This window comes from Polymorphobacter sp. PAMC 29334 (assembly GCF_019431245.1).
GTDB classification, from domain to species: domain Bacteria; phylum Pseudomonadota; class Alphaproteobacteria; order Sphingomonadales; family Sphingomonadaceae; genus Polymorphobacter_B; species Polymorphobacter_B megasporae.
This window is the reverse complement of the sequence record NZ_CP080243.1, coordinates 281,328-337,981: the sequence shown is the minus strand read 5'-3', so window position 1 is coordinate 337,981 and position 56,654 is coordinate 281,328. Positions and strand designations below refer to the sequence as shown.

The 56,654-nt window shown below is 66.8% G+C and carries 55 protein-coding genes and 1 tRNA gene (2 of these 56 cut by a window edge); 29 read left to right on the top strand and 27 right to left on the bottom strand.

Going from position 1 to position 56,654, the window contains the following annotated elements; translation table 11 throughout:
• The 5 genes from KZX46_RS05430 to cyoD all read left to right on the top strand — a co-directional run.
• Positions 1-373: the final stretch of a DUF3237 domain-containing protein gene (locus KZX46_RS05430; RefSeq protein WP_226896114.1), read on the top strand. Its footprint begins 404 nt before the window's first position; 373 of the gene's 777 nt are visible here — the last part of the coding sequence; its start codon lies off the left edge, out of view; it ends in the stop codon at positions 371-373.
• Positions 374-505: 132 nt separating this feature from the next.
• Positions 506-1,432 (top strand): ubiquinol oxidase subunit II, encoded by a 927-nt coding sequence (gene cyoA / locus KZX46_RS05425; RefSeq protein ID WP_219775788.1) that lies wholly within the window; start codon positions 506-508, stop codon positions 1,430-1,432.
• Entirely contained in the window at positions 1,422-3,407 is a 1,986-nt protein-coding gene (gene cyoB, locus KZX46_RS05420) for a cytochrome o ubiquinol oxidase subunit I (protein ID WP_219775787.1), read from the top strand. The genes cyoA and cyoB overlap by 11 nt, the downstream gene beginning before the upstream one ends.
• Positions 3,404-4,018, top strand: a complete 615-nt coding sequence (locus tag KZX46_RS05415; protein WP_226896113.1) for a cytochrome (ubi)quinol oxidase subunit III — start codon at positions 3,404-3,406, stop codon at positions 4,016-4,018. The genes cyoB and KZX46_RS05415 overlap by 4 nt, the downstream gene beginning before the upstream one ends.
• Positions 4,015-4,404, top strand: coding sequence for a cytochrome o ubiquinol oxidase subunit IV (cyoD, locus tag KZX46_RS05410; RefSeq protein ID WP_216709461.1), 390 nt, complete (start codon positions 4,015-4,017; stop codon positions 4,402-4,404). Before KZX46_RS05415 ends, cyoD begins: the two co-directional genes overlap by 4 nt.
• A 31-nt stretch (positions 4,405-4,435) precedes the next feature.
• Here cyoD and KZX46_RS05405 read toward each other — a convergent pair whose 3' ends face one another.
• On the bottom strand, positions 4,436-6,121 hold the full coding sequence (locus KZX46_RS05405) for a thiamine pyrophosphate-binding protein (protein WP_226896112.1): 1,686 nt from the start codon (positions 6,119-6,121) through the stop codon (positions 4,436-4,438).
• Between the two features lie 278 nt (positions 6,122-6,399).
• Between KZX46_RS05405 and KZX46_RS05400 the strand changes: the two genes are divergently transcribed.
• Positions 6,400-7,134: a hypothetical protein gene (locus KZX46_RS05400; protein ID WP_219775786.1), complete on the top strand. Its 735-nt coding sequence runs from the start codon at positions 6,400-6,402 to the stop codon at positions 7,132-7,134.
• A gap of 108 nt (positions 7,135-7,242) precedes the next feature.
• Here KZX46_RS05400 and KZX46_RS05395 read toward each other — a convergent pair.
• The 6 genes from KZX46_RS05395 to KZX46_RS05370 form a co-directional block, all read right to left on the bottom strand.
• Positions 7,243-7,319, bottom strand: a tRNA-Arg gene (locus KZX46_RS05395).
• A 57-nt stretch (positions 7,320-7,376) separates the two neighbouring features.
• Positions 7,377-7,781: a hypothetical protein gene (locus KZX46_RS05390; RefSeq protein ID WP_219775785.1), complete on the bottom strand. Its 405-nt coding sequence runs from the start codon at positions 7,779-7,781 to the stop codon at positions 7,377-7,379.
• Between the two features lie 105 nt (positions 7,782-7,886).
• Positions 7,887-8,528 (bottom strand): endonuclease III, encoded by a 642-nt coding sequence (gene nth, locus KZX46_RS05385; RefSeq protein ID WP_219776863.1) that lies wholly within the window; start codon positions 8,526-8,528, stop codon positions 7,887-7,889.
• Positions 8,529-8,604: 76 nt separating this feature from the next.
• Positions 8,605-10,485: a CocE/NonD family hydrolase gene (locus KZX46_RS05380; RefSeq protein ID WP_219775784.1), complete on the bottom strand. Its 1,881-nt coding sequence runs from the start codon at positions 10,483-10,485 to the stop codon at positions 8,605-8,607.
• Positions 10,486-10,568: 83 nt separating this feature from the next.
• Positions 10,569-10,901, bottom strand: a complete 333-nt coding sequence (locus tag KZX46_RS05375) for a hypothetical protein (RefSeq protein ID WP_219775783.1) — start codon at positions 10,899-10,901, stop codon at positions 10,569-10,571.
• Between the two features lie 15 nt (positions 10,902-10,916).
• Positions 10,917-11,426 carry a hypothetical protein gene (locus tag KZX46_RS05370; protein ID WP_216709455.1) on the bottom strand — a complete coding sequence of 170 codons (510 nt, stop codon included), beginning with the start codon at positions 11,424-11,426 and terminating at the stop codon, positions 10,917-10,919.
• 162 nt (positions 11,427-11,588) lie between these two features.
• Between KZX46_RS05370 and KZX46_RS05365 the strand changes: the two genes are divergently transcribed.
• A complete protein-coding gene (locus KZX46_RS05365) occupies positions 11,589-13,004 on the top strand; it encodes a M20/M25/M40 family metallo-hydrolase (protein WP_219775782.1) in 1,416 nt (471 codons plus the stop codon).
• Here the strand turns inward: KZX46_RS05365 and KZX46_RS05360 are convergent, their stop codons facing one another.
• Positions 13,005-14,603: an OFA family MFS transporter gene (locus KZX46_RS05360; RefSeq protein WP_219775781.1), complete on the bottom strand. Its 1,599-nt coding sequence runs from the start codon at positions 14,601-14,603 to the stop codon at positions 13,005-13,007.
• Between the two features lie 167 nt (positions 14,604-14,770).
• Here KZX46_RS05360 and KZX46_RS05355 point away from each other — a divergent pair, with 167 nt between their 5' ends.
• A complete protein-coding gene (locus tag KZX46_RS05355) occupies positions 14,771-16,075 on the top strand; it encodes an NRAMP family divalent metal transporter (protein ID WP_219775780.1) in 1,305 nt (434 codons plus the stop codon).
• 3 nt (positions 16,076-16,078) lie between these two features.
• Here KZX46_RS05355 and KZX46_RS05350 read toward each other — a convergent pair whose 3' ends face one another.
• From KZX46_RS05350 to glmM, 5 genes are all read right to left on the bottom strand, one after another.
• Complete coding sequence (locus KZX46_RS05350) at positions 16,079-17,092, bottom strand: DNA methyltransferase (protein ID WP_219776862.1); 1,014 nt, start codon at positions 17,090-17,092, stop codon at positions 16,079-16,081.
• A 211-nt stretch (positions 17,093-17,303) separates the two neighbouring features.
• Positions 17,304-17,921 (bottom strand): ribonuclease HII, encoded by a 618-nt coding sequence (locus tag KZX46_RS05345; RefSeq protein WP_219775779.1) that lies wholly within the window; start codon positions 17,919-17,921, stop codon positions 17,304-17,306.
• A 21-nt stretch (positions 17,922-17,942) separates the two neighbouring features.
• A complete protein-coding gene (thiD, locus tag KZX46_RS05340; protein ID WP_226896111.1) occupies positions 17,943-18,800 on the bottom strand; it encodes a bifunctional hydroxymethylpyrimidine kinase/phosphomethylpyrimidine kinase in 858 nt (285 codons plus the stop codon).
• Positions 18,797-19,021 carry a DUF1272 domain-containing protein gene (locus tag KZX46_RS22770; protein ID WP_226896110.1) on the bottom strand — a complete coding sequence of 75 codons (225 nt, stop codon included), beginning with the start codon at positions 19,019-19,021 and terminating at the stop codon, positions 18,797-18,799. Before KZX46_RS22770 ends, thiD begins: the two co-directional genes overlap by 4 nt.
• Complete coding sequence (gene glmM / locus KZX46_RS05335) at positions 19,021-20,358, bottom strand: phosphoglucosamine mutase (RefSeq protein ID WP_219775777.1); 1,338 nt, start codon at positions 20,356-20,358, stop codon at positions 19,021-19,023. The genes KZX46_RS22770 and glmM overlap by 1 nt, the downstream gene beginning before the upstream one ends.
• A 69-nt stretch (positions 20,359-20,427) precedes the next feature.
• Between glmM and KZX46_RS05330 the strand changes: the two genes are divergently transcribed.
• Entirely contained in the window at positions 20,428-21,426 is a 999-nt protein-coding gene (locus KZX46_RS05330) for an aldo/keto reductase (RefSeq protein WP_219775776.1), read from the top strand.
• 150 nt (positions 21,427-21,576) lie between these two features.
• Here KZX46_RS05330 and KZX46_RS05325 read toward each other — a convergent pair whose 3' ends face one another.
• The 5 genes from KZX46_RS05325 to KZX46_RS05305 form a co-directional block, all read right to left on the bottom strand.
• Positions 21,577-22,359, bottom strand: coding sequence for an SDR family NAD(P)-dependent oxidoreductase (locus KZX46_RS05325; protein WP_219775775.1), 783 nt, complete (start codon positions 22,357-22,359; stop codon positions 21,577-21,579).
• On the bottom strand, positions 22,356-23,012 hold the full coding sequence (locus KZX46_RS05320) for an NnrU family protein (protein WP_219775774.1): 657 nt from the start codon (positions 23,010-23,012) through the stop codon (positions 22,356-22,358). The genes KZX46_RS05325 and KZX46_RS05320 overlap by 4 nt, the downstream gene beginning before the upstream one ends.
• Before the next feature lie 39 nt (positions 23,013-23,051).
• A complete protein-coding gene (locus KZX46_RS05315) occupies positions 23,052-24,326 on the bottom strand; it encodes an amidohydrolase family protein (RefSeq protein WP_226896109.1) in 1,275 nt (424 codons plus the stop codon).
• A 104-nt stretch (positions 24,327-24,430) separates the two neighbouring features.
• Positions 24,431-25,852, bottom strand: coding sequence for an amidohydrolase (locus tag KZX46_RS05310; RefSeq protein WP_219775772.1), 1,422 nt, complete (start codon positions 25,850-25,852; stop codon positions 24,431-24,433).
• Positions 25,852-27,633, bottom strand: coding sequence for a peptide MFS transporter (locus KZX46_RS05305; protein ID WP_219775771.1), 1,782 nt, complete (start codon positions 27,631-27,633; stop codon positions 25,852-25,854). Before KZX46_RS05305 ends, KZX46_RS05310 begins: the two co-directional genes overlap by 1 nt.
• A gap of 229 nt (positions 27,634-27,862) precedes the next feature.
• Between KZX46_RS05305 and KZX46_RS05300 the strand changes: the two genes are divergently transcribed.
• The 4 genes from KZX46_RS05300 to cysQ all read left to right on the top strand — a co-directional run bounded on the left by KZX46_RS05300 (position 27,863) and on the right by cysQ (position 30,186).
• A complete protein-coding gene (locus KZX46_RS05300; protein WP_219775770.1) occupies positions 27,863-28,273 on the top strand; it encodes a hypothetical protein in 411 nt (136 codons plus the stop codon).
• A gap of 122 nt (positions 28,274-28,395) precedes the next feature.
• Complete coding sequence (locus tag KZX46_RS05295) at positions 28,396-28,968, top strand: nitroreductase (RefSeq protein ID WP_219775769.1); 573 nt, start codon at positions 28,396-28,398, stop codon at positions 28,966-28,968.
• 62 nt (positions 28,969-29,030) lie between these two features.
• Positions 29,031-29,378, top strand: coding sequence for a GntR family transcriptional regulator (locus KZX46_RS05290; RefSeq protein ID WP_216709439.1), 348 nt, complete (start codon positions 29,031-29,033; stop codon positions 29,376-29,378).
• Positions 29,371-30,186, top strand: a complete 816-nt coding sequence (gene cysQ / locus KZX46_RS05285; protein WP_219775768.1) for a 3'(2'),5'-bisphosphate nucleotidase CysQ — start codon at positions 29,371-29,373, stop codon at positions 30,184-30,186. The genes KZX46_RS05290 and cysQ overlap by 8 nt, the downstream gene beginning before the upstream one ends.
• Before the next feature lie 15 nt (positions 30,187-30,201).
• On the opposite strand, the gene pdeM is transcribed toward cysQ, so the two are convergent.
• The 8 genes from pdeM to KZX46_RS05245 form a co-directional block, all read right to left on the bottom strand.
• Positions 30,202-30,867 carry a ligase-associated DNA damage response endonuclease PdeM gene (gene pdeM / locus KZX46_RS05280; protein WP_219775767.1) on the bottom strand — a complete coding sequence of 222 codons (666 nt, stop codon included), beginning with the start codon at positions 30,865-30,867 and terminating at the stop codon, positions 30,202-30,204.
• 85 nt (positions 30,868-30,952) lie between these two features.
• Positions 30,953-32,098, bottom strand: a complete 1,146-nt coding sequence (locus tag KZX46_RS05275; RefSeq protein WP_219775766.1) for a DUF1501 domain-containing protein — start codon at positions 32,096-32,098, stop codon at positions 30,953-30,955.
• 4 nt (positions 32,099-32,102) lie between these two features.
• Positions 32,103-33,521, bottom strand: coding sequence for a DUF1800 family protein (locus KZX46_RS05270; protein ID WP_226896108.1), 1,419 nt, complete (start codon positions 33,519-33,521; stop codon positions 32,103-32,105).
• Positions 33,522-33,587: 66 nt separating this feature from the next.
• A complete protein-coding gene (locus tag KZX46_RS05265; RefSeq protein ID WP_219775765.1) occupies positions 33,588-34,034 on the bottom strand; it encodes a periplasmic heavy metal sensor in 447 nt (148 codons plus the stop codon).
• 2 nt (positions 34,035-34,036) lie between these two features.
• Positions 34,037-34,435 (bottom strand): hypothetical protein, encoded by a 399-nt coding sequence (locus tag KZX46_RS05260; protein ID WP_219775764.1) that lies wholly within the window; start codon positions 34,433-34,435, stop codon positions 34,037-34,039.
• Positions 34,432-34,986 (bottom strand): RNA polymerase sigma factor, encoded by a 555-nt coding sequence (locus KZX46_RS05255; RefSeq protein ID WP_219775763.1) that lies wholly within the window; start codon positions 34,984-34,986, stop codon positions 34,432-34,434. The genes KZX46_RS05260 and KZX46_RS05255 overlap by 4 nt, the downstream gene beginning before the upstream one ends.
• A gap of 35 nt (positions 34,987-35,021) precedes the next feature.
• A complete protein-coding gene (locus tag KZX46_RS05250; protein WP_226896107.1) occupies positions 35,022-35,459 on the bottom strand; it encodes an EF-hand domain-containing protein in 438 nt (145 codons plus the stop codon).
• A 65-nt stretch (positions 35,460-35,524) separates the two neighbouring features.
• Positions 35,525-35,776, bottom strand: coding sequence for a GCG_CRPN prefix-to-repeats domain-containing protein (locus KZX46_RS05245; protein ID WP_216709432.1), 252 nt, complete (start codon positions 35,774-35,776; stop codon positions 35,525-35,527).
• 18 nt (positions 35,777-35,794) lie between these two features.
• Here KZX46_RS05245 and KZX46_RS05240 point away from each other — a divergent pair, with 18 nt between their 5' ends.
• Both KZX46_RS05240 and KZX46_RS05235 read left to right on the top strand, forming a co-directional pair.
• Entirely contained in the window at positions 35,795-36,463 is a 669-nt protein-coding gene (locus KZX46_RS05240) for an AAA family ATPase (RefSeq protein ID WP_226896106.1), read from the top strand.
• 123 nt (positions 36,464-36,586) lie between these two features.
• Positions 36,587-37,357 (top strand): LysM domain-containing protein, encoded by a 771-nt coding sequence (locus KZX46_RS05235; RefSeq protein ID WP_219775762.1) that lies wholly within the window; start codon positions 36,587-36,589, stop codon positions 37,355-37,357.
• Positions 37,358-37,367: 10 nt separating this feature from the next.
• On the opposite strand, the gene KZX46_RS05230 is transcribed toward KZX46_RS05235, so the two are convergent.
• On the bottom strand, positions 37,368-39,467 hold the full coding sequence (locus KZX46_RS05230) for a protein kinase (protein WP_219775761.1): 2,100 nt from the start codon (positions 39,465-39,467) through the stop codon (positions 37,368-37,370).
• A gap of 93 nt (positions 39,468-39,560) precedes the next feature.
• On the opposite strand from KZX46_RS05230, the gene KZX46_RS05225 reads away from it, so the two are divergent.
• The 14 genes from KZX46_RS05225 to icmH form a co-directional block, all read left to right on the top strand.
• Entirely contained in the window at positions 39,561-40,688 is a 1,128-nt protein-coding gene (locus tag KZX46_RS05225; RefSeq protein WP_219775760.1) for an ImpA family type VI secretion system protein, read from the top strand.
• Between the two features lie 15 nt (positions 40,689-40,703).
• A complete protein-coding gene (gene tssB, locus KZX46_RS05220; RefSeq protein ID WP_216709427.1) occupies positions 40,704-41,231 on the top strand; it encodes a type VI secretion system contractile sheath small subunit in 528 nt (175 codons plus the stop codon).
• A gap of 3 nt (positions 41,232-41,234) precedes the next feature.
• Complete coding sequence (gene tssC, locus KZX46_RS05215; protein ID WP_219775759.1) at positions 41,235-42,722, top strand: type VI secretion system contractile sheath large subunit; 1,488 nt, start codon at positions 41,235-41,237, stop codon at positions 42,720-42,722.
• Positions 42,723-42,747: 25 nt separating this feature from the next.
• On the top strand, positions 42,748-44,235 hold the full coding sequence (gene tssC, locus KZX46_RS05210) for a type VI secretion system contractile sheath large subunit (RefSeq protein ID WP_219775758.1): 1,488 nt from the start codon (positions 42,748-42,750) through the stop codon (positions 44,233-44,235).
• Between the two features lie 12 nt (positions 44,236-44,247).
• Positions 44,248-45,009 carry a type VI secretion system accessory protein TagJ gene (locus tag KZX46_RS05205; protein WP_219775757.1) on the top strand — a complete coding sequence of 254 codons (762 nt, stop codon included), beginning with the start codon at positions 44,248-44,250 and terminating at the stop codon, positions 45,007-45,009.
• Positions 45,006-45,437: a type VI secretion system baseplate subunit TssE gene (tssE, locus tag KZX46_RS05200; protein WP_219775756.1), complete on the top strand. Its 432-nt coding sequence runs from the start codon at positions 45,006-45,008 to the stop codon at positions 45,435-45,437. Before KZX46_RS05205 ends, tssE begins: the two co-directional genes overlap by 4 nt.
• Positions 45,438-45,449: 12 nt before the next feature.
• Positions 45,450-47,267, top strand: coding sequence for a type VI secretion system baseplate subunit TssF (tssF, locus tag KZX46_RS05195; protein ID WP_219775755.1), 1,818 nt, complete (start codon positions 45,450-45,452; stop codon positions 47,265-47,267).
• Entirely contained in the window at positions 47,264-48,256 is a 993-nt protein-coding gene (gene tssG, locus KZX46_RS05190; protein ID WP_219775754.1) for a type VI secretion system baseplate subunit TssG, read from the top strand. Before tssF ends, tssG begins: the two co-directional genes overlap by 4 nt.
• Before the next feature lie 82 nt (positions 48,257-48,338).
• On the top strand, positions 48,339-51,017 hold the full coding sequence (tssH, locus tag KZX46_RS05185; protein ID WP_219775753.1) for a type VI secretion system ATPase TssH: 2,679 nt from the start codon (positions 48,339-48,341) through the stop codon (positions 51,015-51,017).
• 40 nt (positions 51,018-51,057) lie between these two features.
• Positions 51,058-51,546: a type VI secretion system tube protein Hcp gene (locus KZX46_RS05180; RefSeq protein ID WP_216709419.1), complete on the top strand. Its 489-nt coding sequence runs from the start codon at positions 51,058-51,060 to the stop codon at positions 51,544-51,546.
• A 78-nt stretch (positions 51,547-51,624) separates the two neighbouring features.
• Positions 51,625-53,268: a type VI secretion system Vgr family protein gene (locus KZX46_RS05175; RefSeq protein ID WP_216709418.1), complete on the top strand. Its 1,644-nt coding sequence runs from the start codon at positions 51,625-51,627 to the stop codon at positions 53,266-53,268.
• 60 nt (positions 53,269-53,328) lie between these two features.
• Entirely contained in the window at positions 53,329-54,978 is a 1,650-nt protein-coding gene (tagH, locus tag KZX46_RS05170; protein ID WP_219775752.1) for a type VI secretion system-associated FHA domain protein TagH, read from the top strand.
• A 35-nt stretch (positions 54,979-55,013) separates the two neighbouring features.
• A complete protein-coding gene (gene tssK, locus KZX46_RS05165; protein WP_216709416.1) occupies positions 55,014-56,330 on the top strand; it encodes a type VI secretion system baseplate subunit TssK in 1,317 nt (438 codons plus the stop codon).
• Positions 56,327-56,654, top strand: partial view of a type IVB secretion system protein IcmH/DotU gene (gene icmH / locus KZX46_RS05160; protein WP_219775751.1) — the 5' portion only. It continues 1,076 nt past the right edge of the window; 328 of the gene's 1,404 nt are visible here — the first part of the coding sequence; its start codon is at positions 56,327-56,329; the stop codon falls past the right edge of the window. The genes tssK and icmH overlap by 4 nt, the downstream gene beginning before the upstream one ends.

Below are 56,654 nucleotides of genomic sequence, written 5' to 3'. Positions count from 1 at the left end.
AGTCGGCGAGACGCCGCTGGGTGGACGGAACATCGTGCCGATCACGGGCGGGACCTTCGAGGGCCCCCGGCTTCGCGGGACGATTATGCCCGGAGGCTGGGACTGGCAGCTTGCGACGACTGGCGGCTGCTTCAAGCTCGAAGCCAATTACATGCTCCGCACCGATGACGGCGCGGTCATCAACATCGCCAATAAAGGTACCTCATGCCGCGATCTCGCCGAACCGGGCGCGCGGCTGATCACCGTACCGACCTTCGAAGCACCTCTCGGACGCTATGCGTGGCTGAACGACGGCGCTTATTGGGGGACGCTCGAGGGCGCGAAGATTGAAGGAAAGCCTGCGGTGCGCATAAGGATATACAAAGCGCGGTAGCACGCTGCTGGATAGTCGTCCGGGCTGCGAAGCTGCAGCCTGAGTGACGCACCCGCGCCTTTGACTTGCTGCATGGGACAGGGCGGCGCATGTGGCGGCGCGCGCTTGCCGCTGGCAAACTGGAGAGCGGACATGGATCGACCGCAAACCGGCAGCCCTGCAGCTGAGCGCGCCATCGCCGTGTTGCGCGTGCTGGCAGTTCTTGCCTCATTCGGCGTGACCGGGTGCAGCTCGGTCGTGCTCGATCCGAAAGGGCCGGTCGGGTCGGCCGAGACTATCATCCTGTACAACGCGCTCGCGATCATGCTCGCCATCGTCGTGCCGACGATCCTCGCGACGCTGGTCGTGGCATGGTGGTTCAGGGCGTCGAACACCCGCGCGACCTACCGCCCCCAATGGGTGTTCTCCGGGCGGATCGAGCTTGTCGTCTGGTCGATCCCGCTTATGACGATCCTGCTGCTCAGCGGCGTGATCTGGAGCGGCTCGCATGCGCTCGATCCCACGCAGCCGCTCCGCTCGACGGTCAAGCCGCTCGAGGTCGAGGTCGTCTCGCTCGACTGGAAATGGCTGTTCATCTATCCCGCGCAGGGCGTCGCCGCGGTCAACGACCTCGTCGTACCCGCCGGCACCCCGGTCCATTTTCGCCTGACCTCGGCGAGCGTGATGAGCGCGTTCTTCGTGCCGCAGCTCGGCAGCATGATCTACACGATGAACGGCATGGCGACCCAGCTCAACCTGATGGCCGATCGCCCGGGCGACTTCGACGGACGATCGTCGCACTATAATGGCGACGGTTTCCCGGGGATGCATTTCAAGCTGCACGCGGTCACGCCCGAGCAGTTTGCCCAATGGGCCGCGACGGCAGGGCGCGGGACGACCGTGCTCGACGCGACGGCGTATCAGCAATTGGCGCGGCAGAGCATCGACAACAAGCCGTTCGTCTACGCCCGGGCGTCACCGGGCCTGTTCGACGACATCGTGCGGCAAAAGCTGCCGCCGGGTCCGGGGCCAAAAGCCGATACCGCGTCCCCGCGCGAGGAGATCAAGCATGCTGGGTAGACTGTCATGGGCGGCGATTCCGCTCGACTCGCCGCTGCCGATCTTCGCGTCGCTCGTCGTCGGCCTCGTCATCCTCGGCGTCATCGGCTGGGTTGTGGTGAAGGGCTATTTCCCGTATATCTGGGATGAGTGGATCACCAGCGTCGACCATAAGCGGATCGGCGTGATGTATACCCTGCTTGCGCTCGTCATGCTGCTGCGCGGGTTCACCGATGCGATCATGATGCGAGCGCAGCAGGCGATGGCGCTCAACGCGCCCGGCTACCTGCCACCCGAGCATTACGACCAGGTCTTCTCGTCGCACGGCACGATCATGATCTTCTTCGTCGCGATGCCGTTCATGATCGGGCTGATGAACTTCGTCGTGCCGCTGCAACTCGGCATCCGCGACGTCGCTTTCCCGACGCTCAACTCGGTCAGCTTCTGGCTGACCGCGACCGGTGCGTTGTTGGTCAACATCTCGCTCGTCGTCGGCGAATTCGCTCGCACCGGCTGGCTGCCGTATCCGCCGCTGTCGGAACTCGCGTATTCGCCCGGCGTCGGCGTCGATTATTATCTGTGGGCCCTACAGATATCAGGCATCGGGACATTGCTGTCGGGTATCAACCTCGTGACGACAATCCTCAAGACCCGCGCGCCGGGGATGGGGCTGATGCGGATGCCGATGTTCTGCTGGACGTCGCTGGCGTCGAACCTGCTGATCATTGCGGCGTTTCCGATCCTGACCGCGACGCTCGCGATGCTCCTGCTCGACCGCTACCTCGGCTTTCACTTCTTCACCAACGAAGCCGGCGGCAACGTCATGATGTTCATGAACCTGATCTGGGCATGGGGCCACCCCGAGGTCTACATCCTGATCCTGCCCGCGTTCGGCATCTTTTCCGAAGTCATCGCGACGTTTTCGAGCAAGCCGCTGTTCGGCTACCGTTCGATGGTGCTCGCGACGATGGTGATCTGCATCTTCGCCTTCACCGTCTGGCTCCATCACTTCTTCACGATGGGAGCGGGAGCGAACGTCAATGCCTTCTTCGGGATCATGACGACGATCATCGCGGTCCCGACCGGGGTCAAGGTGTTCAACTGGATGTTCACGATGTACGGCGGCCGCCTCCGCTACGAGCCCCCACTATTATGGGCGGTCGGGTTCATCATCACCTTCGTGATCGGCGGCATGACCGGCGTTTTGCTCGCGCTACCGCCGGTCGACTTCCTGCTCCACAACAGCCTGTTCCTTGTCGCGCACTTCCACAATGTCATCATCGGCGGCGTGCTGTTTGGCGGCTTTGCCGGCTACAACTACTGGTTCCCCAAGGCGTTCGGTTTCAAGCTTCATGCCGGGCTCGGCAAGGCGGCGTTCTGGTTCTGGCTGGTCGGCTTTTATGTCGCGTTCATGCCTCTGTATGTCCTTGGCTTCCTCGGCATGACCCGGCGGATGCAGCATTACGACGTTCCGGCTTGGCGTCCGTGGCTACTCGTCGCGGGCGCCGGAGCCGGGCTGATCGCGATCGGCATCGTCCTGATGATTGCCCAGCTCGTCGTCAGCATCCGGCGGCGTGAGGCGCTGAGCGATACGACTGGCGACCCGTGGGACGGTCGGACACTCGAATGGGCGACGACCTCGCCGCCGCCGAGTTATAATTTCGCGGTCCTGCCCGAAGTCTCCGGCGAGGATGCCTATTGGGCAATGAAGCAGCACGCGCGCGAAGACACGCCGCCAGTGCTCGCTGCCTTCGTGATGCCGCGGAACACGGCGACCGGCATCGTCTGCGCGTTCTTCGCGACCGTGATGGGCTTTGCGCTGATCTGGCATATCTGGTGGATGGTCATCCTCGGCGGGCTCGGCGCATTCGCCACCTTCGTTGTGTTCGCGTGGCGTGATCAGACCGAGGACGAGATTTCCGTCGCGGAACTGAAGCAGCGGGAACAGGCGTCACGTGCATCGCGCCGCAGCACGCTCGTGGGAGAAGTCGCGTGAGTGCCGCTACGGCAACCGCCGCCGGCGATGTACCCGAAGGCGGTGTCGCCCCGGTCCGCATCGTCGTCGCGTACGGCTTCTGGATCTTCCTCGTCAGCGATATCATCATGTTCGCCGGCTTCTTCGCCGCTTATGCGGTGCTGTCGGGCGCGACCGCCGGCGGTCCGAGCGGCCGCCAGCTGTTCGACCTGCAGACGACCGCGATCGAGACCGGCTGCCTATTGGTGTCGAGCTTTACCTGCGGCCTTGCGAGCATTGCTGCCGATGTCCGCAACAAACTCTGGTTCACCGTTGCGATGGCGGCGACCTTCGTGCTCGGGGCGGCGTTCGTCGGGATCGAAGTCAACGAGCTGACCCAGCTGGTCGCGCGCGGCGCCGGCCCCGATCGCAGCGCCTTCCTGTCGGCGCTGTTCGCGCTCGTCGGCTGTCATGGGCTCCACGTCACGATCGGGCTGCTGTGGCTGCTGACGATGGTCGCGCAGGTCTTCGCCAAGGGGTTTCGCGAGGACATCATGCACCGCATCCTGTGCTTCACGCTGTTCTGGCACGCGCTCGACATCATCTGGGTGGCGCTGTTTACCGTCGTATATCTGCTCGGAGTTGCCACATGAACGGGCCGCAGCGCAGAAAGCCGGAAACAGCGCCCGGCGACAAGCGGCCTGAAGCCAGTGACGTCGGCAGCGCCGTGCGGGGCTACGCTATAGGCCTCGTGCTCGCCGTCGGGATGACCGCAGTCTCCTTTTATATCGTCCACAGCCCGCTGATCTGGACGCCGGGGATCCCGATGGGCCTCATCGTGCTGGCGATCGCGCAGATGGGCGTCCACCTCGTGTTCTTTCTTCACGTCAACACCGGCCCCGACAGCACCAATACGACATTGGCGCTCGCGTTCGGGCTGTTGATCGTGTTCCTGATCATTGCCGGGTCATTGTTCATCATGACCAATCTGAATCACAACATGCTCCCGATGGATCAGGTCATGCAGATGCAGCGATAGACAGGCTGCGCAGCGACGCCTCGTTCATCGATCAGCGCGCCGCGAACAGTTTCTCCCGGACCTTGGCAATGCCGAACTTGAAGGCTTGATCGAGCTTGATGTGCGGCATGGCCGGAATCTCATCAGGATTGATGACGGCGTGCAGGATCGCCGGGCCGGGCGTGGCGAGGAACTCGCGCATCGTCGCCGCCAGCATCGCGGGATCGCGCGCGGTGAAGCCCTTGACCCCGCATGCCCGGGCGAAGGCAGCAAAGTCGATGTTCGGAAAGTTCGCGCCCTTCGTCGCGGGGTTGCCGGCACCCTCCTGCTCGAAGTGCACGAGGCCCCAGCCGCCGTTATCGTAAACGATGACCTTGACCGCGAGACCATGCTCGACGGTCGTCATGAATTCGCCGAGCAGCATGGTGAAGCCACCGTCGCCGGCGTGGAGGATCACCTGCCGGTCGCGGTCGAGAAGCTGCACGCCATTGGCGATCCCAAGCCCGGTGCCAACTGCAGCGTTGTTGAACGACCCGGTGATCTGCTGCAACCCGCGCGGCCGCATCCAGTTGCCCGCCCATAGCGTGACTTCGCCGGTGTCGGTAACGAACACCGCGTCGTCATCGGCCATGTCGCTCGCCAGTCGCGCCACTGCTTGCGGATGGATCAGGTCGCTGCTTCGTGCCGGGTCGGCCTTCTCGTCAAGCATCGTGGCCCAGCTACGCCGCGCTTTGTTGGCTTCATCGAGGAAGCCGGTGTCGGCACGCTGCGGCAGGTCTTCGAGCAGCATCGAAATCGCCGGGCGAACCGATCCGACGATGCCAAGCTCGACCGGCGTGCGGCGGCCAAGGGCAAAGGCGCGCTCGTCGATCTGAACGACATGGCCGTGCTTGGGCAGATACTCGACATAGGGATAGTCGGTGCCGAGCATCAGCAGCAGATCGGCGTCCATCACCGCGTCGGTGCCGGCTCGCCCCCCGATCAGGCCGAGACCGCCGATCCAATTGGGGTGATCGAACGGGAGTAGGTCGAGCGCGCGGTAAGTGTGGACCAACGGCGCATGCAGGCGCCGCGACAGTGCGTCAAGCTCGAGCGCGGCGCCGTGCGCGCCATTGCCGCACAGCAGCGTCACAGTCTTCGCCGCGCCGATCAACGAATGCAGTGCAACGATATCCGACGGCACTGGCGCGACGTCGGGGCGTGGTCGCAGCGTCGCCATGCTCGGCACCTTGCCGTGAGCTCTGGCACCGAAGACGTCGGGCGGGATGCTGATATGGGCGACGCCGCGCTGACCATACGCCTCGGCAATCGCCTGGTGGAACACCGCCGGGGCCTGCGAGGCGCTCGCCAGCGTTTGCGTGTACACCGCGACATCGCGGAACAGCAGGTCGGGCGTGTCCTCCTGCAGATAGTCGGTTCCGCGCAGCTCGGTCGGAACGCCGCCAGAGATCGCCAGCACCGGCGCATGGTCCTTGCGCGCCTCGTATAGCCCGGCGACGAGGTGGTTGCCGCCCGGCCCAGTGGTGCCGCAGCAAACGCCGAGGCGGCCGGTCAGCTTGGCCTGCCCGGCCGCCGCCAGCGCCGCGCCTTCTTCATGCCGGACTCCGATCCACTCGATGACCTTCTGGCGGCGGATGGCGTCGGTAAAGGGGTTGAGCGCATCGCCGACGACACCGAAGACCTGCCGGACACCGATCTCCGCCAAGGTTTCGACAAGCAGTTCGGCGACGGTGGTCATCAGCAAAGGCTCCAGCAGCTAGGACCGGGTAACGCGCGACGCCCGCCCGCGGCTACCACCGCCACTCATTCTATGTGCGGCAACATCGCGGGATCCGGGGTGGTAATCATACGCCATTAGACGCATTGGACCTGCTCGGCAGCGAAGCGAGGGCCGTGTAAATGAGCAAGCAGTTTGCGAGCGCGGTCCTGAATTCAACGCGCGATTGGTTTCGTCGCGCATCTTACGGTGCGACCGGCTTTGCTCTCATCGCCTCGTCGGCTGTCTTTGCGCAGATCGTGACGATCCCTTTCGGCGGCCCACGCCCGGTAAAGCCGTCGCCGAACGCCAATCTGCTCGGTGCGCCGGCGGACATCGCCGCAGCTGTGGCCGCCAAAGGACGGCCGTCGGTCATGCGCAGCCTCGACGATCAATATCACCCTGCCGACGTGCTCACCTTTCTCGGCCTGACGCGCGGCGTCCGGGTGTTCATCGTCGAGCACGATCCCGGATATTTTGGTGAAATCGTCGGAGCTGCGGTCGGACCCGGGGGAAGGGTCACCGAACTCGTTCGCCGCGCCGTGATTCAGGATGCAGTCGCGCGGTCGAGGTTGAGCGATGCCATCGGCCGCGCCCCCAACCTGGCGCTTCTCGCCGCCGAACCCTCGACGGTCCGGCTGGCGCCGGGCAGCCTCGATTTCGTCTTGCTTCATCTTGCGTACGAGCAGTTGCCGTCGGACGCGGCTGCACCCGGCGCCTCGAATCCTGGTGTGAGTGCATTCCTCAACAAGCTGTTGATCGCCCTGCGACCCGGTGGCATCGCCGGTGTCGTCCAACCGTCTGTCGAAACGGGCGTCGGAGCCGGCCGTGATTCAGCGAGCGTCAAACGCGACTTCCAGCAGGCCGGCTTTGTGCTTGATGCCGCAGGTCGTATGCGCGGCGAAGAAGATGACACCGGCCTCGACCAGCCGCAGGCCGCGACGGCCGGCAGCGCACCCGGCGACTTCATCTTGAAATTCAGGAAGCCAGAATAGCCGCGGTGTCGGCGTTTTGCTTGGCGCGTCGAAGCGCACGCTCATCAAGACGCGATCGAAACCTGCTAGAGGCGAATGACCACGCACGGCATTAGCAAGATCGATGTTTGGTGCACCCGGAGAGATTCGAACCCCCGACCCCTGCCTTCGGAGGGCAGTGCTCTATCCAGCTGAGCTACGGGTGCATGCGGCGGCTTTAGCAAACTCGTGGCCGACGCGCCAGCAGGCTATTTCCCGGGAACCTACTTCGTAGCCGGGGTGTAAGGGACGAAGGGGCCGAGGCCGCAGCTGGCACCGCGGCTCGGGCCGCCGCCCTGGATGATGACGGTTATGATATCGACTGAACATAGCTGGCTGAGCGATGTCGAATAGCTGAAGGCGCGCTCGAAACCGAGTTGTGGGCAGCTGTTGGGCAAAGTGTTTCGCAGCACTTCGCGGTTGCTGAGGTAAAAATCGATGGTGCGGTCATCGACGACCCTAGCCTCGCGAACGCGGTTCAATTGCACGCAGGATTTCGCAATGGCCGAAGACTTTACGGGGGCGACAGTCGTTGCAACCGCTACTGCCGGCTTCACCGGCGGCGTCGCCGTACACGCCGTCAATCCGTTACCGAGCACAAAGCAAAACGCTGGAACAACCCGCCGCATCGTGTCTTCTCGATCTGCCTAATAGGACGCGACGCTACTAAATACTAATGGTACACCTTAAGCAACCGGCTCTGAACAGGCCATGAACTCGACACCACCCTTTGGTCAGGGTGAGAGACGCGTCTTTGGCAAATACGCACAGACTTCGAAAACGACGCATCGCCAGCACTCCGGCTTTCGCGCGAGGCAGACGTAGCGGCCATGCAGCAACAGCCAGTGATGTGCGTGGCGTCTGTAAGCGGCTGGAATGACTGCCATAAGCCCGTCCTCGACGGCGCGGGGCGTGGCACCGGGCGCCAGGCTGGTGCGATTTGCCACACGAAAGATATGGGTGTCGACGGCGCAGGTCTCGTCGCCGAAAATCTCGTTGAGGACGACGTTGGCGGTCTTTCTGCCGACTCCTGGGAGGGCTTCGAGCGCGGCGCGATCGTGGGGAACCTCTCCCATATGGTTCGCGATGAGCGCGGCGCTTAAGGCTAAGACATTCTTTGCCTTGGTATTGAACAGGCCGATCGTGCGGATATGGTTACGAATTCCGTCTTCGCCAAGGGCGACCATGGCTGCTGGGGTGCTGGCGGCGGCGAACAGGCCTTTGGTCGCGCGATTGACGCCGATGTCGGTCGATTGTGCCGACAGGACGACGGCGACGAGCAATTCGAATGGGTTGGCGTAGTCGAGCTCGGTCGTCGGGGCGGGGTTGCCCGCGCTCAGCCGCGCAAACAGCGTTTCAATATCCTCCGGTTTCATCGGGCGCACACGGCCCGCACACGCCCGCACGTCGTCCGGCGCAGATGCAACCCACGCGCGCCCAATCGGCTCACCCTCACTCGACGACCGGCAGCTCGATCGCGCTCGCGGTTGCGCCGCCGCGGAGCACGCTCTCGGTCGCGGCGCGGTAATCGCCGGGCTTCGCGTCGAAGATGTTCGGCACGAAGGTCTGCGGGTTGCGGTCGTACAGCGGGAACAGGCTCGACTGGATCTGGACCATGATCCGGTGCCCGGGCAAAAACACATGGTCGGCGTTGGGTAGCGCGAAGCGATACTTCTGCGGCGTATTGACCGGGATCGCGGTCGGGGACGACAGCGAATCCCGATACCGCCCGCGGAAGATGTCGAGCGCGATCGGCAGCTGGTAGCCGCCGAGCTCGGGCTGCGACGGCACCTCGTCGGGATAGACGTCGATCAACTTGACCACCCAGTCGGCGTCGGTCCCGGTCGTCGCCGCGAACAGGTTGACCATCGACTGGCCGGCGATGTGAACCGGCGCGGTCAGGACCGGTCCGACATAGCTGAGGACGTCGGTCCGCGCGTTCGCCGGGCGCTGGTCGGTGACGAGCCATTGCGTCCACACGCTGCGGTCCTCCATCCGGACGGGGCGGGGCACGAACGGGATCGGATGCGCCGGGTCGGAGACATAATCGTCGTGCCCCTCCGCCGCCGTTCCGAAGCCGAGGCCCATGTTCGCCTGGAGGTACAGCGGCTTGAGCGCGGCAACCTTCGGCCAGCTGTCGAGCCGCCGCCATTTGTTCGTGCCGGTCTCGTAGCTCCACACCGGCGGTGTATCGGCCTTGGGCGCGTCGTCCTTCAAATACTGGTCGAGGAACGGCTGCATGACGTCGCGGCGGAATTCGAGCGCGGTGTCGCCGGTGAACTTGATCGGCCCGAGGCTCGACCCGTCGTAATTGACCCCCGAATGCCGCCACGGCCCGACGACGAGATACGTCGGCGCGACGTTGAGCGGCTTCAATGCGGCATAGACCGCATAGGCGCCGTAGATATCCTCCTGGTCCCAGCGTCCGACGATGAGCATCGTCGGGACATGCGGCGGCTTCGCGGCGAGCGTCTTGTCGAGCGCCTGCTCCGACCAGAAGCTGTCGTACGCCGGGTGCTGCATGACCTTTTGCGAATAGGGCAGGTCGGCGATGCCGTATTTGCGCGCGTAATCGCCGCTCGACCCGGCGCGGAGGTAGGCGGTGTAGTCGTCGTAAACCCCCTGCGCGATCGCGTCGCCGTCGTCCTTCACCTCGGTCTGCGAAGCATGATAGCCCCAGACGTTCTGGCGGAACGCGCCGTTGTGGAACCAGTCGTCGCCCTTCCAGCCGTCGACCATCGGCGACATCGGGATCGCGACCTTCAACGCCGGGTGCGGATCGGTCAGCGCCATCAGGACGGTAAAGCCCTCGTACGACGAGCCGATCATCCCGACCTTGCCGTTCGATTCAGGCACGTTCTTGACCAGCCAGTCGATCGTATCCCACGCGTCGGTCCCGTGGTCGACCTTGGTCGGATTGAGCGGCCCGCGGACCGGGCGGACCATGACGTACTCGCCGCCCGACTTGTACTTGCCGCGGACGTCCTGGAAGACGCGGATATAGCCGGCGGCGGCGAAGATCTCATCGCCCTGCGGCAGCATCGACACCATCGACGGACTGACGTTGCGCTCGGCACGCTTGTCGGCGTGGTAGGGCGTGCGCGTCAGGATGATCCCGGCGTGCGTCGCCCCCTTCGGCACGACGATCACGGTGTGGAGCTTGACCCCGTCGCGCATCGGGATCTCGACGGTCCGCTTGACGTAATCGGCGGCGGCGTCCGACGCGGGGTTGGTGAAGTGCTTGGGGATGTCGGGGGTCATCGCCGTGATGGCGGGGGCCGGGGCCGCGAGCGCGTGGGTGGCGAGGACAGCGGTCAGCGCAAGGATTTTCATCGGTGGATTTATGCGGAAGCGATGCCTCGCTGGCAACTGCACACCCTCCCGTCTGCGTTACGAAACTCAGCCCAACCCGCGCATCAGATGACCGTCTTCGCCGCCGTCGTGACGACCGCCATGATCGCGTCCCATGCCGCCGCGACCGCCGCCTCGGCAACGACGATGCCGATATCCTGATAGCCCAGCAGGACGTTCTGCACGGCGAGCTTCTGGTTATCCTCGAGCAGTTTGATATCGCTCGGCGAAAACGTGGCGCGCTCGATCTCGATTTCGATCGCGGTTTGGGCCAGCGCGCCGAATGCAGCCTTTGCCGCCGGGGCGACGATCGCCAATTCGGTGTGCAACACGCCCTCCGCAGCGGCTATGCCCGATGTTGCTGCGAGTTTGAGGGTCGCGCCCCAATCGATCGCCATGGCTGTGCCTCCTGTTTATTGGGTCGCTGTCGCCGTGCTCGTCGTCGATGCCTTGCCCGCGCTGGCGACGCCCTTCAGCGACAGCTCGTACGTCAGCAACACCGCGAAATTGGCATTGAGTTGTTTGCGCGTGATCGCGACGACCGGCCCCGGGATGATGTCGTCGGTCTTGTGCGCCGCCTTGAGATTGCTCATCTGCTGGGCGAGGTTGGCGAAAAACTGCGGCAGGTTCGCCGTCGACCGGTCCTGCACCGCCTCCATCCGCATCGCGAGCGCGACGAGATCGCTGTCGACCTGATCGTAGAAGGCGGCGTTCCGGGCAAAGCTCGCGCTTTGCCGCACCGCCGGGTCGGTCGACTCCGCCGCAGAGATCAGCGTCACCAGCCGCCCGTCGATCTCGCGCTGTACCGCCGAGATCGCGCTGTCGGTTGTCGCGTCGTATTGCGGGACGGTCACGCACGCGGCCGGCAGGACGGCAAGCGGCAGCGCGAGGCACAGGACTGCGATCAGCCGCTTGTGGTGCATGTGATCCCCCGACTTCGATCCCCGGCGATGCCGCCGATCGTGCCGCAAAATGATGCGCAGGATTGTGTGAGGTGACAAGAGTGCTGCCGCCGCTCGAGCTGGCTTGTGCCGCTGCCAGGCCGTGCTAGCTTCGATCGTCCCTAACCTTAAGGCTCCTCCCCGATGCGATCGATCGTCTTGTCCGCAAGCCTCGTGGTCAGCCTGCTGGTCGCGCCGGTCGCAGCGCTCGCTGCCCCGCGCCCCGACCAAGCCGCGTTCGTCGACCTCTACCGTGAGCTCGTCGAGACCAACACGACGCTGTCGGCGGGCGACTGCACAGCGGCGGCGGCGAAGATGGCGGCGCGGTTGAAGGCGGCGGGGTTCGCCGACGCCGACCTCCACCCGTTCGCAGCCGAGGGGCATCCGAAGGAGGGCGGGCTCGTCGCGGTGCTGCCGGGCTCCGACCCCAAGGCGAAGGCAATGCTGTTGCTCGCACACATCGACGTCGTCGAGGCGAAGCGCGAGGACTGGGCGCGCGACCCCTTCAAGCTGGTCGAGGAGGGCGGCTATTTCTACGCGCGCGGCGCCAGCGACGACAAGGCGTCGGCCGCGGTGTTCGTCGACACGCTCGTCCGCTTCAAGACCGGAGGCTTCAAGCCGCGCCGTACCGTCAAGCTCGCGCTGACCTGCGGCGAGGAAACCGCGAGCGCGTTCAACGGCGCGGGTTATCTCGCCAAGAACGAGCGCAAGCTGATCGACGCCGCATTCGCGCTCAACGAGGGCGCGGGCGGGCGGCTCGACGCCAACGGCAAGCCGATCGCGCTCAACATCGAGGCGGGCGAGAAATTCCCGCAGGACTACCGGCTCGAAGTGACCAACCCCGGCGGGCATTCGTCGCGCCCGTCGAAGGACAATGCGATCTACCGCCTCGCGCACGGGCTGGTGAATATCGAGGCGTACCAATTCCCGGTCGAGCTGACCGACGCTTCGCGCGGCTATTACAAGACGATGGGGCCGATGGTCGGCGGCGCGATGGGGGCCGCGATGACGACGATCGCGGGCGACCCGAAGGATGCCGCGGCGGCCGCGGTGATCGAGGGCGATCCGGGGTATAACGGCATGCTCCACACGACGTGCGTCGCGACGATGCTCGACGCGGGGCACGCGACCAACGCGCTGCCGCAGCGCGCGCGGGCGAACATCAACTGCCGCATCTTCCCGGGTACGTCGGCCGAGCAGGTCCGCGCGACGCTCGAACGGCTGGTTGCAGACCCGGCGGTCAAGGTGACTGCGATAGGGTCACGGAGCGAAGTGACCAAGGCACCGCCGCCGCTGACGCCTGAAATCATGGGGCCGATCACCAAGGTCGCGGCGACGATCTGGCCCGGCACGCCGATCATCCCGATCCTCACCGCAGGCGCGACCGATGGCGCGTTCCTTTCGCCGGTCGGCATCCCGACCTACGGCGTCACCGGCATGTTCGGCGACCCCGACGGCAACGGCGTCCATGGCTTGAACGAGCGCATCCGTGTGGCGTCGTTGTTCAACGGCCGCGATTTTCTCTACGGGATCGTCAAGCTCTACGCGATGCAGGAGTAATTATTTGAGCAGCACCGCCGCCTTGAGCACCGCCATATAGACGCCCCACGCGATCGGCAGCCCGACCGCCGCCCACGCGAGAATCGCGGTCAGGCTCGCCCCGCCGGTGTGCCCCGCGGTCGTCTCGACTGGAGCGGCGACGGGGGTCGTATCCTCCGCCATATGCCACTTCGCGGCGACCGGGCGGACAGCCAAGTTGGCGACGAAGCCGACCACGAGCATCGCCGCGAGGATCAGGTAGATCGGGCCGTAGACCTCGGCGCGCGGCACACCCTCGGCGATCCGCGCGTCGCGCATGCCCGCGACGAGGAGCGGCCCGGCGATCCCGGCGCACGACCATGCGGTGAGCAGCCGCCCGTGGATCGCGCCGACGTACTTCGTTCCGAACAGGTCGGCGAGATACGCCGGCACCGCCGCGAACCCGCCGCCGTACATCGAGGCGATCACCGCAAAGGTGACGATGAAGAGCCCGACCGAGACCCCGGCGAAGTGCGGCGCGGCGAGGCCATACAGTACGGCGCCGAGCGCGGTCATCACCGCGTACAACGGCTTGCGCCCGATCCGGTCGGACAGCGCTGCCCAGAAAAAGCGCCCGCCGATATTGAACAGGCTGATGATGCCGACGAAGCCCGCGCCGATCGTCGCCGCCGCCTTTTTCTGGCTCGCATCGAAATTGGTGAACAGCGCAGCCGCGTCGCCGATCAGCCGCCCGCCGAACAGCTCCTGGAGCATCGGCGAGGCGACCCCGATGATCCCGATCGACGCCGAGACGTTCAGAAACAACACCGTCCAGACGAGCCAGAATTGCGGCGTCCGATGGGCATTGCCGAGCGCGACGTTGAAGCGGCTCAGCGTCGTCGTCTCGGGTGGGGTCCAGCCGGCGGGCGCGTAGCGGTCGGGCGGGACGCGGTAGCCGATCGCGCCCGCCATCATGAAGACGAAATAGCCCGCTGCGAGGACAAGGAAGGTCTGCCACACGCCGACGCCGGTGGGACTCGCGAAGTGCTTCATCAGCAGGTCGGCGAGCGGCGAGCCGATCAGCGCACCGCCGCCGAAGCCCATGATCGCCATCCCCGTCGCCATCCCGCGCCGGTCGGGAAACCACTTGATCAGCGTCGACACCGGCGAGATGTAGCCGAGCCCCAGCCCGATGCCGCCGATCAGCCCCGAGCCGAGCCAGATCAGCCACAGCTGGTGGATCGACACGCCGATCGCGGCGATGCCCATGCCGCCGCACCAGCAGAACGCCGCGACGACGCCCGCCTTGCGCGGCCCGACGCGCTCGAGCCAGCCGCCCCAGATCGCCGCCGCCGCGCCGAGGACGACGAAGAACAAGGTGTAGGTCCAGACGAGATCGCTGACGCGCCAGTCGCACGTCGTCGTCGTCAGCGCGGTGGCGAGCGACATGCCCTTGCACACCACCGGGTCGCCGATGCCGATGGCGTGCGCGAGCGGCAGCCAGAACACGCTGAAGCCGTACGCCATGCCGATGCACAAATGGATCGCCAGCGCGCACGGCGGGACGAGCCAGCGGTTGAACCCCGGTCCGGCGACGGTCTGCGCACGGTCGAGCCAGCCAGTTGCCGGGATTGTCGCCATCATTCACTCCCCGGGGGCTCGGCTGTGGCCCTTACCCATCTTGGCTAGGGCAATGGGTACGCTAGCGATACCGTTCATATTTCGCTGCGACCGCGCGCCGCCGTACCGGCTTGGTGATTGCTGCGTCGCGTCGTAAGGATTCGGTGCGGCAACGATCGGACCCAGCGATGACTGACGGCGCTCCTCCCGCAACCCCCAATCCGCCTGGAGCAGTCAAGCAGCCGACCCGGCCGAAACTGTCCGAAGTGCTCGGCCCCGGGCTGATCACCGGCGCGTCGGACGACGACCCGAGCGGCATCGCGACCTACTCGCAGGCGGGGGCGCAGTTCGGCTACGACCTCGGCTGGGTGATGCTGTTCAGCTACCCGCTGATGTGTGCGATCCAGGAGATCAGCGCGCGGATCGGGCGGGTGACCGGGCGGGGCATCGCGGGCAACCTTCGGCTGCATTACGCCAAGCCAGTGGTGTTCGGGCTCGTCGCGCTGCTGCTGATCGCCAACACGATCAACCTCGGGGCCGACCTCGGCGCGATGGCGGCGGCGGTCGGACTCGTCATCGGCGGGCCGCATCTGTTGTATGTCGCGCTGTTCGCCTTGCTGTCGGTCGGGCTCGAGGTCTTCGTCCGCTATTCACGCTACGTCGCGGTGCTCAAATGGCTGACGCTGTCGCTGTTCACCTATGTCGGGGTCGCGCTCGTCGTCCATATTCCGTGGGCGCACGTCGCGTACCGCATGGTCGTGCCACACCCGGTGTGGTCGGCGGCATATCTGACGATCATCGTCGCGATCTTCGGCACGACGATCAGCCCGTATCTGTTCTTCTGGCAGGCCGGGGAGGAGGTCGAGGACGTCAAGGAACGGCCCGGCGCCCGACCGTTGACGCGCGCGCCCGATCAGGCGGCGGCCGAATTCCAGCGGATACGCTGGGATACCTATATCGGCATGGCGGTGTCGAACGTCGTCGCGCTATTCATCATCCTGACGACCGCGGCGACGCTCAACGCGCACGGCGTCACCGACATCCAGACCTCGGCGCAGGCGGCAGAGGCGTTGCGCCCGGTCGCGGGACCGCTGGTCTTCACCGTCTTCGCGCTCGGCATTATCGGCACCGGGCTGCTCGCGCTCCCGGTCCTCGCCGGGTCGGCGGCGTATGCGGTGGGGGAGGCGGTCGGCGCGCATGTCGGTCTCGCCCGCAAACCATCGCGGGCGAAGCTGTTCAACGGGGTGATCGTCGCCGCGACGCTGGTCGGCGCGTTTCTCAACTTCACCCCGCTCGACCCGATCAAGGCCTTGTTCTGGACCGCGGTGATCAACGGTGTCGTCGCGGTGCCGATCATGGCGATGATCGTCCTCCTCGGCAGTCGGACCGACGTGATGGGCGATTTCGTCCTGCCGCGCGGGCTGAAGACGATCGGCTGGGTCACGACCGTGGTCATGGCGCTCGCGGCGGCGGGGATGTTCGCGACGATGTGAGGCTTACGCCGACGCGCGATACTTCTCGCGCAGCGTCTCGAGCGGCACCATCCCCTCCTCGACGAGCCAGAAGGTCCAGCCGTTGCAGCTCGGGGCGTTCTGCGCCGCCGCACCGCACTGGTGAATCGACCCCGCGGTCTCGCCCATTTCGAGGCTGCCGTCGGGGCGGACGCGGGCGCGGTGGCGGCGGCGGGCGTCGGTGAGCATCGCGCCGGGACGGATCAGCCCGGTTTCGACGAGCGCACCGAACGCGACGCGCGGCGCGGCGCGCTTCGACTGGGTCACCGCCATGTCGCCGCCCGATAGCGGCAGCAACTCGGCGATCCGGCGTTCGGCGACCGCCACATACTTCGCCTCGCGCTCGATGCCGATCCAGTGCCGCCCGAGCAGTTTCGCCACCGCGCCGGTCGTGCCGGTGCCGAAGAACGGGTCGAGGACGATGTCGCCGGGTTCGGTGCACGCGAGCAGGACGCGATACAGCAGCGCCTCGGGCTTTTGCGTCGGGTGCGCCTTGATCCCGTCGACCTTGATCCGCTCCCCCCCGGTGCAGATCGGCAGCAGCCAGTCGGAGCGCATCTGGAGCTCTTCGTTCAAAGCCTTCATCGCCTGATAATTGAACTTGTACCGCGCGGTGTCGGACTTCGCGCACCAGATCAGCGTCTCGTGGGCGTTGGTGAAGCGCGTCCCCTTGAAGTTCGGCATCGGGTTGGCCTTGCGCCAGACGATGTCGTTCAACACCCAGAAGCCCATGTCCTGGAGCGCGGTGCCGACGCGGAAGATGTTGTGATAGCTGCCGATCGTCCAGATCGTGCCGTCGTCCTTCAGGATCCGATGCGCCTCGGCGAGCCAGCGCCGGGTGAAATCGTCGTAGCTGGCGAAGCTATCGAACTTGTCCCACGCGTCGTTGACCGCGTCGACTTCGCCGCCCTCGGGCCGGTGGAGCGCCTGTGCGAGCTGGAGATTATATGGCGGGTCGGCGAAGATCAGGTCGACCGACTTCGCCGGCAGTTCGGCCATCGCCGCAATACAGTCGCCGGTGACGATACGATCGAGTTCCACACGCCCCCCGGACTTGCCCGGGAATCGCTGTGAGTCCGGGGCGACTCCGCGTCAAGGCGCGAATGGAATCAGCGTGTTGCCGCGATGTTCTGAACTGCCGCTCGAAGCGCTATGGATTGAGTGCGGAGCACGCTTGGACCACCACGGCTGGCGGTGTTGCCCGAAAGACTCAGCCGCGCGCCGATTGCATCACCGCCGCGACGGGGGCGAAGCTGTAGCGGTGGTGCGCGGTCGCGCCGTGGCGCGCGAGCCCGGCGAAATGTTCGCGGGTCGAATAGCCCATGTTGGTCGCCCAGCCGTAATGCGGGTGCTCGGCGGCAAGCTCGGCCATCACCCTGTCGCGGGTGACCTTGGCGACGATCGAGGCGGCGGCGATCGACAGGCACAGCGCGTCGCCGCCGACGACAGTGGTCGTCGCGTGACCCCATTTCGGGCTGCGGTTGCCGTCGACGAGGACGTGACGCGGGGCGAGCTTCAGCGCGGCGACCGCGCGCTCCATCGCCAGCATCGTTGCCCAGTAGATATTGAGGTGGTCGACCTCCTCGACCGAGGCGATGCCGACGCCGATCTCGGCGCAGTCGCTGAGCATCGCCAGCAGCGCTTCGCGGCGCGCGGCGGTCAGGACCTTCGAATCGTTGAGGCCTTCGGGGTAGCAGTCGGGATCGAGGACGACCGCGGCGGCGACCACCGGCCCCGCGAGCGGCCCGCGCCCGGCTTCGTCGACCCCGGCGCAGCGCGGGCCGTGGCGGGTTTCGCGGGTGAGGCAGGGGGTGGAGAGTGTCGCCATCGCCATCCTCTACCCCGACCGTCATCCCCGCGAAAGCGGGGACCCATCTCCAGCAGCAGGTGATGGGTCCCCGCTTTCACGGAGATGACGGCCAGAGGTGAGCATCCACCCATGCCCCAGCGGCCCATGCCCCGCGCCGAACCCCGGCGCATTGGCGATCGCCCCGATCACATACGACCGCGCCGCCGCGACCGCCTCGGCAAGCGGCTCCCCCCGCCCCAGCCCGACCGCGATCGCCGACGCCAGCGTGCACCCCGTCCCATGCGTGTGCCGCGTCTCGATCCGCGGACTGGCAAATCGCGTCTGCACATTGCCGGTGACAAGCCAGTCGGCGACCTCGCCCCCACCGAGATGCCCGCCCTTCGCCAGCACCGCGCGCGCGCCCATCCCGAGCAATTCCTGCGCCGCAAGCACGGCATCGCCCTCGTCCTCAACCTCGGTCCCGGTCAGCGCGGCAAGTTCGGGCGTGTTCGGCGTGACGATCGTCGCCAGCGGCAACAGGTAGCGCACGAGCGCCGCAACCGCATCGCCGCCGAGCAGTTCCGCCCCGCCCTTCGCCACCATCACCGGATCGAGCACGATCGGCACGCTGACCCCGCGCAAGCCCTCCGCCACCGCCGCGATCAGCGCGGCATCGCCAAGCATCCCGATCTTGACCGCATCGACCCCGATATCCTCGATGACGGCGCGCATCTGCGCGACGACGATCTCCGCCGGGATCGGATGAACCGCGGTCACCCCAAGCGTATTCTGCACCGTCACCGCAGTCACCGCGGTTGCCGCATAGCCGCCGAGCATCGTCACCGTCTTGATGTCCGCCTGAATGCCCGCCCCGCCGGAGGAGTCGGAGCCGGCGATGATGAGGATGCGGGAGATCACGGCTTGTAGTTGCGGACTGTTGACGCCGGATGTTTCGCCAGCATCGCCGCCGGACGGATCGGGCGCCGCTCGAAACCGCCGCCGCAGTTCGGGCAGAGATTCGCCATCGGCCCGTCGACACACTCGGGGCAGAAGGTGCATTCGTAGGTGCAGATGCGTGCGTCGGCGTCGGGGGGCAGGTCGCGGCCGCAGCGTTCGCAGTCGGGTCGCAGGTCGAGCATCAGCCCGCCGCCAGCACTGCGGCGCAGATCTCGTCGACGACCTCTGTCACCAACCCGATGTCCTCGCCTTCGGCCATGACGCGGATCAGCGGTTCGGTGCCCGATTTGCGGATCAGCAGGCGCCCGGTGCCGTTCAATCGTGCCTCGCCCGCCGCGATCACGCGCTTGACCGCGTCGGTATCGAGCGGTGCGCCGCCCGCGAACCGCACGTTCTTGAGCAATTGCGGCAGCGGGTCGAACAGGTGGAGCAATTCGCTCGCCGGCTTGCCGCTCGTCACCAGCACGCTCAAAATCTGCAGCGCCGCAACCAGCCCGTCGCCGGTCGTCGCATAGTCGCGCAGGATGATGTGCCCCGACTGCTCGCCGCCGACGTTGAAGCCGCGCGCGCGCATCGCCTCGAGGACATGGCGGTCGCCGACGTTGGTCCGTTCGAGCGTCAGCCCCTGTCCCGTCAGGTAGCGTTCGAGCCCGAGGTTCGACATCACCGTCGCGACGAGCCCGCCGCCCTTGAGCTTGCCCTTTTTCGCCCAGTCGGTGACGACGAGCGCCATCAACTGGTCGCCGTCGACGAGTGCCCCGTTTTCGTCGGCGACGATTAGCCGGTCGGCATCGCCGTCCAATGCGATGCCGATGTGGGCGCCGCTGGCGACGACGCGCTCCTGCATCGCCTCGGGGTGGGTCGAGCCGATCCCGGCGTTGACGTTGAAGCCGTCGGGGTCGACCCCGATCGGGATGACGTCGGCGCCCAATTCCCACAACGCCATCGGCGCGACCTTGTACGCCGCGCCGTGCGCGCAATCGATGACGATGCGGAGCCCGTCGAGGCGCAGCCGGTCGGGAAAGCTCGACTTCGCCGAATGGATATAGCGCCCCTGCGCGTCGTCGATGCGGCGCGCACGGCCGATCGCGGCGGGGGCGGCGAGGACCGGCGCGGTGTCGATCAGCGCCTCGATTTCGAGCTCGTCGGCGTCGGACAATTTATACCCGTCCGGGCCGAACAATTTGATCCCGTTGTCGTGAAACGGGTTGTGGCTCGCCGAGACCATGACGCCCAAGTCGGCGCGCATCGACCGCGTCAGCATCGCCACCGCCGGTGTCGGCATCGGCCCGACCTGGACGACGTCCATGCCGACGCTCGTGAACCCCGCAGTCAGCGCCGACTCGATCATATAGCCCGACAGGCGCGTGTCCTTGCCGATTAGGACGCGGTGCTTGTGGCTGCCGCGGAGGAACGTCGTCCCCGCCGCCTGGCCGACGCGCATCGCCACCTCCGGGGTCATCGGCGCGGTGTTGGTCAGGCCGCGAATTCCGTCGGTGCCGAAATATTTGCGCGTCATGGTGCTTCATTACCCCTTAACGAGTCATACCTTGGGGCGACGCCCTACCGCAAGCATCGGAGACACGGCATGAACAACCGCACCCTCGGCGACGGCCTGACAGTATCGGCGCTCGGCCTCGGCTGCATGGGCATGGCGGGCGCGAGCGGCATGACCGCGATGTACGGCGAAGTCGACGAGGGCGAGGCGATTGCCACCGTCCACCGCGCGATCGACCTCGGCATCACCTTTTTCGACACCGCCGAAGTCTATGGCCCGTTCGCCAACGAAATTTTGCTCGGTCGCGCAATCAAGGGCCGCCGCGACGGGCTGGTCATCGCGACCAAGTTCGGCTTCCGCATCGGTGAGGGACTGAGCGGCACCGACAGCCGCCCCGAACACATCCGCGACGTCGCCGAAGCCAGCCTCAAGCGACTCGACATCGACGTCATCGACCTGTTCTACCAGCACCGCGTCGACCCGGCGGTGCCGATCGAGGACGTCGTCGGCACGCTCGCCGACCTCGTGCGCGAAGGCAAGATCCGCCAAATCGGGCTGAGCGAGGCGGGTGCGGCGACGCTGCGGCGCGCGGCGGCGGTCCACCCGATCGCGGCGCTGCAGAGCGAATATTCATTGTGGGAGCGCGGCGCCGAGGCGGAAATACTGCCGCTGTGCCGCGAACTCGGCATCGGCTTCGTGCCGTATTCGCCGCTCGGGCGCGGCTTCCTCGCGGGGACGGCGAAGCGCGCCGAGGACTATCCCGACAGCGACTATCGCAAGCGGGACCCGCGCTACCAGGGCGAAAACTTCGACGCGAACATGCGCGCAGTCACCGTGGTCCGCGAGATCGGCGAGCGCCACGATGCGAGCGCGGCGCAGGTCGCGCTGGCTTGGCTGCTCGCGCAGAGTGCGACGATCGTACCGATCCCGGGAATGAAGCGCCGCGTGACGCTCGAGGACAGCGTCAAGGCGGTCGATGTCGTGCTGACCGGCGACGATCTCGCGGCGCTCGATGCGGCGTCGCCGGTGGGAGGGACAGCGGGGCCGCGCTACGGCAGCGCGGCAATGATGGCGATGGTCGGGCGGTAGGGATCGAGCGAAGCGCTAATTACCCTCGGGCGGGAGGCTAATTACGACTGTCATCCCCGCGAACGCGGGGACCCAAAGTCACCCCTTGCGATCTTGGGTCCCCGCTTTCGCGGGGATGACAACTCAAGGGTCAGCCGCGCTCCTCCCGCGCTACCGCTCGACCATCGGCGCTGCCGCTGCCATCATGTCGAACAGCCGGTCGGGATCGCTCCCGCGCAATTTGCCGAGCATCATCTCGGGACCGTCGCCCACCAGTATCTCGCGCGTCCCCGCTGCCATCCCCGCAAGGATGGTCGCGGCGGCGCTTTCGGGGCTGACCCCGGCGTCGATGCTCGCATCGCTGCGCCCGCGCTCGGCCCCGCCGCCTTCGAGGGCATGGACCGCGATGTTGGTGCGGACGAAGCCCGGGGTGACGACATGGACCGCGACGCCGTACTGGGCGATTTCGGCGCGGAGTGCGTCGGCGTAGCCGATCATCGCGTGCTTCGCGGCGCAATAGCCGGTCCGCATCGGGCTCCCCGCCTTGCCCGCGACCGAGGCGATCATCACGATCCGCCCCGCCTTCGCCGTGACCATGCCGGGGAGAACGAGTTGCGTCAGCCGGAGCGGGGCGAAGAAATCGACCTCCATGATCCGGCGGTAGACCTCGAAGTCGGTGTCGAGCGCGAGGCTGCGCTGCGAGATGCCGGCGTTGTTGACGAGGATGTCGACCGGCCCGGCGTCGACGACGATGCCGGGGAGCGCGGTGAGATCGGTGGTGTCGAAGGCGATCGTCCGCGCCCCGGGGCACTGCGCAGCGACCTCGGCGAGCGCGGCTTCATTGCGCCCCGACAGGATGAGCTTCGCGCCCTCGGCGGCGAAGGCGACCGCGAGCGCCGCGCCGATCCCCGACGACGCGCCGGTGATCCAGACCGTCTGTTCGGCGTACTTCATCCCATCCCCCACAGGTTCGGCCCGCCCGCATAGGGATGGGCGAAGGTCGCGACAGCGAACAGCACGATGCCGCCGATCAGCGCGACCCAGCCGGGCATCGCGAAGCCGCGCCCGAACGGCATGAAGCTTGTCGCCGCTTCGTGTGCGCCCCACGCCGCGCCGAGTTGTTCGCGCTTCTTGCGGTCCTGAAAGTGTGCGCCGACCAGCGCGAGGATCAGGACCGCGCTGCTCAATGCGATGTCGCGGCTGGTCCCGCCGAGCGTCGCGTGGACGATCGCCCACAAAGCGAACGCCCACATCATCGGGTGGCGGGTGATGCGCTGGACTCCACGCGGGCTGGCGGATGCAGCGGCGGCGGGGGTCCCCATCAGCGCCGGGTTCGGCGCGGTCATCGATCCGACGAACAGGATCATCGCGATCAGCATCACCACCCCGGCGAGCGGCCACGCCCATGCCGGGGCAGTCCACACGACATCGACCGGAGCGCGACGCCACTCGAACACCGCCCAGCCAAGCGTGGCGAACGCGACGAGCGAATAGACCCCGGCGAACCCGCCCGCGCCGAACGCCTTGACGAGTGGCGCGCGGAGGGGGTGCGACAGGAGGAAATGGCTGCCGACGAACGCGACGAGGGCGATGATGAGAAGCGTCATCGTCCTTCCCCCTCCCCCACGGTCGCGGCCGCGTGCATCCTAAGGCCGATACGCCAGCGGCAGCGCGTCGTGCTGCAGATGCAGATACCGGTCGCGCAACTCGGTCTGGCGCGAGGTGATCGGCTGGGCGACGCCGTCGATCAGCACCGCGACCGGGGCCGATTGAAGCTCGAGCGGGTCGCCGTCCCAGACGACGAGGTCGGCGCGCTTGCCCGGGGCGATCGTGCCGGTGTCGGTCATGCCGAAGATCTCCGCGGGGTTGCGGGTGATCAGGCTCAACGCCTGGTCGCGGGTCAGCCCGACGCCGCCGGGCAGGCGACCCTGCGCGACGAGGTTGCCCGCGAACTGCGTGACGTTGCGCGGCTGGTTGGTCGACTCGCCGCCCGACGTGCCAAGCCCGACGAGGACGCCCGCCGCGACGAGCCGCCCGACATTCGACTTCGTCGATGCGAGCGTCTCGAACGCATCGGGCAGGTCGTCGATCGCGCTGGTGATGACGGGGACGTGCGCCGCCGCGATCCGGTCGGCGATCGTCCAGCCCTCGCGCGCGCCGAACAGGATCAGGCGAAGCTTGGGAAAGTCGGTGCGGAGCGCGAGGACCGCGAGAATGTCCGATGCGCGCTCGACATGGACGACGAGCGGCTGCTGGCCCTCGACGACCGGTACCAACGCGGCCGTATCGGCGCGCGGGTAGAGGTTTTCGTGATTTCCGGTCTCGCGGCCGCGATGCGCGGCATACTCGCGGGCCTCGTCGAGCGCGTTCCTGAACGCGGCGAACGACGCGGTGCGGCTGCCCCCTGCCGCCTCGGCACCGTTCTCGCCGAGTTCGACGAGCTGGAAAGCCTTGCCGCGCGTCAGGATATCGGGGCCGTCGGACAGTCGGATCAGCGCGCCCTGCCCGGCGAAGATGTCGCGGCTCGCCTCGGGCGCAACGACCGCGCGGGTGACCCCGCCAGCGCGCGCGACCGCGATCCCGGTCTCGCGGCCATTGAGCGCGGGAACGACGTCGAGCGCGGCGGAGAAGGGCGATTTGTTCGCGCGCGTGTCGTTCGCCTCGCGGACGCCGCCGACCTCGTCGATGCCGAGGTCGGACATGCCGACGACGAGCCCCGGGGTGATGATCTTGCCGGTCGCATCGATCGTCTGCGTGCCCGCTGGCACCGCGACACCGCTGCCGACCGCAATGATGCGCCCGTTGTCGACGACGACTGTCGCGTTCTCGATCGTCGTCCCCGCGCCGGTCATTACCGTCCCGCCGGTGAAGGCGACGGGAGCGGCAGTGGCGGGAAGCGCGGAGCATCCCCAACCCAGCATTGTCATCCCCGCGAAAGCGGGGACCCAATGTCGCAACATTGTGACCTTGGGTCCCCGCTTTCGCGGGAATGACAGCGAGAGCGTGATTCGAAACTGCACCCGATTCACTTGACGTCTCCCGAGCCGGGCTGGCCGAGTTCGAAATCGGTCCGTGGGCGGCGGTTGGGGTCGGCGGCGTCGTACATCAGCGCGCCGTCGATCCAGACATCGATGGGCCTCGAATAGACGCTGAACGGATCGCCGTTCCACAGCACGACATCGGCCATCTTGCCGGGTTCGAGGCTGCCGGTCTGCCTGTCGATGCCGAGCCCCTTCGCCGGGTTCAACGACAGCCATTCGAACGCGACCTCGGGGGCGATGACGATGCCGGCGCGGCGTCCGGCCGCCATCGCCTTCGCCGCTTCCTGGTTCAGCCGCTGGATGCCGTTCGGGTCGTCGCTATGGACGATCGCGCATGCCCCGGCGTTCTGCACCAGCGCGATATTCTCGCGGATGCCGTCATAGCTTTCCATCTTGAAGCCCCACCAGTCGGCCCACATCGCCGAGCAGATGTTCTCCTTCCGCAGCAGGTCGGCGATCTTGTAGCTTTCGACCGCGTGGTGGAACGCACTGACATGATAGCCGAATTCCTTCGACATCGCGATGACGTTGGCCATCTCGTCGGCGCGGTAGCAGTGGTTCTGGACGAGGATGTCGCCGTTCAGCACGCCCATCAGCGTATCGTTGACCAGCTCGCGCTTCGGCGCGTCGACAGGCTTCGCGGTCCCGGCCTTCGCCTTCCGCGTATATTCATCCCACTTGCGCTTGTAGATCACCGCGTCGGACCATGCCTGGCGGTCGACCGCGATATTGCCCATCCGCGTCTGCGGCGAGATGTTGCGGCTGCCGTAGACGCGCTTGGGGTTCTCGCCGCACGCCATCTTGAGGCTCGGCTTGGCCCCGGGGAACTTCATGTCCTGCGCGGTTCGGCCGAGGACGTTCTTGACCGTCACGCCGCGCCCGCCGAACAGGTTCGCCGAGCCCGGCAGAATGTGGAACGTCGTCACGCCGCCAGCGAGCGCGCGGGTGAAGCCCGGGTCCTGCGGCCAGATCGAATGTTCGGCCCAGACGTCGGCGGTGTTCGGGCGCGTCGCCTCGTTGCCGTCGCTGTTCGCCTGGACGCCGGGCGACGGATAGTCGCCGAGGTGGCTGTGGATGTCGATGATGCCGGGCGTGACGAACTTGCCCGCCGCCTCGATCACCGTTGCGCCTGCCGGGATCGCGACGGTCGCCCCGACCTCGGCGACCTTGCCGTTCTCGAGCCGGACCATGCCGGGCGCGAACTTCCGCCCCGCGCCGTCGTACACCGTCGCGCCGCGGATCACCGTCGTGACGCCGGGGTAGGGATGGTACGTCGAGGGGTAGGGGTCGGTGGGGATCGCGACGATCTCCGCCGGCCCCGCCGGTTTGTCGCCCGCGGTCTTGGGATGCTCGCCGGAAGCGCACGCCGCGACCCCGAGCAGCGCGAACAGGAACAAGCGCCGCATCAGTCGACTCCGTGCATCAGGCGTTTGAGGAGGGGCGAAATCACCAGCAGCACGAGCCCGATGCCCGCCGCGATCAGGCCGATCGTCTGGAAGACCCCGGCATAGGTTTCGAGGCTGACCTTCAAATTGGTCACCTGCCCGCCGACGGTCTCTACGCTCGCCACCTGCGCGACGACCCCGGCGACGTACTGCGCGCAGCTGATCGACAGGAACCAGACCCCCATCATCATGCCGACGATCCGCGCGATCGACAGCTTGGTGATCATGCTCAACCCGACCGGCGAGATGCACAATTCGGCGAGCGAGTGGACGAGGTACAGCCCGGCGAGCCACCAGATGCCGACCTTGAAGTCGGGCCCGGCGAACTTCGTGCCGAACACCAGCAGCAGGAAGCCTGCCCCGACGCCGATCAGCGCGACGCCGAACTTGACCGGGATACCGGGCTCGATGCCGCGCTTGGCGAGCGTGACCCACAGCTTCGCGAGCATCGGCGCGCAGACGACGATGAAGAACGCATTGAAGAATTGCGTCTGCCCCGCGGTAATGCTGAAGTTCGGGAACAGCGACGGGAACATGCGGAGGTCGGTGTTGCGGTCGGCGAACAGCGTCAGCGACGACCCCGCCTGCTCGAACAGCGTCCAGAAGACGACGTTGAACACGATCAGGACGATCGCCGCGACCATCATCTCGAACTCCTGCCGCGTGCCGGCGCGAAGGCTCCAGATCGGGATGCCGATGACCGACGCGAGGAAGGTGAAGAACAGCACCTTGCCGAGGATCGGCAGGCCGAGGATGTAGCCGCCGATGCCCTGTCCCTTGATCGGCGGCGGGGCATCCATCAGATTGGTGAACAGGAACCAGATCAGCGGGATCGCGAGCAATGCGAGGACGTAGATCATGATCCCCTTGTCGCCGCCCGGCTGGACCGGGGTCTCGCCGATACCCGCCATCTTCGGCCCGGCGAACTGGATCAGCCCCCACGACACCGCCATGCCGATCGCGGCGAGGCCGAACCCCGCCCACCAGCCGAGCCCATCCCACACACCGGGAATCCCGACCGCGAGGAGCGGGCACAGCAATTGCGAGAACAGCGAACCGAGGTTGATGCCCATGTAGAAGATCGTGAACCCGGCATCGCGCCGCCGGTCGCCGTTGGCATACAGCGAGCCGACCATCGTCGAGATGTTCGGCTTGAAGAAACCGTTGCCGACCGTCACCGCCGACAGACCGATCAGCATGATCATCGTGTAGAGCGGGTTGCGCTCGCCGCCGGGGACGAAGCCGCCCTTCGCCACCGTCCGGTCGACCACGCCGTCGGCACCGGTCAGCGTCACCGAGCCATCGTCGTTGCCCTTGATCGCGAGCCGCTTGCCGTGGTCGACGACATATTGCTGCTTGGCCGCGGTCGAGCGGTCGACGACGACCTCGTACCGCTGGCCGTCGATCGTCGCGAATGGCTTCGCCGCGTCGCCGCCGAAGCACAATGTCAGATAGCCGCACGCCATGACGATCGCGCCGAACTTCACCGATCGCTTCGAACCGAGGTAACGATCGGCGATCAGCCCGCCGACGAGCGGGGTCAAATACACGAGCGCGGTGAAGCCGCCGTACAGGCTCGTCGTCGTCGAATCGCTGAACAGGAAATGGTCGGCGAGGTAGAGCGTCAGCAGCGCCCGCATGCCGTAATAACCGAAGCGCTCCATCGCCTCGGTCGTGAACAGCCGCGCCAGTTGCCGGGGATGGCCGAACCACAACGGTCCGGCGGCGGGGATACTGGCCATGAAACTCCCTTGACGCGCCAGCCGCTCGGACGGCGGCCGTTGGCGCGTACACTAGCGGGACGTGCGGGGGGAGCAAGGGGGAGGCGTTAGCGGCACCAGCCGCGCGCGGGTGGAGGTTGGATGTCAACGAGCCGGGGAGAGGCGGCGGCTTGCGCCCCTGAATCGACCGTATGATCGATGGGGCGTGTTCGCGCTTGCGGACCTTTCAACTAGGCGATCTAAGGCGAGCATGGCTTCCTTAATCATCCGGTACGAACCCGATCCTGAAGACGAAGTCGGTAAGCTTTGGTTTGATTTCAGGGCAGACCGCTTCTCGGGTTCGGCGTTTTTCTGGTCGACCCTGTTTGAGTTCCCGGAGATCATCAGCAAGCTGCAATGTTATCCGCTAGGCGATCCAATCAAATGGACTTGGGGCTATGATGAATGCGAAGGAACCAATCTCGTCTTGGGGTTGTCTCTTATGCAGGTTGATCATGCGGGAAAGTTGAGAGCTACAGTAGAAATAGCTGATCTCTATGACACATCACGCCGTCTTACGACTAAGTTCGAGACTGAATATCACGCTCTGGATATTCTGCGTGGCGGGCTGAATCTGGTAGTGTCGCAGCGTGCCGGAGAAGCATTGCTCTCCGGGCATTGAGATATGCTTCTCTATCCTCTCGCCTGACTTCTAAAGGCATAAGTCAGCACTCAACCGCTTCGGTCGCTCTCCTTTTACCCGCAGTCTAGGAACCGAGCGCGGACTCGGCTACCAGCCCTTGCATGCTCAACGACCGCTCCACCCCCCTCGCCCTCCTCGCCACGCGGCGGTCGGGGAAGCCGCGTGACATGGTCGCGCCGGGGCCCGACGACCCCCAACTGGCCGAGATCCTGCGCATCGCCGCGCGCGTCCCCGACCACGGCAAGCTCGCCCCGTGGCGCTTCGTCACCGTCGCCGTCGACCGTCGCGACGCGTTCGGCGAGATGCTCGTCGCGGCGTATCTGCTCGGCCGCCCAGAGGCGCGGCCCGCCGAGCTCGACGAAATCCGCGGCTTCGCGCAGCAGGCTCCCGCACTCGTCGTGGTACTGTCGCGCGTCGACACCTCGAGCAAGATTCCGGCTTGGGAGCAGGAGCTTTCGGCGGGGGCGGCGTGCGCGCTGCTCGAAACCGCAGCGACCGCGATGGGCTTCGTCTCGGGCTGGCTGACCGGCTGGGCGGCGTATTCGGAGGCGGTGATCGCCAGCCTCGGCGCGCCGGGCGACCGGATCGCCGGGTTCTTCTTCATCGGCTCGCCCGCGCGTGACCTCGACGAGCGGCCGCGTCCCGATATGGCCGATATCCTTCACGCGTGGTGAAGCACGCCCGGTAATCGACCGATAAGGTTGACGCCCGGGTGTTCTAGGACGATACCACAGTCATGTGGCAGGGCGACCGACCCATTTATCTCCAGATCCGCGATCTAATCATCGCCCGGATCATCGACAGCGAGACCGGCACGCAGGCCCCCCTGCCGTCGGTGCGCGCGCTCGCGACCGAGCTCGACGTCAACCCGCTGACCGTCGCCAAGGCGTATCAGGAACTCCGCTCGTCGGGGCTCGTCGCGGCGCGCAAGGGCGTCGGCCTGTATATCGAGCCGGGCGCGGCGGCGGCGCTGCTCGCGTCCGAGCGCGCGGCGTTCATGGCGACCGACTGGCCGCGCATCCGCCGCCGGATCGACCGGCTCGGCCTGTCGGCGGCCGACCTGTTCGCGACGCAGGATGCGTAAGTCGCTGCCTGTCTCCACGATGCTGACCCGCTCCGAACTCATCGACGCCCTCGCTCCCGTCATGCGCGCCGCCGGCCGCCTGATCGAGGAGGTCCGCGAGGCGGGGTTCGAGACTCGCGGCAAGTCCGACGCGTCGCCGGTGACCGAGGCCGACGAGCGCGCCGAATTGCTGATCACCGCCGCGCTCGCCGCCGCCGACCCCGACACCCCGATCGTCGGCGAGGAGGCGCACGCCGCCGGCCACCGCCCGCCGCCATGCGGGCGTTTCTGGCTGATCGACCCGCTCGACGGGACGCGCGATTTCATCGCCGGGCGCGCGGCGTATTCGGTCAACATCGGGCTGATCGAGCATGGCCGCCCGGTGCTCGGCCTCGTCCTCAGCCCGCGCGACGGCGTGCTGTGGGCGGGCGCGGAGGGACATGGCGCGTTCCGGCAGGACCCCGGCGAGGACCGCGTGGCGATCGCGACGCGGCTATGCGTGGTGCCACCGGTCGTCGTCGTCAGCCACAGCCATCTCGACGACGAGACCCGCGATTACCTGTCGCGGCTCGGCATGGTCGCGCTCGAACCCGCCGGATCGAGCCTGAAGTTCTGCCGCCTGGCCGAGGGGAGCGCCGACGTCTATCCGCGCTACGGCCCGACGATGGAGTGGGATACCGCTGCGGGGCACGCGATCCTGCTGGCGGCAGGGGGGGCGATGCACAGTCCGGGGGGGACCGACTTTGCTTATGGCAAGCCGGGGTATCTCAACAGCGGCTTCCTCGCGGTCGGCGATGCGGGAACATTCGACCGGCTGCCGCCGCTGTAATCCCGGTCGGGCGCGCTAAGCCGCGACCTGAAAACGCAACAGCTTCGCCTTTGTCGCGACGAGCGCCGACAGCGGCCCACCGATCGCGCGGGCAAACGCCGGGTCGGTGACGTCGAGCCCGCCGGTCAGCGCCCCATATGCCGGCAGCACGAGCTTGCTCGGCGTCATCGCAAAGCACCGCCGCACGATCCGCCGCCCGCGCAGCGTCAGCCGCAGCTTGGGATGGTAATGCCCTGAAATCTCGGGCGCGGGATCGCGGGTCGCCTCGTGGCGCAGATTGATACCGTCGATCGCCGCCTCGACCATCACCCGCCCACCGAGCACGCCCGCGCTCGCGTCGTCGTGATTGCCGGTGATCCACACCCAGTCGAGGTCGCGAGTCAGCCGCCGCAGCGTGTCGCGCGCCGCGACCGGCAGACGCGCCGCCCCGCCGGTGTCGTGGAAACTGTCGCCGAGGCACCACAATTGCGTCGCCCCGGTCGCCTCGACCGCGTCGATCAGGCAGGCGAGGGTGTCGAAGCTGTCGTACGGCGGCAGGAACTGTCCGTGGACACCGTAAAAGCTCGCCTTTTCGAGGTGGAGATCGGCGACGAGCAATGCATTGCGCGCGGGCCAGTACAACGCTCCGCACGGCTGGGGCACGTACGTTGCGCCTGCGAACGAAAGGGAAACGGCGGGCATCGGCGCGGTATGCGTCAAGCGGGGGGCAGGGTGCAAGGGCGGTGTGCGCTGGCGGGCGTCTGGCCCGGGCGTGCCTGCGATCGACCTAAGCCCGGATCAACCCAGCCATCGGTCGCGCGCTCGTCGCCTGCGCGAACAGCCCGCGCCCGACGCGCTCGGGATCGAGCGCGAGGCTCTCGGCAGCAGCCCCGGCGATCAGCGCGTCGAGCGCGGTCGTCGGGCGTAGGTCACGCGCCTGGTAAAGACTGCCATTCGCCAACCCCGGCCAGGCGGCGACGACCCGTCCGCCCTTGACCGCGCCGCCGACGAGCATCGCCACCGAACCGGTGCCGTGGTCGGTGCCGCCGGTGCCGTTGACCGCCGCGGTGCGCCCGAATTCGGTTGCGACGAGCACGGTCGTCGTGCCCCATGCCGCGCCCAACCCATCGCGCATTGCTGCCAGCATCGCATCGAGGTTCTTGAGCTGGTTGGCGAGGCGACCCTTCTGTGCGCTGTGCGTATCCCAGCCGAGCGTCTCGAGCATGGCGATGCGCGGGCCGGCGGGCTTGGTCAGGAAGCTGGCGGTCAGGCGGCCGAGGCTGGCGGGGTCCTGCCCGGCGGCGGCATCGGCGGCGAGGCCCTTGGTCTCGAGCGCCGCCTGCCAGACAGGGTGGAACTGCGGGTCGGCATCGTACAGCGCGGTGACGCGCGCCATCAGGTCGTCGGCGGCGTGCGGCAGCGCGGACGGCGCGAACGATGCGACCTGCACCGAGCCGCGCAGCGCGGCAGGCACCGTCGACGCGATCGCAATCGCCTCGTCGCTCGCGCGCGGCAGCATCGCCACCAGCCGATTGAGCCAGCCGTCGCGCACCGCATAAGGCTGGGTGCCGCCGGTTTCGAGGACGTTCTGCCCGTCGAAATGCGAGCGGTCGCGATATGGCGAGGCGACGGCGTGGACGAACAGCGCCTGACCCTGGCCGTACATCCGGCCGACCTCGACGAGCGACGGGTGGAGCGTGAACATCGCGTCGAGCCTCGTGCCCGCGGCATCGCCGATCAGCCCGCCGCGCAGGGCGGCAAATGCCGGGTCGCCGGTCGGGCGCAGGACGTCGAGTCCGTCGGCCGCGCCGCGCTGGATGATGAAGACGAAGCGGCGCTCGGTCGGCACGGTGGCGAGCGCGAGGCTGGGACTGACGAACAATGCGCCCGCGCCGAACGCGGCGGCGGATAGCAATTGGCGGCGAGCGATCATCGGATCATCTCCTCAGGAAATCGGGCGAGACCAGCATCAGCGCGATCGCGCCGGCCGGGCTTTCGGAACGGGCGATCTGGCTGGCAGTCGCGGCGCTGAGTGCGGGCATGATCTTTGGCGCGATCACCCGCGCATCGACCCTCTCGCCGAGCGGGGCGGCAAGCCGCTGCGCGATTTCCACCCGGCGCAACAGCGCGTCGGATCCGGCCCAGCTCGCCGCGACATCATCCCAGCCTGCAGGCGCTCCCGGCTTCCACACCCGCTGGCCGAGCTGGGTCTGTAACGTCGCGATCTGGATGTCACCGATCGCGCGATGGCCGACGCCGCGGAGCGACGAGATCGTCCACTCCCACGGTGTCTTGAACTTGGCGGCAGTCGGCAGCCATGGCTCGGGCGAGGCGATCAGTGTGCGGTACACGTCCGGCATATGCCCCTTGCTGCTCGTGAAGCTGTCGGCCAGCCGGGCGACCAGCGCCGGCGGCGGCTCGTCACCCGCGAAATGGCGGGCGAGCTTGGTCGCGATGTGAGTTGCGGTCGCCGGCGCATGGGCGAAGTCGAGCAACGCCGCCCGCGCCTGTCCTTCGCCGTCCTGCGGGTAACGCTTGTCGAGGATCGTGCGAACGCCCGGTTCGTGCTGCGCCGGGCGAAAGGCAAACCGATCGGGATCGCCCATCGCCGCCCGGCCGCCGCCGAACCCATCGACCGACCAGCCGGTCATCGCGCGGGCGAATTCGGTGACGTCGGCCTGCGTGTAGCCCGAGCGGACGCCCAGCGTGTGCAGCTCCATGATCTCCCGCGCGAGATTCTCGTTGAGCCCGCGCTTGCGGTCGGGATTGCGCGCGGCGGCAGGGCTGTCGGGGCCGATCGACTGGACCTGGTTGAGGTAGATCAACATCGCGGGATGGTGCTCGACCGCCAGCATCATGTCGGTGAAACTGCCCAGCACATGCGGCCGGATCGCGTCGCGCTCGAACGCCGCGGCAAAGGCGGTGACGCGCGGATTGTCGGCCGAGACACAGAAATGGTTCGACCAGAAATGCACCATCCGCTCGACGAACGGCGCCTCGGTCGCGAGCGCGCTTTCGGCGCGAGCCTGAACGCCAGCGCGATACAGCTCCTGCACGTCCTGGCGGAAATCCTTGCGCTCGGTCTTCAGCCCGGCCTTGGCGTCCGCCGCGCCTTCGGGTGCAGGTGTCGCCTGAATTGCGAGACGGCGGTTCGCCTGCTGCGCCTCGCGATACTGCGCCACAGCCTTTCCAGCGTCTTCGAGAGCAGCAAACCCGGCGGGTCGGACATCGAAATGTGTGAACTGCTCAATTAGCCAGCGCTGCGGATCGCTCGGCAGCGCTTCGTCAGGACGTGCGCCGAGCCCGAAGCGGTTCAGCGCGATGGCGGCAGGGGACGGGCCGGTTGGCTGGGACACTGGGAAGTACCTCGGCGTGATCTACTATCAATTGAACGCGCATCGGCGGCGTTTCCGTCGCGGCCTTTATTCAGCGGCAGGCGGAGCCCGCTCGGCCCGCCGCGTCATCGCGGCGGCGAGCGTCGCCCGGTCGGCGAGCGGCAGCGTCGCGGCATAGGCAACCGCCCGCCGCTCGACTGCGGCGCGGACCGCGATGTCGGCGACACGTGCCCGATCGAGTGCGGCGTTGACCGCGGCCTGATCGACGTCTGGTTGCCGCAATAGCCCTGCCGCCTCGGCCTTCGCCGCCCGGCTCACGACGATCGTCGGGCGCATCGATCGGCGGGCATCGCGCAACGCCATGCGGAAAGGCCTCCGCTCGGCGCTGGGGAGCTCAGCCCCGGCGACGCGCAGCGACCCGGCGTTGATCATCGGCCCGCCGGTGCGGAGCGACACCAGCCCCGCGACCAACGCGCCTGACAGAAACAGGTTGAGGACCACCGAGACAGCAAGCGCGATGCGGATTCTGCTCACGATCAGCTCTCCTGCCTGCCGACGTCGCCGAACGATGTCGCGCCGCCCGACGCATCGATCGGCGGCATTATGGCGACTGCCGCGGTGCCTGCCGCCGCCCCGGCCAGCGCCGCAGCGATCCCGACGCCCGACCACCAGAGACGTGCCCGGCGGACCAAGTCGCGTGACGGCGCAGGGGCGCTACCGAGCACGCGTTCGCGCAGCGCGGTGGAGGCGGCGGGGACCGTCCACGCGTCGAGCGCCTCGTCGAGCTCCAGCGCCGACGCGAGGATACCGCCCGCTTCAGGCTCGGCAGCGATCTGCATCGCCGCAGCACGTTCGGACTCGGGCCAGCGTGCAACGACGCCGCCATAAGCGTCGGCCAGCGCCGCGAAGCGCTCAAGCGTCATCGATATGGTCATGCCTCACCCTCCTGCAATCCGCCGAGCCTTGCACGCAAGGTGCGCCGCCCGCGGGCGAGCAGCGATTCGAGTGCCTCGACGCTGAGCTCGAGCGCCGCCGCCGCCTCGGCGCCCGACAAATCCTGATAATGGACGAGCAAAATTGCTTCGCGCTGCCGCTCGGGCAAAGCGGCGATCGCGCGGGCAACGGCGCTCCCCCGCTCTGCCTCGATCAGCCCGGCTTCGGCATCGGGCGCCGGATCGGGGACGTCCGGCACGGCGTCGCTCGTCGTCACGCGCTTGCGGCGCAGCCGGTCGCGGCAGAGATTGAGGACGACGGTGTGCAGCCAAGTATCGAACCGTGCGCGGCCCGGCTGCCACGCCCCGGCGTTGCGCCAGACGCGAACGAAGGTTTCCTGCGCCACGTCCTCGGCTTCCGCGACGTCGCGGAGCATACGTGTGGCAAGGCTGAGGACACGCGGCAGCTTGGCCGCAACGAACGCGCGCGTCGCCGCCGGCTCGCCGCGACCGACGCGCTCGATCAGTTGCGTGTCGGGATCCCGATCGTCCAACTCCGCTCGATCCTACCATCGCCGCCGGCATGGCGTCATGACTCGGCGCCGTCACCGGCGACGCGCGATTTGTCATGCGCCGCCGCTCGTTCGGCTGGACTCAGGACGCCGTCGCCATTGCTGTCCAGCCGCGCGAAGCGCTTCGCCAGCATGGCATCGATCTCCGCCTTATCGAGCATGCCGTCACCGTTCCGGTCGATCCGGGCAAACCGCTTCGCCGGGTCACCTTTGCCGGCCTTGGCGGCGGCGAGGAACTCGTCCCGGCTGACACGGCCGTCGCCGTCGGTATCGGCGGCCAGCAGCAGCTTGCGTTCGTGCCGCTGAACATATTGCTGGAGCGTCACGCCGGAAGCGGCACCTCCGGCGGGTGCTTGCTGGGCGGCAGGCTGGGCGCACGCGGCGATGGGAATAAGCATCAGCGCAAAGGCCGCGCTGCGAAAAGATAGCACCTTGGTCATGGTCTGGACCTTCAACAGAGTATCACGCTCGACCGCGGACGGACCGCTCGATGAGCGGCCCGTCCGCGGGCAATCGGCCGTTAGCGGTAGCGCCAGCCGCCACGCCACGAATAGCGATGGCCCCAGTAACGATGCCCGTCCCAATAACCGCGGCCGGGATAGAACACGCCGACCCGGACGCCCGGCGCGACAAAGCCCGGGCCGTAATTCGGGCGGCAATAGCCACCGGGGCCGCGGTGCCCGCCCGGGCCACAGCCTTGCGCCGCTTGCGCCGGTGCCACCGCCACCAACGCCGCTCCAGCCGCGATCGCGGCAAGCAGGATAGTCTTCATGATCGTCTCCTCGCGTTCATGCCGGCGACCTCTCTGACCGCCGAACACCCTGTTGAACGTAAGCCCGCGCCGCTTCCGTCGCTCGGCGGGCCCGGCCGTCAAAATAGACATTTGAGCGGACGCGTTGAGCGTGCCAATCAGGGGTGTACAAACCGGCGCATGATCCTTGACACGCTCGGCTGCCGCATCTGCATCATGGGGCCGTCGGGCAGCGGGAAGTCCACCCTGGCGACGGCCATCGGGCGATCGCGCGGACTGCCGCCGATTTACCTCGATCAGCTTTACCATCGCCCTGATACCAACTGGCAGCCGCGCCCGGCCGAAGAATTTACCGCATTGCATGACGAAGCGCTCCTCGGCGCGCGCTGGGTCATGGACGGTAATTATTCGCGATCGTTGCCGCAGCGATTGGCGCGCGCGACGGGCGTCATCCTCCTCGACGTGCCGGTGATGACCAGCCTCCTGCGGTATCTGCGCAGGGCGTGGTTCGAACGCGACCGGCACGGCGGGCTGGAAGGCGGCCGGGACAGCGCGAGATGGGCCATGATCCATCACATCGCCGTCGTCGCGCCGCACAGCCGCCGACGCTATGCCGAGATGTTCGGCGGAATCGGCTTGCCAAAGGTCAGTTTGGTAACGACGCAGGAGTTAACCCGCTTCTACCGGCTGGAGGGGCTCGACCGGTGAGGTCGCGCGCATTATTTCGCCAAATCGCACGTTGGATCGTTTTACAGCCACAACGGTTGTCATCGTGACGGCTGACGGTGTTTTCCAACCGCGCCGGCGGGCAAATGGGCAAGGGAGCGATCGATGGTAAGGAAAATGGGCAGCCGAACTGCGGTCCTGGCATTCGTGGCGGCAATCGGCATCGCGGGCTGTCAGAGCAAATCTCCGCCACCAGCGGTCGCTCCCGCGCCACCGCCGGCCCCGACGCCCGTGGCGGCGCCCCCGGCACCCGCGCCGATATCGCTGACCCGCAAACAGCGAATCGCCAATGCGCTGATCGCGCTTAACAATGGGCAGGTCGCTGCGGCTCGCGTCGGGATCGTCGATATGTTGGCGCAGACCCCGGGTGATCCGGTCGCGAGCGATCTGCTGCGCCAGATCGACACCGATCCCAAGGTGCTGTTGGGCGAGCGGAGCTTCGCCTACGAAATTCATCGGCACGAGACCTTGTCGATGATCGCCCACCGGTTTCTGGGCAATTCCAACCGCTTCTGGGCACTCGCCCGTTACAATAATATCGCCGTGCCATCGAGCGCCGGGGCGGGACAGGTCATCCAGGTGCCTGGAACTGCTCCGGTCAGGGCAGCGCCGCGCATCGTCAAGCCAGCGCCGTCCGACTCGGCGTCGGCACCCGCGACAGCGACTCCTGAGCGTGGACCCGGCGGGTCGCCGACGGCCGCCGATATCGCATCGGCAAACCGCCTGCGCGGCGCGGGTCTCGACGAGATGGCACGGGGGTCGATCGACAAGGCGGTCGGCCTGCTCGAACGCGCGTCAGCCCTTAATCCGCAGGATGGCGCTATTCAGGGTGACCTCGCCCGAGCGCGGAAGATCCAGGCGACCCTGCGCCACTGATCGACACCACCTAGCGCCGCGCGGGACCGATCAACGTGTCCTGATTGTCATCGTCATCGTCGTCGAAGTCCGGCGATGACGGTGGCTCAGGTGCTTTGACGACCGTCGTCGTCGGCTTGGCGTTCGGGGCCAGACCGATTTGCGTCCGGTCCGCGGCCTCGTCCCACAAAGACGCGTCGTCGGCCGTGGATTCAGGCTGTAGCTCGGGCTCCGGCTCAGGTTCTGGAGCCGGCGGAGGAGCGGGCTCGGAAATCGCGGCGGGCTCCGGCAGCGGAGGCACGATCTCCTCCACCAGCGCCTCGGGAACGGCGTGCGGCTCGGCCGGCTCGGGAGAAATGCTCTCGACCGGCGTAACTGCCGGCTCGACCGGCTGTTCTTCGGGCTCGGGTGAAGTCGGTGCCACTGCTGCGACCGCGATGGCAGGTGCGACTGCGGCTGGCGGATTGACCGTGGCCGCCGGCGCGCTGACCGGCGTGTCGAGCGCGAGATGCTCGACCGATTCGATCCGTTCCTGCAGCGCGTTGGCAGCGAGATTGAAGCTGTCGAACAATTCGCCGAACTCATCGCGCCGGGTGTGCGAAATGCGGAAGTCGAGATTACCGCCCGCGACCTCGAGCAGCGCCGATTTCGTCCGGCGAAGCGGGACCGCCAGCGCGCGCGCGCCGAAATAGCTGGTGAGCGCCACGCCGCCGACGGTGGTCAGCCCGAGAAAGGCGAGGAGGACCTGCGCCAGCCGGGCGGCAGCTTCGAGACTGGCCTTACTGACCTCGACGTCGACTTGCCCGAAGCTGCGTCCGGCATACGTGATCGGGCGGACAAAGCGGAACACGCCGGGGCCGCCAGCGACATCTTGCGACAGGACTGTCAGTCCCTCCCGTCGCGAAATGACTTCGCCGGAGTGCGGCGCGGAATACGGCTTGCCCGCCATTGCTGCGTCGCTCGACGCGTGGACGATGCCATCGGCGCCGACGACGACGATGCGCCGGATCGTCGGGTCGTCGCTGGCGCTGCGGACGAAGGCCTCGACCGCGAGCCAGTCCTGTTGCGCCCCCGGCAGCGTCGCATTCTCGACCGCCCGGAGAGCGGCATTGCTCGCGACGAACGACGAAATCGCGTCACCCGACGCCAGAGCAACATTCTCCATCGCGGCATATTGGCGCGTGAGCACGGTCCAGATCGCGGCGCCAAGCAGCAGCGCGGTGATGACCGCAAGCATCACCGGCAGGCGGACCTGGATCGGCAGATAGGCGTGCCGCGCCCCGGCCTCGGCCCCAACTGCGGTCAGCGCGGCGAGTTCCTTGCGCATCGCCTCGGCAAGCTGCCGCCCATCGGCAAAGCGCATTCCGGGCTGCTTCGACAACAGCTTGGAGACGATGAACTGGAGCCCGCCGGGGGTCGACGGTGCGATCGTCGCCAGCGCATCGGGGTCGCCCTGGACGATCTGGATCGCCAGCGTTGCCGAGCTGCCGCCCTGGAAGGCGCGCCGTCCGGACAGCATTTCGTACAGCACCGTGCCGACCGAAAACAGGTCGCTGCGGCCGTCGATCGCGCCGCCGAGCGCCTGTTCGGGGCTCATGTACCGGGGGGTGCCGAGCACCTGACCCGCCTGCGTTCGGACGCTTTCGGCTTCGAACAGCATATCGCCGACGCGGGCGATGCCGAAATCGAGCAGTTTGACCGAGTGGCCGTCGGGCGCGACGATGATGTTCGACGGCTTGATGTCGCGGTGGACGACGCGCTGCGAGTGGGCGAAGGCGAGGGCGTCGGCGAGCTGGATGCCAATACGCAGCGTCGTGATCGGGTCGAGTGCGCCGTCCTGCAGAACCTGGTCGAGCGGGCGGCCCTCAAGCAGTTCCATCACGATGTACGGCGTGCCATCGGCTTCGCCGACGTCGTAGATCGTGACAATATTCGGGTGGCTCAGCGCACCGGCGGCCTTCGCCTCGCGCAGGAAGCGGTCGGCATATTGCCGGTCGCGCAGGAATTCCGCCTTGAGCAGCTTGACCGCAAGCGGCCGTGCGATTTGGGGATCGAACGCGCGATAGACGTCGGCCATCGCGCCTTCGCCGATCCGACCTTCGATTCGGTAGCGACCAACGATTTCAAGCACGATGAACGCCCCTGTCAGACGTGCTGTTGCGCGCCTTGCACGGGCTTTTAGGACAGAATAGTAAGGCATCGCAATGGTGTCGGGGAAACATTGGTGATCGACCGGATCGAGACCGACACGCTGCTCGTACCATTCGCTGGCTCGCCCGCCGGCGACAGCGTGCGTGAAGGCGGACCCGGCTCCGACCTTTATCTTCGCATTAAGGATGAGCGCGCTACGGCTCGAATCGCCGAGCGCGAGGCGAGCAACGCCGAAAGCGACAGCGACCCGCTTCGTGCCGGGCTGATTCACTGGTCGAACCTCGCCGACGGCGCGACGACCCTGCTCACCGAACATACCAAGGACCTCGAAGTCGCGGCGTGGCTGACCGAGGCGCTGCTGCGCACCGGCGGCGTCGCGGGTCTCGGCGACGGCTTCGTTCTCCTCGACGGTTTGATCACGGCGTTCTGGGACGACGGCCTGTGGCCGGCGGCCGATGAAGACGGTGACGAAACCCGGCTTGGCGCGCTGTTCGGGCTGTTCGGCCGCGGCGGCACGGGCACGTTGCTCCAGCCGCTCAAACTTGTCCCGCTATCGGATCGCGGCGGGGTCGCGGTGACCCTGTGGTCGGCGGAAGTCGCGTTCGCCCCGCCGACGTCGCGCAGCCCTGACGAGGACGTGCAGGCGCTCGCCGATAAGCGGCGGACCGAATTGCTCGACGCAGTGACGAACGGAATTGCGCGGTCGCCGCGGCCGTTCCTGCTCGCGCTGCGCCACGATCTCGATCGCGCGGCGACCGCGCTCGAACAGTTGATGCAGACCATCGACCGGGTGAGCACTGTCGGCCGCTTCGGCTCACAGATCGGTGAGCCGCTCGCGACGGCGATCAAACTGCTCGACGATAATGCCGGGAATGTCTTCGCCACCACGTCGATCGAGACGGCGGCCGCGTCGCCGGTCCACGGCGAACCCGCTGCCGCCGGTACGACTGCGCTGCCCAGCAGCAATTCGCCGCTGTCGCGCGACGGTGCGCTCAACCAGATCCTGACGCTGGCGGATCACTTCGAACGCAGCGAACCGCAGTCGCCGATTGGGCTGTCGTTGCGCGAAGTTGTCCGTCGCGCACGCATGCCGCTGGAAGATCTGCTTTCGGAATTGCTTCCTGATCCGGGCATGCGCACACTTTTTTTGCAACGGGCAGGTATTCGATCGGCAACTTCAGACGTTGAGCAGATGGAATGATTTTCGGAGGGCACCATGGATAGCGTTCACGACAAGCTGAAGAAGGTTCGCAAGCCGCGCGTTCACATCACGTATGACGTCGAGACCGAGGGCGCGGTCGAGGTCAAGGAACTGCCGTTCGTCGTCGGCGTGATGGGCGATTTTTCGGGCGATCCGACCGAGCCGCTGGCTCCGTTGAAGGATCGCAAGTTCATCCAGATCGACCGCGACAATTTCGATCAGGTGCTCCGCCGGATGGCGCCGGGCCTCCAGTATCGGGTCGAGAATACCCTTGCCGCCGACGGGTCGGAGATGGTGGTCAATCTCAAGTTCGAGTCGATCGAGGACTTCGAGCCGGGCCGGGTCATCGAGCAGGTCAAGCCGCTCAAGCATCTGCTCGAGACGCGCAACAAGTTGCGTGACCTGATGACCAAGGCGGATGGTTCGGAACAACTGGAAAATCTGCTCGAATCGATCCTCAAGGACCAGTCGAACCTTGACCGATTGAAGCGTGAGCTTGATCCTTCTGCCGAGACGCCGACCACCCCAAGCAAGGAGGCTTGAGCCATGGCTAGCCGGTATCAGGCCGACCCGCGGGCAAATACTGTTCAGGAGGGAGCGAGCGTCCTCGATCAGGTCATCGGTGCGACCAAGCAGACCGAGGCATCCGAAGTCACGGAGCTTCTTCGCGCGCTGACCGACGAGGCGACGGCGGGAACGGTGACGTTCTCGAAGAACCTCATGGTCACGATGCGCGACGCGATCGCGAAGCTCGACCAGATGATGTCGAAGCAGCTCGCCGAGGTCATGCATCACGAGAAGTTCAAGGCGCTTGAAGGGTCATGGCGCGGGATCCATTACCTCGTCCAGAACAGCCTGACCGGACGCGACCTCAAGATTCGCGTGATCAATGCCTCAAAGCGTGATCTTGCACGCGACCTGTCGAAGGCGGTAGAGTTCGACCAGTCGACGCTATTCAAGAAGATCTATGAGAACGAGTTCGGCACGCCCGGCGGCGAACCGTACAGCGTGCTCGTCGGCGACTATTATTTCGGCAACGGGCAGGAAGACATCGAGCTGCTGCGCAACCTGTCGGGCGTCGCGGCGGGTGCGTTCGCTCCGTTCGTGTCGGCGGCTGCGCCGAGCATGTTCGGCTTCGACAGCTTCGAGGAATTGTCCCAGCCGCGCGACCTGTCGGACAAGTTCCAGGCGACCGAGTTCAGCAAGTGGCGCAACTTCCGCGACACCGATGACAGCCGCTTTGTCACGCTGACGATGCCGCGCGTGCTCGCGCGCCAGCCGTATGGCGAGACGACGAAGGCGGTCGACGAGTTCGGTTATGAGGAGGCACCGTTCGATGCGAACGGCGCGCCCAAGCCGATGAAGCACGGCGACTATTGCTGGATGAACGCGGCGTATGCGCTCGCCCAGCGGATGACCAATGCCTATTCGGAGTCGGGCTGGACCACCGCGATCCGTGGCGCCGAGGGCGGCGGAAAGGTGTCGAACCTTCCGACCCACCTGTTCCAGTCGGACGACGGCGATATGTCGGAACAGTGCCCGACCGAGATCGCGATCACGTCGCGGCGCGAAAAGGAACTGAGCGATCTCGGCTTCCTGCCGCTGTCGCATTATAAGAACACCGATTACGCGGTGTTCTTCGGTGCCCAAACGACGCAGCGGCCGAAGAAGTTCGATCGTCCCGAAGCCACTGAGAACGCAGCGATTTCGGCGCGCTTGCCGTACATCATGGCGACATCGCGGTTCGCGCATTATCTGAAGGTCATGGCGCGCGACAAGATTGGCTCGTTCATGGAAGTCGAGGACGTGTCGATCTGGCTCAACCGCTGGATCCTCAACTACGTCAACGCTGCCGAGGGCGGGGGTCAGGAAATTCGCGCCAAGTTCCCACTGCGCGAAGCCCGCGTCGAGGTAACGGCGGTGCCGGGGTCGCCGGGGAGCTACAACGCCGTCGCCTATCTCCGTCCGTGGTTGCAGATGGAGGAATTGACGGCGTCGCTCCGGCTCGTCGCGCGCATCCCGAAGAAGGCGTAGCGCCGGAAAGACCGAGGGAAGACGAGTGCTCGCCGCGAGCCAAGCCGATCCGGTCGCGGCGGAGCCTTTCGATCTCGATTTCGTCACGCGCCTCGGGCGTGGCGCGATCGCGAGCGAGGCGATCGCTGACTTCGTCGCGGCGACGGCCGGCGACGCTATCGGGCTGTGGTTCGGCGAGGACGCCCCGGTGTCGGCGCGGTTGTTGCGACTCAGGCTCGACCGCGCCATCGCGGCGATCGACGCGGCACTGTCGGCAGCGGTCGTCGCACTGATCGGCCACTCGCGCTTCCGCGCGCTCGAATCGGCGTGGCGCGGCGTCGCTTGGCTGACGCAAAGCCTGATGCCCGACAACATGACCCAGTTGCGCCTGCTCGATGTGCGCTGGCACGAACTGGCACGCGACCTCGAGCGGGCACCGGAGTTCGATCGCAGCGCGCTGTTCCTCAAGGTTTATGAGGATGAATTCGGGACGCCCGGCGGGACGCCATACTCGCTGCTGATCTCGCTCCACGAAGTCCGCCATCGTCCGGCAGCGGGGCATCCGGTCGACGACATCGCCACCCTCCGCCACCTGTCGACAGTTGCCGCCGCGGCATTCGCGCCGATTATCCTCAACGCGGCCCCGGCGTTGTTCGCCGCCGACACCCACGCCGACCTCGACCTGCGGCGCTCGGTATCGGCGCTGTTCCGCCAGCTCGAATACGGCCGCCTCCAGGCGCTGCAGCGTCACCCCGACACGCGCTTCCTCGGCCTCGTCGCGCCGCGCATCATCGTGCGCGCGCCGTGGGACCGGGCGAGCCTGCCCGACCTCGCCTTCCGCTACACCGGCAACGACCGGGCGCTGACGGCGGGTGGTTCGCTGGCGGTCGCGCATGTCGCGATGCGCGCGTTCAACGACCATCGCTGGCCAGCGTCGATCACCGGCACGGTTCGCGACGAACTCGGCGGTGGCTTGATCACCGGACTTCCAGAAATGTCGTTCGACACCGACCGGCGCGGCGTCGCGATCCAGCCGCCGATCGAGGTCAATGTGTCGGACACGATCGACCGCGAGCTCAACGACGCAGGGATTATCGCCATCCGTTGCGTCCGCGATACGCCGTGGCTCGCGGTGTATAGCCTGCCCTCGATGCACCGGTCGGAGGCGGTCTATCACCTCGAAGCCGCCCGCGCGAACGACCGGCTGAGCAGTATGCTCAGCTACATGCTCTGCGTTGCCCGCTTCGCCCATTATATCAAGGTGATCGGCCGCGACATGATCGGCTCGATGCAATCCGCGAGCGAGGTCGAGGCGCGGCTCCAGCGCTGGCTCAATACCTATACGACCACCGGCGACCGGCTCAGCGCCGAGATGCAGGCGCGCTACCCGCTCGAGGAAGCGCGCATCCGCGTCGTCGACGCGCCCGAGCGCCCCGGTGCGCTCGAATGCTCGGTCTGGCTGCGCCCGCATTTCCAGATCGATCAGGCGGTGTCGGAATTCCACCTTGTCACCGTCGTGGCCCAGCCCGGATAAGAAAGAACAGCGATGAGCATCAGTGACAGCCTCCGCGACGGCGATCTCGACGCGGCGCGTGCCGCCTCGATCGAAGCCGTCCGCGCCAATCCGGGGAGCGCGCGCGATCGCCTCGCGCTCGCCGAAGTGCTGATCGCCCTTGGCGACTTCGAACGCGCCGACACCCACCTCGACGCGGCGCAGAACCTCGACACGAGCTTCGCCCTCGTCGTCGCTCTCGGGCGCCAGCTGATCCGCGCGGCGACGTGGCGGAACGAGACGTTCACCGCCGGCCGCCCGCCCGAACTCGTCACAGCGCGGACTCCGGCCGTCGATGCCGCGCTAGCGGCCATCCTCGCGGCGCGCAGCGGAGGAGAACCGGCGGTCGAGGGCGATGAGCCTATGATCACCGGGACAATCGACGACCGGTCGTTCTCCGGATGGCGCGACGGCGACGATCGGACTGCGGGCGTCCTCGAAGTGCTGACCTCGACAGGCAATTACGTCTGGGTGCCGTTCGAGCATGTTCGCGGCATCCGCTGGCTGCCGGTCGAGCGGCTGCGCGATACGATCTGGCGGCCCGCCGAACTCGAAGTCGCCGATGGTCCGACCGGCGTCGTCTACCTGCCCGTGATCTACCACGCCGGGTCCGAGCAGACGCCGCAGCAGCGACTCGGTCGCGAGACCGACTGGCTCGATGGCGCGATCGTTCGCGGCCTCGGGCTGCGGACGTGGCTGATCGGCGATGAGGCGGTTAGCCCCGGCGACTTTGCCCAGTTGACGGTTACGGCGTGAGCGGCGGATCGGTCCTCGACCGGCTCTCGGAGGTGGTTCCGGGCCGCGCCGTCACGGCGCAGCGCGAGGGCATCCGCCGCGATATCGAGGCGCTGCTCAACACCCGCCGCCGCATGTTGACCAGCCCCGTCGAACTCGACGAACTCGAAGGCTCGCTGCTCGATTACGGGCTCGATGATTTCACCCACGAATCGCAAATGTCCGAAGGGTTTCGCGACGAATTCGTCGAGAGCGTCGAGCGCCTCGTCCGTCGCTTCGAGCCGCGGCTGACGCGCTTCGCGGTGACGATCGTGCCCGACCAGGATCAGCTCGACCGGACGCTGCGCTTCCGCATCACCGGGCTGGTGACGCTTAGCGGCGTGGCGCAAGAGATGCAGTTCGACAGCCATGTCGACCCAGTGCGCGGCCATTTCGTGGTCAGGCCATAGCCGGAGTCCGCGATGTTCGAAGACCTGCTGCCCTATTATAACGCCGAGCTTCGCTTCATGCGCGAGATGGCGGGTGAGTTTGCGAAGACGAATCCCAAGATCGCCGGGCGGCTGCGGCTATCGTCGAACGCGATCGAGGATCCGCATGTCGGGCGGATGATCGAGGCATTTGCCTTTCTCGCCGCGCGGACCCGTCTGAAGTTGGACGACGACTTTCCCGAACTGACCCATTCGATGCTCGGTATCCTCCAGCCGCATACGCTCGCGGTGTTCCCGTCGATGTCGATCGCCGAGATCGCGCCGACGGCGGGTCTGCAGCACGAGGTCGTGCTGCCGGCCGGCAGCGAGATCGCCACCGAGCCGGTCAATGGCGAGCCGGTCCGCTATCGGACGACGTACCCGGTGTCGGTCTGGCCGATCGCTTTGACCGGCGCGCGGGTATCGGGGCTGCCGCTCGCGGCGCCGCGTAATCCGCGCGCGGCAGCCGCCGCCAGCGTTCTCCGGCTCAGCCTCGCGTGCACCGAACCCGACGCGACGTTCGGCAAGCTCGGGCTCGACACGCTCCGGGTCCACCTCCATGCCGAGGCGCGGGTGGCGAACATCCTGTACGAGCTGATCCTCGGCGGGACGGTGTCGATCGCGCTCGCCGATTCAGCCGCGGACCCCAATCCGGTGATCCTGCCGGCAAGCTCGATTCGCAGCGTCGGTTTCGCCGATGAGGACGTATCGGTGCCGCTGCCGCCTGCTGCCGAGCCGGCCCTCGCGCTGGTCGGCGAGTATTTCGCCTTTCCCGACAAGTTCATGTTCTTCGACCTGACCGGATTGTCGGCGAAGACGCTGCGCGATGGTGGCTCGACGATGGAGGTATTTCTCTATTTCGATCGCTTCGATCCCCCTCTCGAACGGCTGGTGACCAAGGATCGCTTCCGCCTGTTCTGCACCCCCGTCATCAACCTGTTTCGCGACCGGGCCGAGCCGATCCGGCTGACCCCGGGGCGGTTCGATCACCGCATCGTCCCCGATGCGCGGCGCGAGAGCGTGATCGAGGTGCATTCGGTCGACACCGTCACCGTCACCGACCGGACGGGCAAGGTCCAGCCGTTCCAGCCGTTCTTCGGCATCGGACGACCGCGCGCGGGGGCCGACCTGCGCTATTGGCACACCGCGCGACGCGCCAATCCGCGCGCCGACGGCGGCGACGATGTCTTCATCTCGATGATCGATACCGCCGGCCTGCCGGTCGCCGACGCCGAGCTGGTCGCGTCGATCGAACTGACCTGCACCAACCGCGAACTGCCGCGCGCGCTGCCGTTCGGCGAGGGGCGGCCGCGGCTGACGATCGTCGGCGCGCCCGACACCGTCGGCACCGCCAGCTTCCTCATCTCGCCGACCGATCCGCTGCGCGCGCGGCGCGGTCGCGGCGAATTGTGGCGGCTGATCAGCCACATGTCGCTCGCGCACATGAGCGTTGCGGACCCTGAAGTTTCGCTCGCGGTGGTCAAGGAATTGCTCGCGCTGCACGATCACAGCGACGCCTCGGCGGGCCGCGTTGTGGTCGAGCGGCTGACCGCGGTCGAGGGAACCCCGACGACGGCGCGCGCCCCGGCGGCGGGGCATGTCGTCTTCCTCCACGGCACCGACCTGCGGATCGAATTCGACGACAAGCGGCTGTCGGGGACCGGAACCTTCCTGCTCGGGGCGGTGCTGGCGAACGTCTTCCGCTCGATGGCGGCGATCAACACCTTCAGCCGGACATCGCTCTGGCTGCGTGGCGAGCGGCGGCCATGGCAGCAGTGGGCGGCGCACACCGGAACGCGGCAGATCATTTGACCGCCGATCCCGACATCGTCGAGTTCTTCGAATTCGTCCGGGAACGGCTCGAGGCGGCGCGGCGCGAAGGCACGCACGCGGCGACGATCGGGGGCGACGATTCGCCGGTGCACGAGGCGGTGCGGTTCACCACCGCTGTCGGGCAGCGGCATTTCGCCGACGAGGTCGCCAATATCGCCGGTGCCGACGGCACGACGTCGGTGACGGTCGCCTTCATGGGCCTGACCGGGCCGAGCGGGGTCCTCCCCGACCATTATACCGAGCGCGTGGTCGACGAGCGGCGTGAGCGCAACTTTGCGTTCGGGGAGTTCCTCGACATTTTCAACCACCGCGCGCTGAGCCATTTCTGGCGGGCGTGGGCGAAATACCGGTTGCCGATCGCGTTCGAAAGCGATGGCGGCAGGCTCGACGACAGCTTCAGCCGCGCGCTCAAGTCACTTGCAGGGCTTGGCGTTGCGAACGAGCCCGTCAGGGACGAGGCGTGGCTGTCGATGACCGGTGCGATGTCGCGGCGCGTGCGGTCGAGCGGCGCGCTGCGACGGATCGTCGAGGGCATCTACGGCCTCCCCGTCGAGATACTCGAACTTCGCGGACGTTGGGTCGATCTCGCACCGTCCGAGCAAACCCGGCTGGGAGCCGGCTTGGCCGACGACGGCGCGTTCGCAACGCTGGCACAGGATGCTGTCGCCGGTGCCGCGATCTGGGACGTTGTCAGCCGTTTTCGTGTCCGCGTCGGGCCGCTCGATTTCGAAGACTTCCAGAAGTTTTTCGCCGGGACCACCCGGGCGGAGATCACCGACACAATCCGCCGCGCGGTCGGCGGTAACATCGACTTCACGATCCAGCTGGTCTTGCGCGGCGATGCGGTGCCGCAACTCCGCCTCGATGATGCGGCGGTCCCCGCGGCGCTTGGCCAGTCGACGTGGCTGCTGGCTGGCCCAGCTACGGGCGATCGGGACGAAGCGGTCCTTAACAGCGGCGGATATTAAATATCATGCGATTGGACCTTTGGCGGATCGTGAGCGTTCGATAGGGAACGTGGGGTGAGTTCCGCGCCGTTGGTGGAACTCGATGAAATCATTCGCTGCGGCCAATCGGTCGCGGCTGCGGGGGGCAGCGGTGGATATCAAGGCACTCGTAGACCGCTTGGCACCCGAGTCGCGATCGGCGCTCGAGGCAGCCTCGGGTCTGACTCTATCGCGCACCCACTATGACGTTGAGATCGAGCATTGGTTGCTCAAGCTGATCGAAAGCGGCGATCCCGCGATTGGGCGGATCCTGTCGCATTACGAGGTCGATGGCGGGCGCGTGGCTGCCGACCTTGCGGCGACGCTCGACCGGCTCCGCACCGGCAATGCTCGGGCCCCGGCATTATCGCCCCGGCTGGTTCGCTGGATGCGCGAGGCGTGGCTATTCGCCAGCCTGGGCGTTGGTGCCGGGTCGGTCGCTCCGGCGCACCTGCTCGCGTCGCTGATGAACGACGATATGCTCGCGAGTGCGATCCGCGAGAGTTCGAGCGCGCTTCGTCGCATCGATGCGCGGACGCTGACGGAAAACTTCGCGATCATCGCCGCACCCGCGGCCACTGCCGATGCTCCAGCTGACCAGCCCGCCAATCCGGGCAGTGGCGGGACAGCCAGCACCGCGGCACTCGACAAATATTGCATCGACCTCACCGATCGTGCCCGCTCAGGCGGCATCGACCCGGTGCTCGGGCGCGATCCGGAAATCCGTCAGCTGATCGACATCCTCACCCGGCGGCGGCAGAACAACCCGATCCTCACGGGCGAGGCGGGGGTGGGCAAGACTGCTGTGGTCGAAGGGTTCGCGCTGCGGATCGCGGCTGGTGAAGTGCCCGATGTGCTCAAACAGGTTCGCCTGCTTAGTCTCGATCTCGGACTGCTGCAGGCGGGTGCTGGCGTAAAAGGCGAGTTCGAAAACCGGCTCAAGTCGGTCATCTCCGAGGTCAAGGCGTCTCCAACCCCGATCGTGATGTTCATCGACGAGGCGCATACGCTGATCGGAGCGGGGGGTGCCGAGGGTCAGGGTGACGCGGCTAACCTGCTTAAGCCCGCACTTGCGCGCGGCGAAATGCGGACGATCGCGGCGACGACGTGGGCCGAGTACAAGAAGTATTTCGAGAAGGACGCCGCGCTGACCCGTCGCTTCCAAGTTGTCAAGGTCGAGGAGCCCAACGAGGCCGACGCGATCAAGATGGTCCGTGGGCTCGTCGCGACGCTCGAGAAGCATCACAATATCCGCATCCTCGACGAAGCGGTCGACGCCGCCGTGCGCCTGTCGCATCGCTACATCTTCGGGCGGCAGCTGCCCGACAAGGCGATCGCGCTGCTCGACACGGCGTGCGCGCGCGTCGGCATGAGCCAAGCATCGACCCCCGCGTCGATCGAGGCGACCGATCGGCAGCTCGCGGCCCTCGATATCGAGGCGGGCATCCTCGAGCGTGAAACCGCAGGCGGTTATGACCATACGGCGCGGCAGCAGGACATCGTTACGGAACGCGAGGCGGTCGCGGCGAAGCGCGTCGACCTCGTCGCGCGGTGGGACGCCGAGCGGCAACTGGTCGACGACATCGCTGCATTCCGCCGCGATGCCGAAGGCCCGGCGGAAGATGCGGCCGAGGCTGCTGCGACGAGTCCCGACACCATTACACAATTGCGTGCGGCGCGCGCCGAACTGGCCGCGCTTCAGGGCGAAACGCCGCTCGTGCTCGATGTCGTCGACCGGGTGGCGGTGGCCGACGTCGTCGCCGGCTGGACCGGGATCCCGGTCGGCCGGATGGTGGCCGACGAAATCGCCGGCATCATCGATTTCGAAGCGATCATGGCGCAGCGGATCCGCGGCCAGCCGCAGGCGCTCGCCGCGATAGGCAGCGCGATGCGCGCGAACCGCGCCGGTCTGACCGACCCCAACAAGCCGGTCGGCGTCTTCCTGATGGTTGGCCTGTCGGGCGTCGGCAAGACCGAGACGGCGATGGCGCTTGCCGACCGCTTCTACGGCGGTGCCGACAACATGACCGTGATCAACATGAGCGAGTTCAAGGAGGAGCATAAGGTCTCGATGCTCCTCGGCGCACCGCCGGGCTATGTTGGCTACGGCGAGGGCGGGGTATTGACCGAGGCGGTCCGCCGCCGCCCGTTCAGCGTCATCCTGCTCGACGAAATGGAAAAAGCGCACCCCGGGGTGCAGGATGTCTTCTACCAGTTGTTCGACAAGGGCCGGGTCAAGGACGGGCAGGGGCGGGACGTCGATTTCCGCAATGCGATGATCATCATGACGTCGAATGCAGGGTGGGAGGCGATCGAGCCGTTGTGCGCAGATCCCGATATCCCGCCGAGCGTCGAGGCGCTCGAACAGGCGCTGCGGCCGAAGCTGCTCGACCATTTTCGCCCCGCCTTTCTCGGCCGCGTGACGGTCGTGCCGTATCTGCCCCTCCCACCCGCGATCATCCGCGAGATCATCGGCCTCGCGCTGGGGAAGATCGCGCGGCGGCTGGCGGCTGCTTACGGCGCGACGTTCACCTGGAGCGATGCGGTCGTCGACTTGATCGCCGCGCGCTCGACCGAGTCACAAAGTGGCGCGCGCGCGATCGATGGTGTGGTTAACCGGGGTCTTCTGCCGGAATTGTCAACACTGATACTAAATCGTTTGCAGAGCGCAACTAACGTCGCCTTTGTGCGTACTGATGTTGATGATAGAGGTAATTTCCTTTATCGATTCGATGATCAGTGAGTCGTTTGTTTTCAGTCGCAATCTGACATAGGAGTGTAACATGCCAGTTTATTTGAAGCTCGGTTCTTTGCAGGGTGCAGTCACCGCCGGTCCGTACAAGGGCTGGATCGAAATCGATTCGTACAGCTGGGGCTTTTCGGTTGCCGTTCAGACGACCGCCGGTGCCGCTGGCAACCGTATGTCGTCGGGTAAGGTCACGCCGGGCGACGTCCACCTCGTCAAGCGCCAGGACGACACCACGACCCAGTTCATGCTGCAGTCGCTCGAAGGCAAGAACACGCCCGAAGCGCAGCTTGCCGTGACGATCCAGGCGTCGGACGGTGCCGAGGCGAAGTACATCGAATACGTCATGAAGAACGTGATCTGCACGTCGTTCACGACTTCGGGGCAGAGCTCGGGCGGCGAGCCGATGGAGAACATCGCGCTCAACTTCAGCCAGGTCAACTTCAACCAGTTCCTGCGTGACGACACGAACGCCGAGCGCGCGGTTCGCGGCGGTTACGACTTTACGACTGCGAAGAAGGTCTAAACATTTAAGGATGGGTCCGCGGGCGGTGCGTGCATCGCCTGCGGATCGTCCTGACCGTGAGAAACAGAAAACCAGTGCATGGCGCGCGATACCAACAAATTCATCCGTTTGATCGAAGCGCCGGGCGTCGTCACCGACCATTATCTATTCAAGGTCGATGGCTCCGAGGCCCTGTCCGAGCCATTCCATTACCGCCTGCAGATCCGTTCGCAGGGTGAAGTCGCCGACGCTGCGACGTGGGTGAACGCATCGATCACTTTCGCCGTCGGGATCTCGGACAATATCGACCGCAAGATCAACGGCCGCTGTGTCCGTTTCGAGCATCTGTATCAAAAGGGCGGCTACACCGAGTTCGCGATCGAACTCGCCGCGTCGTTCGAGGCGTTGAAGCAGCAGCGGCACCGCCGCCTATGGACCGGCAAGACCGCCAAATTCATCGTCGCCGACGTCCTTCGCGGCAATCAGATCACCTTTGACGACAGTAAGGTCGGGGCGCAGCCGACGCGCGAGATGTGCGTCCAGCAGAACGAGACCGACTTCGATTTCGTCTCGCGGCTCCTCGAGGACGAGGGCGTCTTTTACTATTTCCGCTACGACGCAGGCGCTGGGCCGTACAAGCATCGCATGTTCATGGCCGACAGCGTCGCGGGCTACGACGACGGCGAGCCGTTCGAGATCTCGTTCCGGCGCGACCATCTGCTGCGCGGCGTCCAGGGCGTCACGCTCGGGCACGGGGCATCGCCCGGCGCGGCGGTCGTCCACGAATACGATTATAAGAAGCCCGGCTCGCTGACCCCGATCCAGGTGCCGACGCGCCTCGGCTCGGCCAACCAGGCGAGCGCGGTCTATGACTGGCAGTCGGGCCATTCCGATCCCGAAGCCGGACGCCGTCGCGCCAAGCTCGCCATCGAGGAAGCCGAAAGCGGCGCGATGACGATGAGCGGCAACGGGTCGTATCTCGCCTTCGAGCCCGGCAAGCGTTTCCAGATCGACGACACACGGCTCAATCCGCGCGAGCGGCGCATCGTCATCCGGTCGGTCAGCCACGCGATCTTCGACCCGTCGGGGCTGAGCGAGGGCGAGCCGCATTACGACCAGTCGTTTGCCGCACAGCCAAGCGCCGATGTCTTCCGCCCGAAGCGCACCACCGCCAAGGCGGTCGCCAGCGGCCCGCAAAGCGCGATCGTCGTCGACCAAACCGATCCCGAGGGGTTCGGTCGGGTCAAGATCCAATATCATTGGGACCGCGCCGCGGCATCGACCTGCTGGGTCCGCGTCCTCCAGCAATGGGCAGGCAACAAGATCGGCTCGCAGTTCGTCCCGCGCCCGGGAATGGAGGTCATGATCGACTTCCTCGAGGGCGATCCCGACCGGCCGGTCCTCGTCGGCTGCCTGTTCAACGGCAAGAACGCACATCCCTATCCGGTGCCGGCGAACCTGACACAGGCGGGCTGGCGGACGTCGGGGCCGGGCGGCCTCGCGCACGAACTTTTGTTCGAGGACAAGGGCGGCGGCGAAGAAATCTTCATGCAGTCGGGCCGCGACTATCGCCGCATCGTCAAGCGCGACGAGACCGCGACGATCACGCGGTCACAAAAAGTCGATGCGCAGGACATCACCCTGACGGCGACGACGAGCATCAAGCTCGAGGTCGCCGGAAATACGATCGTGATCGACGCAAGCGGCGTGACGATCAACGGGAAGATGATAAACCTGAACTGAAGTTGTCGCGCCGCGTATCGTGCGGCATGAGTCCACTGACGGCGAAGCGCGGGAGAGACGATGATCAGGCTGCGACTCCATAGCTCCAACGAGCCTTCGCAGCAGCTCGACCAGCGGATGGTCGGCGAGGACCCGATCGCCGTCGGTCGCGATGCCGGGGCGGATTGGGTCATCGCCGATCCCGGCCGGGCGCTGTCGCGGCGGCACTGCACCGTCCGTGCCGTCGGCGGCAAGATCGGCGTCCGTGACACCAGCGCCAACGGCACCTTCGTCGGCGACGATGGCGAGCGCATCGCCAACGGCGCCGAGACGCTCGTCGCGCCCGGCGGGTCGATTCGCCTCGGCACCTTCACGCTGTCGGTCGAGGCGCTCGCCGACGATGCACAACCGGCGAAGGCCCCGGGGTCGTCCGCGCCGCATGTCTCGCTGTTCGATCCGCCGGCGGGGCTGAATCCGGCGCAGTCGGCGTCGCGCCCGGCGCGGCCCGATCCGTTCGCCAGCCAGCTTCCGCCCGACCCGCTGCTCGCCGATCACAAGCCGACCGACCGTGTTACGCTCGGTGACGGCGATGCGTGGGACAATCGCCCGGCGGCGCGCGCCGGGGACTGGAAGCTCCCGCGCGACCGCCCTGAACACGATCAGCTGATCGGGACGCCGCGCGAATGGGCCGAACCGGCACGGGTCGAGCGCGACGCCGGGTTCGGCTTCGACGTGCCATTCGACCGGCCAATCCTGTCGCAGGCCCCGGCGACGCCTGAGCATCTCGCGATCCCCGAGGATTGGGCCGAGCCGGTTGCCGCGCCTGAGGAAAAAACAGCGAAGCCGACCAAGCGCGCTGCCGCCAAACGCGCGGTCGCTGCCCCCGTCGAGCCCGAAATCCCCGAAGTCGAAGCCGCTGAGGTCGAAGCCGTTGCGGCAGAGCCCCCGGTCATTCCGCCCGCACTGCCCGAGCAGGTGAAAGCGCCAACCGTGCCGGTCAAGGCCGCCTTCGAACCGGTTAAGGCAGTGCCCGAGCCGGTCAGGACGCCGGCCGTAAAGGCGTCGCCGCCGCCGAAAGCGCCGCCGCCCGTCCACGCCGAGGCGTCGCCAGCGATGGTCCCCGACGACCTGTTCGATGCATTCTGCGCCGGTGCGCGGCTGTCGCCGTCGAGCTTCCCCGAAGCCGAACGGGCGGCGGCGATGGTCCGGCTCGGTGAGGTCTATCGCGGCATGGTGCTCGGCCTCGCCGACCTGATGGGCGAGCGGACCGCGCTCAAGAGCGAATACCGGATGTCCCGGACGATGGTCCGGCCCGAGCAGAACAACCCGTTCAAATGGGTCCCGCCGCAGCGGCTCGCGGTCGAGGTCCTGCGCGGGGCCGACATCGGCTTCGCCGGGGGTGCCCAGGCGGTGACCGAGAGCTTTCGCGACATCAAGACCCATATCTTCTGCGTCCTTGCCGGGATGCGCGCCGCGATCGGCACGACGATGACGACGCTGTCGCCGGCGGCGACCGAGGCCGCGGTCGAGGGCCGGTCGTTCCTAATCAAGGCGCAGCGCGATGCGGCGTTATGGGTGCAATATGCCGAGCGTTTCGACCGCTTCAAGGTCGATGGCGAGGATGTCGACGGCGTGATCAATCGCGCTTTCCGCACCGCCTACGAGAAGCAGCTTGCGGAACTCGACGCGAAGGCGGCGGGCTATGACGGGCCGCCACAGGGACAGCATTAGTGTATTGGGACAATAAGGTTCTGTGGGCGGAGGGGATGTTCCTCCGCACGCAGCATTTCCAGCAGTTCGAGCGCTACGTCGAACGGACCGCGCAGTCGTCCGTCCGCTGGCTGCAGCCGCTGGCATGGGGGTTCGCTCGGCTCGAGATCGACGATGCGTTGCTGCAGACCGGTATCATCGCGGTCTCGCGCGCATCGGGCATCCTGCCCGATGGCACGGTCTTCGAAGTTCCCGGCACCGACGACCATCCGATCCCGCTCGACGTCCCCGGCGACCTCAAGAACGTCGTCGTCCATCTGACGCTGCCGATCCGCCGCGAAGGCGGGACGAGTGCGCGGCTCGCGGCACCGCGCGCCGGTGACGCCGCGGTTCGGTGGACTGGGCAGGAGGTCGAAGTCGGCGATACCGTCGCCGGGTCCGAAGCACGCGCGACGCTGATCGTCGGCAAGCTCGAACTGCGCCTGATGCACGACAATCAGGAGCGCGCCGGTTACGTCTCGCTGCCGCTGTGCCGCCTCGTCGAAAAACGCCTCGACGGGTCGATCGTCCTCGACCCGGCGTTTATCCCGACCTCGCTCAGCTGCGCCGCGTCGGAGCGGCTGACGAGCTTCATCGCCGAGATGCGCGGCCTGTTGCAGCATCGCGGTGCGGCGATCGCCAACCGCCTGTCGAGCCAGGGTGGCAAGAGCACCGCCGAAATCAGCGACTTCCTCGTCCTGATGCTGGTCAACCGCAACGACATGCTGCTGCGCCATCTCGGCTCGCTCCAGGATCTACACCCCGAGGCGCTGTACCGCACGTTCGTCGAACTTGCGGGCGAGCTGGCGACCTTCACCGAGGCTGCGACCAACCGTCCGCCGCAACTGCCGCCGTACAACCATGCCGATCTCGCCGGGTCGTTCCAGCCGCTGATCGGCTTCCTGCGCGAATCGCTGTCGGCGGTGTTCGAGCAGACTGCGATCCCGATCGCCCTCGAGGAACGCGCCTTCGGCATCCGCGTCGCCAAGATTACCGACCGTTCGCTGTTCACCGACTGCGTCTTCGTCGTCGCCGCAAGGTCGTCGATCGACGCCGAATTGCTCCGCGCCAACCTGCCGAAGCGAACGACGATCGGCGCGGTCGAGCGCATCCGCGATCTCGTCAACCTCCAGCTTGGCGGCGCACCGATTCGCCCGCTACCCGCCGAGCCACGGCAGATTCCATTCCGGTCGGGCATGATCTACTTCGAAATCAACACGCAGTCGGAGGACTGGCGGCTGATCGAGCAATCGGGCGGCATCGCCATCCATGTCTCGGGTGACGTGCCCGACCTCGCGCTCGACCTATGGGCGATCCGGGGCCGCATCCGGTGAGCCGGAGCCCGTTCACCCCCGACGGGGATCGAACGCAGATCGGCGCCCCGCCGGGGGGCGACCGGACAGAGATCGGCGCGCCCGGCCCGTTCGATCGTCCGGCCTCGGCACCGCGTGTCAGCGACGACAGTGGCGACCGGACGATGATCGGGGCGAGCACCGGCGGCGGCGGCGCGGCCAGCCCGTTCGCGCCCGCCAAGCTGACGCTCGACCAGCTGCCATCGGTCGGCGGCAACCCGCTGATCGCGGCAGGCACGCCGTTGATCGCGCTCGCGGGGGGACTGCGGACCGTCCTCGCGCAACAGGAGACCGGCCGCCTGCGCC

Coding starts and splice junctions, on each gene's coding strand:
- cyoA (WP_219775788.1), top strand. CDS start 506: ATGGATCGACCGCAAACCGGCAGCCCTGCAGCTGAGCGCGCCATCGCC.
- cyoB (WP_219775787.1), top strand. CDS start 1,422: ATGCTGGGTAGACTGTCATGGGCGGCGATTCCGCTCGACTCGCCGCTG.
- cyoD (WP_216709461.1), top strand. CDS start 4,015: ATGAACGGGCCGCAGCGCAGAAAGCCGGAAACAGCGCCCGGCGACAAG.
- KZX46_RS05405 (WP_226896112.1), bottom strand. CDS start 6,121: ATGACCACCGTCGCCGAACTGCTTGTCGAAACCTTGGCGGAGATCGGT.
- KZX46_RS05390 (WP_219775785.1), bottom strand. CDS start 7,781: ATGCGGCGGGTTGTTCCAGCGTTTTGCTTTGTGCTCGGTAACGGATTG.
- nth (WP_219776863.1), bottom strand. CDS start 8,528: ATGAAACCGGAGGATATTGAAACGCTGTTTGCGCGGCTGAGCGCGGGC.
- KZX46_RS05380 (WP_219775784.1), bottom strand. CDS start 10,485: ATGAAAATCCTTGCGCTGACCGCTGTCCTCGCCACCCACGCGCTCGCG.
- KZX46_RS05375 (WP_219775783.1), bottom strand. CDS start 10,901: ATGGCGATCGATTGGGGCGCGACCCTCAAACTCGCAGCAACATCGGGC.
- KZX46_RS05370 (WP_216709455.1), bottom strand. CDS start 11,426: ATGCACCACAAGCGGCTGATCGCAGTCCTGTGCCTCGCGCTGCCGCTT.
- KZX46_RS05365 (WP_219775782.1), top strand. CDS start 11,589: ATGCGATCGATCGTCTTGTCCGCAAGCCTCGTGGTCAGCCTGCTGGTC.
- KZX46_RS05360 (WP_219775781.1), bottom strand. CDS start 14,603: ATGGCGACAATCCCGGCAACTGGCTGGCTCGACCGTGCGCAGACCGTC.
- KZX46_RS05355 (WP_219775780.1), top strand. CDS start 14,771: ATGACTGACGGCGCTCCTCCCGCAACCCCCAATCCGCCTGGAGCAGTC.
- KZX46_RS05350 (WP_219776862.1), bottom strand. CDS start 17,092: ATGGCCGAACTGCCGGCGAAGTCGGTCGACCTGATCTTCGCCGACCCG.
- KZX46_RS05345 (WP_219775779.1), bottom strand. CDS start 17,921: ATGGCGACACTCTCCACCCCCTGCCTCACCCGCGAAACCCGCCACGGC.
- KZX46_RS22770 (WP_226896110.1), bottom strand. CDS start 19,021: ATGCTCGACCTGCGACCCGACTGCGAACGCTGCGGCCGCGACCTGCCC.
- glmM (WP_219775777.1), bottom strand. CDS start 20,358: ATGACGCGCAAATATTTCGGCACCGACGGAATTCGCGGCCTGACCAAC.
- KZX46_RS05330 (WP_219775776.1), top strand. CDS start 20,428: ATGAACAACCGCACCCTCGGCGACGGCCTGACAGTATCGGCGCTCGGC.
- KZX46_RS05325 (WP_219775775.1), bottom strand. CDS start 22,359: ATGAAGTACGCCGAACAGACGGTCTGGATCACCGGCGCGTCGTCGGGG.
- KZX46_RS05320 (WP_219775774.1), bottom strand. CDS start 23,012: ATGACGCTTCTCATCATCGCCCTCGTCGCGTTCGTCGGCAGCCATTTC.
- KZX46_RS05315 (WP_226896109.1), bottom strand. CDS start 24,326: ATGCTGGGTTGGGGATGCTCCGCGCTTCCCGCCACTGCCGCTCCCGTC.
- KZX46_RS05310 (WP_219775772.1), bottom strand. CDS start 25,852: ATGCGGCGCTTGTTCCTGTTCGCGCTGCTCGGGGTCGCGGCGTGCGCT.
- KZX46_RS05305 (WP_219775771.1), bottom strand. CDS start 27,633: ATGGCCAGTATCCCCGCCGCCGGACCGTTGTGGTTCGGCCATCCCCGG.
- KZX46_RS05300 (WP_219775770.1), top strand. CDS start 27,863: ATGGCTTCCTTAATCATCCGGTACGAACCCGATCCTGAAGACGAAGTC.
- KZX46_RS05295 (WP_219775769.1), top strand. CDS start 28,396: ATGCTCAACGACCGCTCCACCCCCCTCGCCCTCCTCGCCACGCGGCGG.
- KZX46_RS05290 (WP_216709439.1), top strand. CDS start 29,031: ATGTGGCAGGGCGACCGACCCATTTATCTCCAGATCCGCGATCTAATC.
- cysQ (WP_219775768.1), top strand. CDS start 29,371: ATGCGTAAGTCGCTGCCTGTCTCCACGATGCTGACCCGCTCCGAACTC.
- pdeM (WP_219775767.1), bottom strand. CDS start 30,867: ATGCCCGCCGTTTCCCTTTCGTTCGCAGGCGCAACGTACGTGCCCCAG.
- KZX46_RS05275 (WP_219775766.1), bottom strand. CDS start 32,098: ATGATCGCTCGCCGCCAATTGCTATCCGCCGCCGCGTTCGGCGCGGGC.
- KZX46_RS05260 (WP_219775764.1), bottom strand. CDS start 34,435: ATGACCATATCGATGACGCTTGAGCGCTTCGCGGCGCTGGCCGACGCT.
- KZX46_RS05245 (WP_216709432.1), bottom strand. CDS start 35,776: ATGAAGACTATCCTGCTTGCCGCGATCGCGGCTGGAGCGGCGTTGGTG.
- KZX46_RS05240 (WP_226896106.1), top strand. CDS start 35,795: ATGCCGGCGACCTCTCTGACCGCCGAACACCCTGTTGAACGTAAGCCC.
- KZX46_RS05235 (WP_219775762.1), top strand. CDS start 36,587: ATGGTAAGGAAAATGGGCAGCCGAACTGCGGTCCTGGCATTCGTGGCG.
- tssB (WP_216709427.1), top strand. CDS start 40,704: ATGGATAGCGTTCACGACAAGCTGAAGAAGGTTCGCAAGCCGCGCGTT.
- tssC (WP_219775759.1), top strand. CDS start 41,235: ATGGCTAGCCGGTATCAGGCCGACCCGCGGGCAAATACTGTTCAGGAG.
- KZX46_RS05205 (WP_219775757.1), top strand. CDS start 44,248: ATGAGCATCAGTGACAGCCTCCGCGACGGCGATCTCGACGCGGCGCGT.
- tssF (WP_219775755.1), top strand. CDS start 45,450: ATGTTCGAAGACCTGCTGCCCTATTATAACGCCGAGCTTCGCTTCATG.
- tssH (WP_219775753.1), top strand. CDS start 48,339: ATGAAATCATTCGCTGCGGCCAATCGGTCGCGGCTGCGGGGGGCAGCG.
- KZX46_RS05180 (WP_216709419.1), top strand. CDS start 51,058: ATGCCAGTTTATTTGAAGCTCGGTTCTTTGCAGGGTGCAGTCACCGCC.
- KZX46_RS05175 (WP_216709418.1), top strand. CDS start 51,625: ATGGCGCGCGATACCAACAAATTCATCCGTTTGATCGAAGCGCCGGGC.
- tagH (WP_219775752.1), top strand. CDS start 53,329: ATGATCAGGCTGCGACTCCATAGCTCCAACGAGCCTTCGCAGCAGCTC.
- tssK (WP_216709416.1), top strand. CDS start 55,014: ATGTTCCTCCGCACGCAGCATTTCCAGCAGTTCGAGCGCTACGTCGAA.